This window comes from Gemmobacter lanyuensis (assembly GCF_014652355.1).
In the GTDB taxonomy this organism is placed as follows: domain Bacteria; phylum Pseudomonadota; class Alphaproteobacteria; order Rhodobacterales; family Rhodobacteraceae; genus Gemmobacter; species Gemmobacter lanyuensis.
Map to the genome: position 1 here is coordinate 1 of NZ_BMYQ01000013.1, position 57,671 is coordinate 57,671.

General features: G+C 64.5%; 46 protein-coding genes and 3 pseudogenes (1 of these 49 running past the window's edge). 29 read left to right on the forward strand and 20 right to left on the reverse strand.

Annotated elements, in window-relative coordinates:
* Window positions 1-70: pseudogene (locus IE101_RS19845) on the forward strand (electron transfer flavoprotein subunit alpha); the annotation flags it as partial.
* Window positions 71-327: 257 nt separating this feature from the next.
* Here the strand turns inward: IE101_RS19845 and IE101_RS16090 are convergent.
* Window positions 328-1,200: a LysR family transcriptional regulator gene (locus tag IE101_RS16090; protein WP_189634870.1), complete on the reverse strand. Its 873-nt coding sequence runs from the start codon at window positions 1,198-1,200 to the stop codon at window positions 328-330.
* A gap of 97 nt (window positions 1,201-1,297) precedes the next feature.
* Here IE101_RS16090 and IE101_RS16095 point away from each other — a divergent pair, with 97 nt between their 5' ends.
* Together IE101_RS16095 and IE101_RS16100 are read left to right on the forward strand one after the other, a co-directional pair.
* Window positions 1,298-2,842: a proton-conducting transporter transmembrane domain-containing protein gene (locus IE101_RS16095; RefSeq protein WP_189634871.1), complete on the forward strand. Its 1,545-nt coding sequence runs from the start codon at window positions 1,298-1,300 to the stop codon at window positions 2,840-2,842.
* Window positions 2,843-2,853: 11 nt separating this feature from the next.
* Window positions 2,854-5,238, forward strand: coding sequence for a YbcC family protein (locus tag IE101_RS16100; protein WP_189634872.1), 2,385 nt, complete (start codon window positions 2,854-2,856; stop codon window positions 5,236-5,238).
* Window positions 5,239-5,329: 91 nt separating this feature from the next.
* Here the strand turns inward: IE101_RS16100 and IE101_RS16105 are convergent, their stop codons facing one another.
* The 3 genes and pseudogenes from IE101_RS16105 to IE101_RS16115 form a co-directional block, all read right to left on the reverse strand.
* Window positions 5,330-7,798, reverse strand: coding sequence for a VCBS domain-containing protein (locus tag IE101_RS16105; RefSeq protein ID WP_189634873.1), 2,469 nt, complete (start codon window positions 7,796-7,798; stop codon window positions 5,330-5,332).
* Between the two features lie 381 nt (window positions 7,799-8,179).
* Window positions 8,180-8,266 (reverse strand): annotated as a pseudogene (locus tag IE101_RS19850) (BCCT family transporter); the annotation flags it as partial.
* Between the two features lie 156 nt (window positions 8,267-8,422).
* A complete protein-coding gene (locus tag IE101_RS16115; RefSeq protein ID WP_189634874.1) occupies window positions 8,423-8,563 on the reverse strand; it encodes a hypothetical protein in 141 nt (46 codons plus the stop codon).
* Window positions 8,564-8,841: 278 nt separating this feature from the next.
* On the opposite strand from IE101_RS16115, the gene IE101_RS16120 reads away from it, so the two are divergent.
* From IE101_RS16120 to IE101_RS16145, 6 genes are all read left to right on the forward strand, one after another.
* The gene (locus IE101_RS16120) at window positions 8,842-9,720 is read left to right on the forward strand and encodes an AraC family transcriptional regulator (RefSeq protein ID WP_189634875.1); all 879 of its coding nucleotides are present in this window, start codon (window positions 8,842-8,844) and stop codon (window positions 9,718-9,720) included.
* Window positions 9,721-9,879: 159 nt separating this feature from the next.
* A complete protein-coding gene (locus tag IE101_RS16125; RefSeq protein ID WP_189634876.1) occupies window positions 9,880-10,932 on the forward strand; it encodes an ABC transporter substrate-binding protein in 1,053 nt (350 codons plus the stop codon).
* 59 nt (window positions 10,933-10,991) lie between these two features.
* On the forward strand, window positions 10,992-11,798 hold the full coding sequence (locus IE101_RS16130; protein ID WP_189634877.1) for an ATP-binding cassette domain-containing protein: 807 nt from the start codon (window positions 10,992-10,994) through the stop codon (window positions 11,796-11,798).
* Window positions 11,795-13,042 (forward strand): sugar ABC transporter permease, encoded by a 1,248-nt coding sequence (locus IE101_RS16135; protein ID WP_189634878.1) that lies wholly within the window; start codon window positions 11,795-11,797, stop codon window positions 13,040-13,042. Before IE101_RS16130 ends, IE101_RS16135 begins: the two co-directional genes overlap by 4 nt.
* 18 nt (window positions 13,043-13,060) lie before the next feature.
* On the forward strand, window positions 13,061-13,789 hold the full coding sequence (locus tag IE101_RS16140) for an SDR family oxidoreductase (protein ID WP_189634879.1): 729 nt from the start codon (window positions 13,061-13,063) through the stop codon (window positions 13,787-13,789).
* A 1-nt stretch (window position 13,790) separates the two neighbouring features.
* Window positions 13,791-15,410 (forward strand): FGGY-family carbohydrate kinase, encoded by a 1,620-nt coding sequence (locus tag IE101_RS16145; protein WP_189634880.1) that lies wholly within the window; start codon window positions 13,791-13,793, stop codon window positions 15,408-15,410.
* A 27-nt stretch (window positions 15,411-15,437) separates the two neighbouring features.
* On the opposite strand, the gene IE101_RS16150 is transcribed toward IE101_RS16145, so the two are convergent.
* A complete protein-coding gene (locus tag IE101_RS16150) occupies window positions 15,438-18,719 on the reverse strand; it encodes a TM0106 family RecB-like putative nuclease (RefSeq protein ID WP_189634881.1) in 3,282 nt (1,093 codons plus the stop codon).
* 126 nt (window positions 18,720-18,845) lie between these two features.
* Window positions 18,846-19,124, reverse strand: a complete 279-nt coding sequence (locus IE101_RS16155; RefSeq protein ID WP_189634882.1) for a hypothetical protein — start codon at window positions 19,122-19,124, stop codon at window positions 18,846-18,848.
* A 143-nt stretch (window positions 19,125-19,267) separates the two neighbouring features.
* On the opposite strand from IE101_RS16155, the gene IE101_RS16160 reads away from it, so the two are divergent.
* Entirely contained in the window at window positions 19,268-20,242 is a 975-nt protein-coding gene (locus IE101_RS16160; protein ID WP_189634883.1) for a helix-turn-helix transcriptional regulator, read from the forward strand.
* Window positions 20,243-20,248: 6 nt separating this feature from the next.
* On the opposite strand, the gene IE101_RS16165 is transcribed toward IE101_RS16160, so the two are convergent.
* Window positions 20,249-20,611, reverse strand: a complete 363-nt coding sequence (locus IE101_RS16165; protein ID WP_229804250.1) for a dihydrodipicolinate reductase — start codon at window positions 20,609-20,611, stop codon at window positions 20,249-20,251.
* A gap of 75 nt (window positions 20,612-20,686) precedes the next feature.
* On the reverse strand, window positions 20,687-21,148 hold the full coding sequence (locus tag IE101_RS16170; protein WP_189634884.1) for an Lrp/AsnC family transcriptional regulator: 462 nt from the start codon (window positions 21,146-21,148) through the stop codon (window positions 20,687-20,689).
* Window positions 21,149-21,323: 175 nt separating this feature from the next.
* Here IE101_RS16170 and IE101_RS16175 point away from each other — a divergent pair.
* From IE101_RS16175 to IE101_RS16205, 7 genes and pseudogenes are all read left to right on the forward strand, one after another.
* Window positions 21,324-24,770, forward strand: a pseudogene (locus tag IE101_RS16175) (indolepyruvate ferredoxin oxidoreductase family protein); the annotation flags it as partial.
* A gap of 12 nt (window positions 24,771-24,782) precedes the next feature.
* Window positions 24,783-25,949: an acyl-CoA dehydrogenase family protein gene (locus IE101_RS16180; RefSeq protein ID WP_189634886.1), complete on the forward strand. Its 1,167-nt coding sequence runs from the start codon at window positions 24,783-24,785 to the stop codon at window positions 25,947-25,949.
* On the forward strand, window positions 25,946-27,553 hold the full coding sequence (locus IE101_RS16185; protein WP_189634887.1) for a carboxyl transferase domain-containing protein: 1,608 nt from the start codon (window positions 25,946-25,948) through the stop codon (window positions 27,551-27,553). Before IE101_RS16180 ends, IE101_RS16185 begins: the two co-directional genes overlap by 4 nt.
* Before the next feature lie 10 nt (window positions 27,554-27,563).
* Complete coding sequence (locus tag IE101_RS16190) at window positions 27,564-29,561, forward strand: acetyl/propionyl/methylcrotonyl-CoA carboxylase subunit alpha (RefSeq protein ID WP_189634888.1); 1,998 nt, start codon at window positions 27,564-27,566, stop codon at window positions 29,559-29,561.
* Window positions 29,554-30,411 (forward strand): hydroxymethylglutaryl-CoA lyase, encoded by an 858-nt coding sequence (locus IE101_RS16195; RefSeq protein ID WP_189634889.1) that lies wholly within the window; start codon window positions 29,554-29,556, stop codon window positions 30,409-30,411. The genes IE101_RS16190 and IE101_RS16195 overlap by 8 nt, the downstream gene beginning before the upstream one ends.
* Entirely contained in the window at window positions 30,408-31,193 is a 786-nt protein-coding gene (locus IE101_RS16200; protein ID WP_189634890.1) for a crotonase/enoyl-CoA hydratase family protein, read from the forward strand. The genes IE101_RS16195 and IE101_RS16200 overlap by 4 nt, the downstream gene beginning before the upstream one ends.
* A gap of 165 nt (window positions 31,194-31,358) precedes the next feature.
* Window positions 31,359-32,771 (forward strand): calcium-binding protein, encoded by a 1,413-nt coding sequence (locus IE101_RS16205; RefSeq protein ID WP_189634891.1) that lies wholly within the window; start codon window positions 31,359-31,361, stop codon window positions 32,769-32,771.
* A 62-nt stretch (window positions 32,772-32,833) separates the two neighbouring features.
* Here the strand turns inward: IE101_RS16205 and IE101_RS16210 are convergent, their stop codons facing one another.
* From IE101_RS16210 to IE101_RS16220, 3 genes are all read right to left on the reverse strand, one after another.
* Window positions 32,834-34,087, reverse strand: a complete 1,254-nt coding sequence (locus IE101_RS16210; RefSeq protein WP_189634892.1) for a Tm-1-like ATP-binding domain-containing protein — start codon at window positions 34,085-34,087, stop codon at window positions 32,834-32,836.
* Window positions 34,088-34,149: 62 nt separating this feature from the next.
* Window positions 34,150-35,640, reverse strand: coding sequence for an aldehyde dehydrogenase family protein (locus tag IE101_RS16215; protein ID WP_189634893.1), 1,491 nt, complete (start codon window positions 35,638-35,640; stop codon window positions 34,150-34,152).
* 55 nt (window positions 35,641-35,695) lie between these two features.
* Entirely contained in the window at window positions 35,696-37,072 is a 1,377-nt protein-coding gene (locus IE101_RS16220; protein WP_229804251.1) for an APC family permease, read from the reverse strand.
* A 232-nt stretch (window positions 37,073-37,304) separates the two neighbouring features.
* On the opposite strand from IE101_RS16220, the gene IE101_RS16225 reads away from it, so the two are divergent.
* The 3 genes from IE101_RS16225 to IE101_RS16235 are packed head-to-tail and all read left to right on the forward strand — an operon-like array spanning window position 37,305 to window position 40,314.
* Window positions 37,305-38,114, forward strand: a complete 810-nt coding sequence (locus tag IE101_RS16225) for an IclR family transcriptional regulator (RefSeq protein ID WP_189634895.1) — start codon at window positions 37,305-37,307, stop codon at window positions 38,112-38,114.
* A complete protein-coding gene (locus IE101_RS16230; RefSeq protein WP_189634896.1) occupies window positions 38,111-39,463 on the forward strand; it encodes an aminotransferase class III-fold pyridoxal phosphate-dependent enzyme in 1,353 nt (450 codons plus the stop codon). Before IE101_RS16225 ends, IE101_RS16230 begins: the two co-directional genes overlap by 4 nt.
* Window positions 39,460-40,314 carry an MBL fold metallo-hydrolase gene (locus IE101_RS16235; protein ID WP_465253870.1) on the forward strand — a complete coding sequence of 285 codons (855 nt, stop codon included), beginning with the start codon at window positions 39,460-39,462 and terminating at the stop codon, window positions 40,312-40,314. The genes IE101_RS16230 and IE101_RS16235 overlap by 4 nt, the downstream gene beginning before the upstream one ends.
* Here the strand turns inward: IE101_RS16235 and IE101_RS16240 are convergent.
* From IE101_RS16240 to hmgA, 6 genes are all read right to left on the reverse strand, one after another.
* Complete coding sequence (locus IE101_RS16240; protein WP_189634898.1) at window positions 40,304-41,047, reverse strand: prephenate dehydrogenase; 744 nt, start codon at window positions 41,045-41,047, stop codon at window positions 40,304-40,306. The genes IE101_RS16235 and IE101_RS16240 overlap by 11 nt on opposite strands.
* Before the next feature lie 194 nt (window positions 41,048-41,241).
* Window positions 41,242-41,436 (reverse strand): DUF2783 domain-containing protein, encoded by a 195-nt coding sequence (locus IE101_RS16245; RefSeq protein ID WP_189634899.1) that lies wholly within the window; start codon window positions 41,434-41,436, stop codon window positions 41,242-41,244.
* A gap of 6 nt (window positions 41,437-41,442) precedes the next feature.
* Window positions 41,443-43,059, reverse strand: a complete 1,617-nt coding sequence (locus IE101_RS16250) for an FAD-dependent oxidoreductase (protein ID WP_189634900.1) — start codon at window positions 43,057-43,059, stop codon at window positions 41,443-41,445.
* Between the two features lie 24 nt (window positions 43,060-43,083).
* Entirely contained in the window at window positions 43,084-44,034 is a 951-nt protein-coding gene (locus IE101_RS16255) for an MBL fold metallo-hydrolase (RefSeq protein WP_189634901.1), read from the reverse strand.
* A 10-nt stretch (window positions 44,035-44,044) separates the two neighbouring features.
* Entirely contained in the window at window positions 44,045-45,298 is a 1,254-nt protein-coding gene (gene fahA / locus IE101_RS16260) for a fumarylacetoacetase (protein WP_189634902.1), read from the reverse strand.
* A 68-nt stretch (window positions 45,299-45,366) separates the two neighbouring features.
* Window positions 45,367-46,722 (reverse strand): homogentisate 1,2-dioxygenase, encoded by a 1,356-nt coding sequence (gene hmgA, locus IE101_RS16265; RefSeq protein ID WP_189634903.1) that lies wholly within the window; start codon window positions 46,720-46,722, stop codon window positions 45,367-45,369.
* A 114-nt stretch (window positions 46,723-46,836) separates the two neighbouring features.
* Between hmgA and maiA the strand changes: the two genes are divergently transcribed.
* Both maiA and IE101_RS16275 read left to right on the forward strand, forming a co-directional pair.
* Window positions 46,837-47,475 (forward strand): maleylacetoacetate isomerase, encoded by a 639-nt coding sequence (maiA, locus tag IE101_RS16270; protein WP_189634904.1) that lies wholly within the window; start codon window positions 46,837-46,839, stop codon window positions 47,473-47,475.
* 49 nt (window positions 47,476-47,524) lie between these two features.
* A complete protein-coding gene (locus tag IE101_RS16275) occupies window positions 47,525-47,989 on the forward strand; it encodes a MarR family winged helix-turn-helix transcriptional regulator (protein ID WP_229804253.1) in 465 nt (154 codons plus the stop codon).
* Here the strand turns inward: IE101_RS16275 and hppD are convergent.
* Window positions 47,986-49,083 (reverse strand): 4-hydroxyphenylpyruvate dioxygenase, encoded by a 1,098-nt coding sequence (gene hppD / locus IE101_RS16280; protein ID WP_189634905.1) that lies wholly within the window; start codon window positions 49,081-49,083, stop codon window positions 47,986-47,988. The genes IE101_RS16275 and hppD overlap by 4 nt on opposite strands.
* Window positions 49,084-49,224: 141 nt before the next feature.
* On the opposite strand from hppD, the gene IE101_RS16285 reads away from it, so the two are divergent.
* From IE101_RS16285 to IE101_RS16315, 7 genes are all read left to right on the forward strand, one after another.
* Window positions 49,225-49,677: an Lrp/AsnC family transcriptional regulator gene (locus IE101_RS16285; RefSeq protein WP_189634906.1), complete on the forward strand. Its 453-nt coding sequence runs from the start codon at window positions 49,225-49,227 to the stop codon at window positions 49,675-49,677.
* Window positions 49,678-49,722: 45 nt separating this feature from the next.
* Window positions 49,723-50,487 carry an SDR family NAD(P)-dependent oxidoreductase gene (locus tag IE101_RS16290; protein WP_189634907.1) on the forward strand — a complete coding sequence of 255 codons (765 nt, stop codon included), beginning with the start codon at window positions 49,723-49,725 and terminating at the stop codon, window positions 50,485-50,487.
* A 4-nt stretch (window positions 50,488-50,491) separates the two neighbouring features.
* On the forward strand, window positions 50,492-51,190 hold the full coding sequence (locus tag IE101_RS16295) for a FadR/GntR family transcriptional regulator (RefSeq protein ID WP_189634908.1): 699 nt from the start codon (window positions 50,492-50,494) through the stop codon (window positions 51,188-51,190).
* A gap of 103 nt (window positions 51,191-51,293) precedes the next feature.
* Window positions 51,294-52,100, forward strand: coding sequence for an SDR family NAD(P)-dependent oxidoreductase (locus tag IE101_RS16300; protein ID WP_189634909.1), 807 nt, complete (start codon window positions 51,294-51,296; stop codon window positions 52,098-52,100).
* A gap of 20 nt (window positions 52,101-52,120) precedes the next feature.
* Entirely contained in the window at window positions 52,121-53,077 is a 957-nt protein-coding gene (locus IE101_RS16305; RefSeq protein WP_189634910.1) for an ABC transporter substrate-binding protein, read from the forward strand.
* A 50-nt stretch (window positions 53,078-53,127) separates the two neighbouring features.
* Window positions 53,128-55,110: an ABC transporter permease gene (locus tag IE101_RS16310; protein ID WP_189634911.1), complete on the forward strand. Its 1,983-nt coding sequence runs from the start codon at window positions 53,128-53,130 to the stop codon at window positions 55,108-55,110.
* Complete coding sequence (locus IE101_RS16315) at window positions 55,103-56,152, forward strand: quaternary amine ABC transporter ATP-binding protein (protein WP_189634912.1); 1,050 nt, start codon at window positions 55,103-55,105, stop codon at window positions 56,150-56,152. Before IE101_RS16310 ends, IE101_RS16315 begins: the two co-directional genes overlap by 8 nt.
* Before the next feature lie 197 nt (window positions 56,153-56,349).
* Here the strand turns inward: IE101_RS16315 and IE101_RS16320 are convergent, their stop codons facing one another.
* The gene (locus tag IE101_RS16320) at window positions 56,350-56,781 is read right to left on the reverse strand and encodes a glyoxalase superfamily protein (protein ID WP_189634913.1); all 432 of its coding nucleotides are present in this window, start codon (window positions 56,779-56,781) and stop codon (window positions 56,350-56,352) included.
* A gap of 743 nt (window positions 56,782-57,524) precedes the next feature.
* On the reverse strand, window positions 57,525-57,671 hold the end of the coding sequence (lpdA, locus tag IE101_RS16325) for a dihydrolipoyl dehydrogenase (protein ID WP_189634914.1). The gene runs 1,257 nt beyond the window's last position; only the last 147 of its 1,404 coding nucleotides appear in the window; its start codon lies beyond the right edge, outside the window; its stop codon occupies window positions 57,525-57,527.

Sequence of the window (57,671 nt, forward strand, 5' to 3'; positions counted from 1 at the left end):
CCAGGTCGCAGACTACGGCCTCGTCGCAGACCTCTTCGCCGCCGTCCCGGAACTCACCGCAAAACTGTGACCGCAGAGCGCCCGCACAGGCGCATGGAACGGGGGGAGGCCACAGCTCCGCCCCACAAAAGACGCGGCCGCCGAGGACTTGCCCGGCGGCCGCGCTTCCAAATAGCTCGGCTGAAAACGCCGCAGCGGTGCCAATTCATGGTCGTCCCTGTGGCGCCGACATCTGGCGCCTCACACCGGGCTGAGCGGTTCAATCCAGTGTTTCAAACTGGCGCGGTGGTTCCGTGGCGAAAAACGTCCGCACCGAAAGGGGCCAATTCAGCCAGGAAGCACATCTTTCAGAAGCGGGTTCGGGAAACGCCGCTCGCGGGTGACCGCGAAAAAGGTTTCCAGAATGCCATCCAGTCGGCTCGCCTCGACCAGCGCCCCCGACAAAAGCTCGTCCCGCACGACGATTGGTGGAATGATGGCCAGGCCTGCATCCGCACGGGCCAAGAGGCGGATCATCGCCATGTCATCAACCTCGGCCGCGTAATTCGGGGCCACTTGCAGCCGGGCGGCCATCGCATCAAACGCGGCCCGCAGGCCGGTCGCCCGTGTCGGCACGACCAGCGGCTGTGTCGCCAGCAGATCCCGTAGCGGCACGGGGGCAGGCCCGACCCGACCCGGCGTTCCGATCAGACTTACGGGTTGTTCATCCAGCCGATGGATGAGCCAATGGCTTGTGGCATCGCGTGCCGGGGCAACGTTTGTCAGGATCACGTCGAGGGCCAGCGCCTCGAGCCCGCGCAACAATTCCTCTTGCGAACCAGAGATCAGAACGACTTCAACATCTGCCCGGCCAAGGAGCGGCCGCAGGAACTGAAACTGAAAATTGCGCGACAGGGTCGCCAGCGCCCCCACACGGAGCGCACGGCGCGACCGGCCCGTTTCCCGCAGCGTGGCGGTCAGGTCATCCACCGTGCGAAAGATTGCCTCGGCATGGTCAAGCGCGATGCGCCCTGCCTCGGTCAGCACCAGCCCGCGCCCGCGGCGTTCAAAGAGATCCTGACCAAGCGAGGCCTCGAGCGCGCGCAGTTGGGTCGACAGCGCGGATTGCGACAGGTTCAGCCCGCGTGCAGCCCCTGTCAGCGTTCCATCGCTGGCGATGGCCCGAAACAGACGCAGGTGGTGCAGGTTTAACTGGGCCATTGTTCATCATATAGAACGATTTAACATAATATATGTAATTTTATGAATTTCGCGCAAGCGCTAGATCGCAGTCAATCAACCAGAGACGGAGACTGTGATGACAGCCTTGGCCTTACCCTTTCTGGCCCCCCTCATTCTGCTTGTCGCAGCTTTGCCGTTCCTCCTGCGATCAGGGCGGCGCCCCGGTGCGATGACCCAGTCGGCGGAACTTGCGACGTTGGGTGCGCTGGCGATGGCGCTGGCGGGGCCTGTGCAATTCTGGTCGATGGGCCCGCTGGCCCTGAGGCTGGAAGGTCTTCCACTTTTGCGGCTTGACGCGATCAGCGTGACCCTGGCGACCCTTGTGTCCTTTGTCGGTTGGATCGTGGTGCGGTATGCCGGGCGCTATCTGGACGGCGAGGCCCGCGAGGGACGCTTTCACGCGCTCACACTGGCGGCGGTTGCTGCCGTGCTGGTGTTGATCCAGGCGGCAAGCCTGCCGGTGCTGGTCGTGGCGTTTTTTGCCACCGGGCAGATCCTGCGGCAGTTGCTGTTGTTCTATCCGGATCGCCCCGAGGCGCGGCGGGCGGCTGCAAAATTCATTCGCGTGTGGCTGGGGGGCGACGTCGCGCTGGCCGTTGCCATGGGCCTCTTGTGGCACAGCTTCGGAACGACCGAGATCGCCACGCTGGTGGCTGCGTCCGCGCTCGATGCCCCGGCCCAGCTGGCGGTGGCCCTGATCGTTCTGGCTGCGGCCCTGAAAACAGCGGCCTTTCCGCTGCATGGCTGGCTTACAGAGGTGATGGAGGCACCTACACCTGTGTCCGCCCTTTTGCATGCCGGGATCATCAATTCGGGCGGCGTGCTGCTCATCACCCTTTCGGGCCTTGTGCAGCACAGCGCCGGGGCGATGGCGGCGCTGGTGGTTCTTGGAGGTTTCACCGCGTTGTTCGGGGCGCTGGTGATGCTGACGCAAAGTGCCGTGAAAACGGCTTTGGCCTGGTCCACCGTCGCGCAGATGGGTTTCATGCTGCTGCAATGCGGGCTGGGCCTGTGGGCGCTCGCGCTTTTGCACATCGTTGCCCATTCGCTTTACAAGGCGCATGCCTTCCTGTCTTCGGGCGGTGCGGTCCGGGCTGTGAATGCGCTGCGCAAGCCGGGACCGGTGGCTGTACCCGACCTGGCCGCCGTGGCGCGGTCTTTCGGACTGGCGCTGATGCTCTATCTTGCCGTGGCGGCGGCGTTCACCCTGCTGGTCGGGGACAAATCGCCTCAGGCGCTGGCCCTTGGGACGATGCTTATCTTCGGCGTCTCTTACCTGATCGCACAGGGCCTTGCCGATGCGGCGCCCGGCCCCCTGACCCGTCGGACGGTCGCCGCCTCACTCGCGGCCGCGCTGGCCTACTTCAGCTTTCAGGTCGTGGCGCAGTGGATCTGGGGGCCTGCCCTGCCCGCAGTGCCTGAAACTGGCCCGCTGGAATGGGCGCTGATCGTGCTGGCCGTCTTGTCTTTCGGGCTGGTGGCCTTTGCACAGGCACTTTTCCCGCTGTGGGCGCATCATCCCGCAACGGCGGGGCTTCGGGTGCATCTGGCAAACGGACTTTACCTCAACGCGCTTCTGGACCGCATGATCGGCGGCTTCCGGACATCCCCCAAATCCTGACGGAGGCCCCGATGTTCCTCAAGCATAGCCAGATTGCCCCTTCCATTGTATCGCGCCTTTTGCAGGCGGCCGAGGCCGCAGCGCGGGCCATTCCACCCGCCTTCCCGCTGGACGCGACCGTTGCGGTGAACCCCTTTCTTGGCCAGACGGGCGAGGATCTGGCCCAGGCTTCGGCAAGGCTGGCGCGGGTGGCCGGGGTGCGGCTTACCCAACCTCGGACCGAGCTTGTCGCCAAGGTGCTGCGCGGCGAGATCACGGATGATGATCTGGCCGCCGCACTGATCGCCTCGCCCGCTGCGGTAAAGCCGCGCGATCTGGCGTGGCTCAAGGCGCGGATGCATAGCCCGGTTGCGGAGCCTCAGGCCCTGCCGACCGTGGCTGAACTTGCCGCAGATGCCACGGGCATCGATTGGCCGGCCGTCATTACGCGCAGCTTCGGCCTTTGGGCCGGCGGGTTCTTCGATCGGGGTCAGGCACTTTGGACACCGCGGCCGGGCCATGGAGCCTTTGCCGCCTGGCGGGAATGGGCGACCCATGACCTGACGCCGGAAATTGCGGGGCTGACCGGATTTTCTGCACATGTCGCCGAGGCCCCGGATACTTCGGAACGCGCCCTGCTGCGCGCGGCGGAACGGCTTGGCCTACCGCCCGAAGCCGCCGAAACGGCCTTCCATCGGCTGCTGGTTGATCTCGGTGGCTGGCCCATGCACGCCCGGTGGCTATTGTGGCAGGCCGAGTTGAAAGGCGAAACCGAAACGACGCTGACCGACCTGCTGGCCATACGCCTGATCTGGGAAGAGGCGCTGCTGGCCCATATCCCGCAGATTGCCGACGCTTGGCAGGCGGCGGTCGCAGCACATGCTGCCCCCGTCTTTGCCACGGCCGACGACGCCTTGGATGCCGTCTTGCAGGATGCGGCGGAACGCGCGCATCAGCGCAGGCTTGCCTCGCTACTTTCGGGTCCGATACAGCGGACGGGCCGCGCCAGACTTCAGGCCGCATTTTGTATCGACGTGCGTTCCGAAGTGCTGCGGCGCGCATTGGAGGCACAGGATGAAGCGGTTGAAACCCTTGGATTTGCCGGGTTTTTCGGACTTCCACTTGCCCATCGGCCGGAAGGCACGGACGAAATCCAGGCCCATCTTCCTGCACTTTTGGTGCCAAAGCTCACATCCACCAGCCACAAGGATCACGATCAGGAAACCGCAAATCGCATCAGGGCCCGCGCGGCGCGCGCCTGGGGGCGGTTCCGGCAGGCAGCCGTTTCGTCATTCGCCTTCGTCGAAGCCGCCGGCCCCATGTATGGTGGCAAGCTGATCCGCGATGCGCTCGGGCTGGGGAACGCCGGGTTTGCGTCCGGGCCGCTGCCGCGGATCGAAGGGGGGCTGACCGCCGCGCAAAAGGCACAAACCGCTGCCGCGGTGCTGCGCGCCATGAGCCTGACCCGGGATTACGCCCGGCTTGTCCTGTTGATCGGGCATGGCGCCCAGCTTACGAATAACCCGCATGAAAGCGCCTATCATTGCGGAGCCTGCTGCGGCCAGACCGGTGAGGTTTCGTCGCGGCTTCTTGCAGCGCTGCTCAATGATCCCGAAACACGTGCAGGGCTTGCGGACCAAGGGATCGAACTGCCGGAGGACACGCTTTTTGTGGCGGGTCTGCATGATACGGTGACGGACCGGGTGGTGCTTTACCACGACAACACGGCACCGGGGCATGCGGCGGATGTAAAGCAGGCCCATGCATGGCTTGAGGCCGCGGCACGGCTTGCACGGGCCGAACGCGCGCAACGCCTGCCGGGCGCTACGGCAGAGGGGCTGGCGAAACGCGCCCGTGACTGGGCTGAGGTTCGCCCGGAATGGGGCCTTGCGGGATGTGCGGCCTTCATCGCCGCGCCACGCAGTGTCACTGCGGGCCGCAACCTGCAGGGCCGCGCCTTCCTGCACAGCTATGACTGGGGCATGGACAAGGGCTTTGCCACGCTCGAACTCATCCTGACCGCGCCGGTCGTGGTCGCAAGCTGGATCAGCCTGCAATATTACGGATCAACCGTGGCGCCCCGGCTGTTCGGGGGCGGCAACAAGCTGATCCACAATGTGGTAGGCGGCATCGGTGTTGTCGAGGGGAATGGCGGTCTTTTGCGCCCCGGCCTGCCGCTGCAATCGGTTCATGATGGCGAAAGGCCCGCGCATGAGGCGTTGCGCCTGTCCGTGATGATCGAGGCGCCGGTCGAGCCGATCACCGAGATCCTCCGCCGGCATGATGCAGTCCGGCAATTGTTCGACAACGGCTGGCTTCACCTCTTCGCGTTGCAGGACGGTCGGGTCACGGCCCGCTACCAGCGCGGACTGCGTTGGGAGGCGGGGTCTTTGGCGACCGGCCTGCAGGTCGATTGATTAATCGGGGGGGGCCCAAGGGCCCCCCCGCGCAGGGACGAACGGCAGCGGCACCGGGGGCATGCCGTCTCTGCAATCCCCGACCGCGGGATTAGAGCACGAAGTCCGTCGCATCGATGTGGATGGCGAGGGTGTTTTGCAGGAACACCTCGAATTCTGCCGTGGCAACATTGCCATCCGTATCCACCTGAACCCGCACGCCCGTCGTCCGCGCATCCGACCAAGTGTCATAGAAAACCGAGAAGGCCATCAACCCTGCGGACGACAGGCCCAGCGTTCCAGCGTGGAGAGCCGAGAAATCCAGCGTGTCATGGTTCGCCCCGGTAACAGTGCCGGTCGCATCGAAATCGGTGATGGTATCGCCCGTATCCCGTGTCGAGAGGAAAACAAAAACATCGTTTCCACTGCCGCCGGTCAAAAGATCGGCGCCATAGCCCCCCGAGATGCTTTCACTCTCAGCGCCCCCCAGAACGGTATCACGGCCCGATCCCCCGAAGACAAGATCGATCCCCGCGCCGCCATTGAGCCGGTCATGGCCGGACCCGCCCCACAGCGTATCGTTGCCAGCCCCTCCCTCCAGCACGTCATCGCCTGCTTGCCCGAAGATCGAGTCATTGTCGTTGCCGCCGCGCAGATCATCGTTTCCGCCGTGACCGTACAGCGTATCGTTCCCCGCGTTGCCGCTGATCGTATTCCCCCCGGCGCTGCCATTGAGGGTATTCGGCCCGCTGCCGCCGCTGAAAATACCCGGGTTGGTGGCGGTGGCACCGCCCGCCCGGTCAAAATCATTCGGGTCCGGGTCCGCCCCGGCATATTCGCCGGGCGAGGTTGCAAATTGGCGATCCGTTTCTCCGCCAATGGTAATCACCACCTCTTGCACGGTGCTGGCACCCTGCTCATCGGTCACGGTCACACCGAAGGTTTCGCTCACTTGATCGCCCGCATTCAGCGCCTGAACCTCTGGCGCGGCGTTATTCAGGACATAAAGCCAATGGCCGTCCGCGCTGACATCGAAGCGGCCAAATGCGCCATCGGTTGATCCGCTGAAAATCAGCGTCGCGCCCGCGTCAACATCAGCGGCAATGACTTCCCCGGTTGCCGTGATCCGGCCGTCTTCCGTGACCGCACCAATTTGCGGATCCGAGAGAATTTCCGGCGCATCATTGGTGCCGGAAATTCCGATCGCAACCCATTGCTGGGCGGTCCCACCGGCGCCATCGGACACAGTGACGACAAAGGATTCCGTGACTGACTGTGTTGCGCCAAGCGATTGAACCCCCGCATTGTCCAGATGATAGGTCCAGACCCCGGATTCATCATCCACCACAAAGCTGCCATAGGCGCCTTGGGCACTGCCGCTGAACGCAAGAACTGTTCCCTGATCGACATCGGTGGCGATCACCTGGCCCATGGCGACCGGCACCAGGTCTTCGGCAACAGTGCCCCCTTGCGGGGCGGAGGTGATCTCGGGCGCGTCGTTGGTGCCGGTGACGGTTAACGTTACGGCCTGGCTCGCCGTCTCGCCAAATTCATCGGTCGCGAGGACGGTAAAGGTTTCGATCGCTGTCTGCCCTGCCGCAAGGTGCTGCGCCGCCGCGCGATCAAGCGCATAGGTCCAGAGTCCGGAGGCGGCATCCACGCTGAAGGCCCCAAAGGCCCCGTCCGTCGACCCGGTGAAGGACAGAACGGCACCAAGATCGACGTCTGATGCCGTCACCTGCCCCTGGGCGGTCATCAGGCCATCTTCGGCAAGTGCCGCTTCCTGTACGGCCGAGGTGATTTCGGGGGCATCATTTGTGCCTGTCACCCGAACCGTGATTGTCTGGGTCAGCACACCGCCCTTGCCGTCCGACAGGGTCACGGTGAACTGCTCGACCCGGGTTTCATTCTCGGCCAGCGCCTGTGCCGCCGTGTTGTTCAAACGATAGGTCCAGTCTACACGGCCTGCCGAGGCATCGACCTGTGCCAGAACCTCGCCGAGAGAAGACGGCTCTTGTGCCTCGACCGTGACAGAATGTTGGTCGTTACGATCCAGATCTTCAAAGAAGAAGGCACCGGAATCGCTGAAAGTTCGGTCCTCGGTCACCGTACCCGACAGGTCCGTCGCCGCAGACTGGACCAGAGTCGGGCCGTTGTTGCTGCCAATGAGATTGAAACTGACGCTCGTCCAGCTGAGCGTGCCATTGGCAAGCCGGATGGCGTAAGCGAAAGAATCGGCATAAACCTCACCGGCCCCCAAAGCGCGGGCGCCATTGGGGCCAAGAGCCGTGACTGTCAGCTGCACCTGGCCATCGGCGCGGATGGAAATTTCATTTCCCCGGGCAGTGCGATTGATCGCCCCGATTGCGTCCCGCGCAACCAGATCCTGCATGGTCAGCGATTGGCCACCGGCACCATCATCCAGCGACCAAAGGGTCTTGGCCTTGCCGCCCAGATCATTGGCCATCACGTCCAGCACAAACGAAACCGGATTGTCGCGTTCATTTTCCGAAAAGGAGAAAGTATCGCCCCTTGCCTGGGGCGCATTTGCAAACAGGTTCAAATTCGGGCTGGTCGCCATACGGAGACTCCTTGCACGTCAAGCAGCAACGCACATCCGATGGACTGTAATTGCGGCAAAAGTATAATTAAAATTGATCTTTTGAATGTGCTGACGTCTCGCCCACCCGGCGCTCTGAATGTTTTTCGGCCGTTCAGGCCACCTGACCGGGGCGGCCCGAATTTTCGTTCTGGCGCGTCTCATCCCCGGCGGCGTTGATCGTGTTGATGATCAGAATCGCCAAGATCAGCGCCAAAGGCTGGTTGACCGTTGCAAACAGATGGCTGGACAGGCCGGAATCCAGAATGGCGTGATTGGTACCGCCCTTCGTTAAAGATCAATGGCCGTGCCGCCGCACCATTGCAAACCAGATGAAACGCATGACAGAGGGAACGATCATCGCCCCATCACATGTTCCGGCACTGTGCAGCCGCGCGAAATCCGTGCCAGGAACAGGCAGACGAATGGCGCGAAGGCAATCCACCAAGCCGCGGTGATATCGTAAAGGCCGCTGGCAAATTGCGACACGCCGAAACCGATCGTGACGGCGGCGCTCAGCACGGTGGTGACCATGGCTGCAAGGGCAAGGCAGGTCGAAAGATAAAAGGCCATGACATAGATGTACCATGTCCCGAAGAACCCCGTTCACCGCCGAAAGGCCGCGACCCAGATGATCGGCAGACGCACAATCAGCTTTGGGCCGATGGTGACAATCGTGTTGAACCCCTCGCAGAATCCACTCCCGGCGGCACGGATCATCACATCGTTCCGTGGCGGCTTGGTCATCGCGGCACCTTCCCTGCGATTGCGGCGGACCGCCCAGCCCCGCTTGGGAAATGACCGGATGCGGTGTGGCAAATAGGGGATCTAGGGACCAAGCGCTCCGCATAGCTTTTCAAATTCTGCATGTGCCGCAATGCAGAAAGACAAAATAGTATCAGCCGGGGCGTCGTGAAGTGGTAGCTCCTCCCGATTCTTTCGTGCATTTTGCAAGGGCAGGTCGTGATCCGGACGGAACGGCCCGCCCCACGGGGGAGACGTGGGTGCCTGAAGGGGAGAAGCGCATGAAACCAGATCTTGAGGTCGTCCAGATCGGCCATGGCCAGTCCTTCAAGGCCTGGGAACATGGCTATCCGTTCCATACCGTGCGCTGGCATTTCCACCCCGAGCTGGAGATCCATCAGGTCGTGGCCACCTCGGGCCATTACTACATCGGCGATTTCATCGGAGAGTTCGATCCGGGCAATCTGGTGCTGACCGGGCCGAACCTGCCGCATAACTGGGTGTCGCATGTGGCGGAAGGCACGGTGATCCCGCTGCGGAACCGCGTGCTGCAATTCCCCGAAGATCTGCTGGCCCGCATCGCCGAGCTTTTCCCCGAAACCGGGGGCTTTGATGCGCTGTTTGCGCTCAGCCGTCGGGGGGCGCTGTTTTCGGATGCCTGCAGCGCCGATTGCGCGCCGCTTCTGGCCGAGTTGATCCATGCCAAGGGGCCGCGGCGGGCAAGCCTGTTTCTGATGCTGCTGGCGCGGCTGGCCGAAGACAGCGGCGCCGTGGCGCTGTCTTCGGATACTTATCTGCCCGATCCTTCGGGTTTCATGTCGGCGGGCGTCAACAAGGCGCTGGCCTTTATCAACGACAACCTGACCGAGGATTTTGGCGAGGCGGATCTGGCCCAGACGGCGGGCATGTCGGCCTCGGGCTTTTCGCGCAGCTTCCGCAAGCATACGGGCATGGGCGTGGTGGAATATGTCAACCGCCTGCGGATCAATCTGGCCTGCCAGATGCTGATGAACGAACCCGAAAGCACCGTGACCGATATCTGTTACGCGGTCGGCTTCAACAATCTGTCGAATTTCAATCGGCAGTTCCTGCGCCGCAAGGGCATGCCGCCCAGCCGGTTCCGCGCGCTGCTGGAGGGCAACCGCGCCTTCGCCGCCTGACCTGAACCACCTACCGCAACTCTGGCCGCGCCCGACCCACCGGTGCGCAGCGCGGCCTTTTGTTGCCCGGCGACGGGCAAGACACAGCGCAACCGGGAAAAACCCGTCCTGTCCACCGACAGGGGAAAGAACCAGACTGACTGCAAGGGAGAGAGAGAAATGACCAAAGCCAAGACCATCCTTCTGGCCGGAGCGGCCATCACCCCGCTGTTGCTCGCCACGGCCAGCTTCGCGCAAGAGGCCGCCACCGTGGCCTTCCTGATGCCCGATCAGGCCTCAACCCGCTATGAACAGCACGACTTTCCCGGATTTCAGGCCGAAATGGCCAAGCTTTGCGCCGATTGCACGGTGATCTACCAGAACGCCAATGCCGATGTGGCGCTGCAGCAGCAGCAGTTCAACTCGGTTCTGGCGCAGGGCGCCAAGGTCATCGTGCTGGACCCGGTCGACAGCTCGGCCGCGGCGGCGCTGGTCACGCTGGCGCAATCGCAGGGCGTGAAGGTCATCGCCTATGACCGCCCGATCCCCGGCACCCCGGCGGATTATTATGTGTCCTTCGACAACAAGGGCATCGGCCAGGCCATCGCGCAATCGCTGGTGGATCATCTGAAGGCCAAGGGCGTGCCCGAGGGCGCAGGGGTGCTGCAGATCAACGGCTCGCCCACCGATGCGGCGGCCGGTCTGATCCGCGACGGGATCGATGCGGCGCTTGACGCTTCGCCCTACAAGACGCTCGCAGAATTCGACACGCCCGACTGGGCACCGCCAGAGGCCCAGCAATGGGCGGCAGGCCAGATCACCCGGTTCGGCGCCGAAATCGTGGGCGTCGTGGCGGCCAATGACGGCACTGGCGGCGGCGCGGTTGCGGCCTTCAAGGCGGCAGGCGTGGACCCGGTTCCGCCGGTCACCGGCAATGACGCGACCATCGCGGCGCTGCAACTGATCATCTCGGGCGATCAATACAACACCATCTCGAAACCCTCCGAGATTGTGGCGGCGGCGGCGGCCCATGTCGCGGTGACCTTCCTCAAGGGCGAAACGCCCGAAGCCAAGACCACGCTTTACGACACGCCGTCGGAACTGTTCGTCCCGGCCGTCGTCACCGCCGAGAACATCAAGACCGAAATCTTCGACAAGGGCATCAACACCCCCGAAGAGGTCTGCACCGGCGAATATGCGGCGGGCTGCACGGCGCTTGGCATCACCCAGTAACCACGATCCGGCCCCGGTTTATCCGGGGCCGGCCTGCCAGACACTCCGGGGAGGACATCATGCAGGCACGGGAAAGATTGCCCGCGAAGGGAGAGAAGATCCTCTCGCTGCGCGGCGTTTCCAAGAAATTCGGCGCGGTTTCCGCCCTGACGGACATCGATCTGGACGTTCATGCGGGCGAGGTCGTGGCCCTTGTGGGCGACAATGGCGCCGGAAAATCGACGCTGGTCAAGATCCTGGCCGGGGTGCATCAGCCCACCAGCGGCGAGATTTCCTATATGGGCCACCCCGCCACGCTCGACAGCCCCGCCAAGGCGCTGGAGATGGGGATTGCCACGGTATTTCAGGATCTTGCGCTATGCGAGAACCTTGATGTGGTGGCGAACCTCTTCCTCGGTCATGAGATCAACCCTTGGCGGCTGGATGAGGTGCAGATGGAGGTCCGCGCCTGGACCTTGCTGCAGGAGCTGGCGGCCCGCATCCCTTCGGTGCGCGAACCCATCGCCTCGCTGTCCGGGGGGCAACGCCAGACAGTCGCCATTGCGCGCTCGCTGCTTCTTGATCCGCGGATCATCATGCTGGATGAACCCACCGCCGCCCTCGGCGTCGCCCAGACGGCCGAGGTCCTGAACCTGATCGAGCGGGTGCGCGACCGTGGGCTCGGCGTCATCATCATCAGCCACAATATGGAGGATGTCCGCGCCGTGGCCGACCGCATCGTGGTGCTGCGCCTTGGCCGCAACAACGGTGTCTTCACGGCCGATACCTCGCATCAAGACCTGGTGGCCGCGATCACCGGCGCCACCGAAAACGCCGTGTCGCGCCGGCAGGGGCGCCGCGCCGCCGCAGAGGAGACCCAGGCATGACCGGCACCAAACACGAAGGCCAAACCCTTGACCGCGCCGATGCGCGCGTGCGCCATGATGACAGCCTCGCCGGGGCGCTGCGCGATTTCACGGATCGACTTCGGTCGGGTGATCTGGGGATGCTGCCCGTCATTGTCGGGCTGGTCCTGATTTCCGCGGTCTTTTCGGCGCTGAACCCGGTGTTTCTGGCCCCGAACAACCTTGTGAACCTGCTGTTCGATTGCGCGACGGTGGGCGTGATTTCGCTGGGCATCGTCTGCGTGCTGATGCTGGGCGAGATTGATCTTTCGGTTGGATCGATGAGCGGTCTGGCCTCGGCCATGATCGGGGTGATCTGGGTCAATGCCGGGGTGTCGTTGCCGCTGGCGATCCTCGCGGCACTTGTCGCCGGAGCGCTGATCGGGGCGGTTTATGCGCTGCTGTTCAACCGTCTGGGGATGCCCAGCTTCATTTCTACCCTGTCGGGGCTTCTCGCCATTCTGGGGTTGCAGCTTTACATCCTTGGCCCGACCGGGTCGATCAACCTGCCGTTTGCCTCGCCGCTTGTGGGGTTCGGGCAGCTCTGGATCCTGCCCGCATGGCTCTCTTATCTGCTGGGGCTGATGCCGGGGGCGATGATGGCCTGGGTTGGCCTGTCGGTGATGAAGCGTCGCCGTGCGGCGGGCCTTTCGGCGCAACCGCTGGGGCGGCTGGTGCTGAAGGCGGTGTCTTTGACGATCTTGCTGGAATTTGCGCTGTGGTATCTGCACCTTGGCCGCGGCGTGCCGGTCATGTTCGCGCTGTTCCTGCTGCTGGCGGTGGTCCTGAATTACGGTCTGACGCGCACCCAATGGGGCCGGTCGATGTTCGCCGTGGGCGGCAACCGCGAAGCCGCGCGGCGGTCCGGGATCAATGTCCGCAAGATCTATATCTCGGCCTTCATGCTTTGCTCCACGCTCGCGGCCCTTGGCGGCATCCTGTCGGCGGCGCGGCTGGCCTCTTCCAGCCAACAGGCCGGGACGGGGGATGTGAACCTCAATGCCATTGCGGCAGCGGTGATCGGCGGCACGAGCCTTTTTGGCGGGCGCGGCAGTGCCTGGTCGGCGGTGCTGGGGATCATCGTGATCCAGGCGATTTCCAACGGGCTGACGCTGCTGAACCTGTCCTCCTCGCTGCGATACATGATCACCGGCGGCGTGCTCGCCATCGCGGTGATCGTCGATAGCCTCGCCCGCCAATCCCGCGTCAGCCATGGCCGCGGCTGACCTGAACGGAGAAGAATGATGTCTGAACGTTTGACTGGAAAAGTGGCCGCCATCACGGGCGCGGCCTCGGGGATCGGGCTGGAATGTGCCCGCACCCTACTGGCCGAGGGCGCAAGCGTCGTGCTGATCGACCGCGCCGAGGATCGGCTGGCTGCCCTCTGCGCCGAACTGGGGCCGAAGGCGCATCCGCTGGTGGTGGATCTGCTGGACGGCGCGCAGGTGTCGGGGATGCTGCCGCGCATCCTGGCGCTTGCCGGGCAACTCGACATTTTCCACGCCAATGCGGGTGGCTATGTCGGCGGCCCCATCGCGGAAGGTGACCCCGACAGCTGGGACCGGATGCTGAACCTCAATATCAACGCGGCCTTCCGGTCGATCCATGCGGTTCTGCCGCATATGATCGGGCGGAAAAGCGGGGATATCGTGCTGACATCCTCCATCGCCGGGGTGGTGCCGGTGGTGTGGGAGCCGGTCTATACCGCCTCGAAATTCGCCATTCAGGCCTTTGCCCATACGATCCGCCGCCAGCTTGCGCCCCAAGGCATCCGCGTGGGCGCCGTTCTGCCCGGCCCGGTCGTGACCGCCCTGCTGGACGACTGGCCCAAGGAAAAGATGGAGGAGGCGCTGGCCAATGGCAGCCTGATGCAACCTGTCGAAGTGGCCGAGGCCGTGCTTTTCATGCTCACACGGCGCAAGGGGGTGGTCGTGCGGGATCTGGTCATCCTGCCCAATACGGTGGATCTGTAAGATGCTGATCGGGGTCGATGTCGGAACAGGGTCGGCGCGCGCGGGCGTCTTTGACGCGCAGGGCAGGCTACTGGGGGGGGGCAAGCACCCCGTCACGATGTGGCAGGAACCGGGCGAGATTGTCGAACAGTCGTCGGATCAGATCTGGCAGGCCGTCTGCGCCGCCGTGCGCGAGGCCATGGCCGCATCCGGCGTTTCGCCGGGGGCCATCCGCGGTATCGGCTTTGACGCCACCTGTTCGCTGGTCGCCATCGGCCCAAAGGGCCGCGGCATTCCCGTCGGACCGTCGGAAGATCCCGCGCGCAATGTGATTGTCTGGATGGATCACCGGGCGCAGGCCGAAGCGGAAGAGATCAACGCAGGCGGCCATGCGGTGCTGGAGTATGTCGGGGGGCGCATCTCACCCGAAATGGAGACGCCCAAGCTGTTATGGCTGGCACGTCACCGGCCGGAAGCTTTCGCCGCGGCCCAGCATTTCTTCGACCTGTCCGATTACCTGACCTGGCGGGCGACGGGGCGGCTTGCGCGGTCTTCCTGCACGGTCACCTGCAAATGGACATACCTGGCGCATGAAGGTCGGTGGGATGCCGATTATTTCCGTGCCATCGGCCTTGGTGTGCTGGCAGAAGAGGAGTTCCGCCGCATCGGCACCGAGGTGGTGGCCCCCGGCACCCCGCTGGGGGAGCTGACCGCAATCGCCGCCGCTGATCTTGGGCTTGGCGGTGGTGTCACCGTTGCCGCGGCGCTGATCGATGCCCATGCCGGTGGGCTCGGCACGCTTGGGGTCCGGATTCCCGGTGAGGATGCCGCGCCAACCCGGCGGCTGGCCTATATCTTTGGCACCTCGGCCTGCTCCATGGCCTCGACCGAGGAGGCGACCCCCGTTTCGGGCGTCTGGGGGCCTTACTTCAATGCGATGTTGCCGGGGCTTTGGCTGAATGAAGGGGGCCAATCGGCGGCAGGTGCGGCGCTGGATCATCTGGTGCATTTGCACCGTGATGCCCCAACGCTGGCAGAAGAGGCCGCTGCCCGGGGGCGCACGCTGATCGCTCATGTCGCCGATCACGCAGCCCGGCTGGCCTCCGATCTTTCGGCGACGATCCATGCGGCGGGCGAGATCATCGTGGTTCCCGAATTCCTCGGGAACCGGTCACCCTTTGCCGAGCCCGAGGCGCGCGCAGTCATCAGCGGTCTTGGCCTTGATCGCGGGCTCGACAGCCTCGCGGCACTTTACCTCGCCGGACTTTCGGGCATCGGCTATGGTTTGCGGCAGTTGTTGGACCGCTTCACCGCGCGCGGGATCGACATTTCCACCATCATCGCCAGCGGCGGTGCTGCGCAAAGCGCGCTGTCGTGTCAGATGTTGGCGGATAGCACCGGGGTCACCGTGGCCCTGCCTGATGCGCCCGAGCCGATCCTGCTGGGTGCCGCAATGCTGGCGGCGGTGGCGAGCGGCGCTTACCCTGACGTGCCTGCGGCGATGGGGGCGATGTCGGGCGCGGCGCGCATCTTCCGGCCGGTCACGGGACGCATGGCCCACCTGCATGACGCGCGTTTTGCAGCTTTCACCGCCTTGCAGGCCACTGCGCGTGACCTGCGGACACACCTGCGCGACGCCTGATCGCCCGCGGGTGACGGCCCCGCGCCGTCATCCCCCTGCTGCGGGCAGCACCTCAAGGGCACAGATGCTGTTGACCAGCCGCATCTGCTCGATCGTCTCGCACCGCGCCTCGCGCAATCGTGGCGCACCGAACACAAGGGCAAGCCCTTTGGCCCGTGAGACCGCCACATTGATACGATTGAGCGAGAACAGAAACTCCATCCCGCGCGTGGTTTCTTCGGCAGACGACGCCGTCATGGACACCAGACAGACCGGCGCTTCCTGCCCCTGGAACTTGTCGACCGTTCCCACACGGATGGCGGCGGGCAAGGCATCGCGCAATGCGCCCACCTGCGCGTTGTAGGGTGCGACAACGATGATGTCGGCGGGCCGCAGAGGGCGGGTCACGCCGTCGCGCCCCGTCCAAAAGCCTTGCAGAAGCTCGGCCACTGCCGCTGCGATGGCCGTGACTTCCTCGGGGGCGATCTGGGCATTGCCCTCATGTGGAACTGGAACCCAAAAGGCGCCTGCCTGCGGATAGCCGATCCCGGACACGGCCTGGCGCGCCGTATCCGGGTGGCTGCCCAACCGCTCCTCATACATCTGATCCGAGATGTATCCGCAAACGCGGGGATGCATCCGGCGCGAGACCGGCAGAAAAATTCCTCTGTCCGGCGGCACGGTGGCATGATCGCCCAACATCCATTCCAGGCAAGACAGGTTCGCAGGCGGGGGATGCGCGCCCTGAATGACCTGCGGCAATTGGCGTGGGTCACCGACCAGCACGATATTGCGCGCCGCGCGGCCCATTGCAGCCATATTGGCCAGGCCGACCTGACCTGCCTCATCGACGAAAAGCCAGTCAAAGGCCTGGATGTTTTCCTCACGCGCGAAGAACCAGGCCGTAGCGCCAACAACATGGCGGCCTTGGGCCGCGTCCTCATTGCTTGTGGTGCGATGGATCGGGCAACCGTCGGGATACCCATCCTCGTCACCGCCGGTTTTATGCACCAGATCCAGCGTCATCGGCAGATCGGCATCCTCGGCCGCGGCAAGGCAACCCATCAAGACATTGCGGATCGCCTCATGGCTGTTCGAGGTGACACCAACCCGAGCCCCCTGCCCCACCAGCGACAGGATTGCCCGCGCCGTGACATAGGTTTTGCCGGTTCCCGGCGGCCCCTGGATCGGCAGGACGGTTTCATCCATCGCCCCAACGGCCGCAACAGTGCCTGCGACCGGATCATCGACCGGTGAAAGCGACCCCGTCGTCAGCCGCGGTGCGGCCCGCGACAACAGATCATCCACCGCGCGCCAACGGCGGGCGCCGCATTGATCGGCGATCACATCGCGCAGCGCAGCTGCGATGATATCGGTGTTCAGGGGCCAATCCGGGTGCAACGTCAGCTGATCGGCAAGCAAATGTGCCTTTCCCGAGCCAACCTTGAGGGTGATCTGCCGCTTGCGCCGATCAAGGTCTTCGATGGCCACCGTGGTGGGCGCCCCGCCGGGCACCGGGACCGTTGCCCGTTTGCCGCCGCGCAGTTTGGTTTCCTGGGGCGGGAAGCGATAGCTGCGGATGAAGGACCGCTTCACAGGCTCGACCGCACCGATGGCAGACAGACCGGCAAGGGCGTCCAGATCATCGATCAGGCCGTCGGGATCGCGGGCGGCAGAATCAAAGACGGCCCATTGTGCGGGCTTCACCTCGCGTTGGTGAAACAGGCCGAGGTTGAACAGCAAATCCTGACGTTCCTGTGGCAGACCGCTCGCGGCAATCGCCGCGCGCAGGCTCTCATTCGCGGCGGCATCCGTGCTTTCTTGCGCAGCGGCATCGGTCACGGGTTGCGGCCAAGGGCCGGCAGGTCGGATGCTGACCAGCCAGTCGCGCAGCTCCTGGGTCGAGATGCAATCAATGCGGTTGTAATCTTCGATCTCTTCCAGAATTTGTGGATCGTCGGTCTCGCGCCAGGCCTCATAGGCCACAACGGAACCGCCGGCGGTCTTGACCTCTCCGTCGCGGGTGCGGCCATAGAAGGCTTCCATCGACTTGATCGAATAGTTCGCCTCCGAGGCGATCAGGCCGCCCCGCACGACGGCGAAAAGATCGACAAAGCGCCCCTCGCGCAGCAAGCGATCCAGAAAGGCCTCACCTACCCCGTATTTGGTACTGAGACGTCGAAGCGCGGTGATTTCATAAGCCGCATAATGGTAGATGCGGGCCTGAGGAAAAGCCGCAAGTCGGCTTCGAAAAAAGGCCAGAAGATCGCTCAGCGCCCGCGCCTCTCCGGCCGGATCATGGGCCCAAAACGCGCGGAATTCACCATCGCACCAGATGCCATGCAGATATTCCAGCCCGCCGGGATAATGCGGGTCCCCCTCTATGTCGTAGAACAGATCCCCGGGCTGCGGTTCCGGCAGCAGATCAAACCCCTTGCCGGGTTCCGGCGGGCGCAGTTCAAAGGCCGGGGCGCCGGTCTTGCGGGCGTGCTGCAACCGGCCCTGTGCAACCAGCCGGGTCCGCGTCCCCTCGGCCAGACCACGCACCGGATGATCCAGCGCAGCAAGCCCCGCCATAGTGGTGACGCCGGCGGCCTCAAGCTTTTTCACCTGGCCGCGGCTGATGCCCGCCACATGGAAAAGGCTGTCTTCGGCCTGCCAGACACTTTCGCAGTGATCCGACCAGCGGCACAGCGCACAATCGGCACAGGGGACCGGCCGTGTCGGGGGCGGCGCGGCGGCAAAGCCTTCCAGCCGCGCGCGCGCCGCGCGGGCGTAATGGGCATAATCGGCAAGGCGCAGCGTCGCGCGCGTCCCATCGCCCAATTCGACATGGGCTTCTTCGGGAAGAACACCCTGCACTTTGGCCAGCAGATCGGAATAGAGCACGAGTTGCAGCACGTGCTTGGGGTGCGGCCTGCGCTTCAGCTTGGTATCGGCCACCTCATAACTGAAGTCGCCCAGGGCAGAGGGTCTTTCGACCCGCAACAAAAAGTCTGACCAGCCGCCCCAATTCCCGGCCAGGAAGGCCCCCTGGAACACAACCTGCGGGCCAGCAGCAAGGGCGGCCTGCGTCTGGGCCGCATTGACCTGCAGATCGCCCCGGTCAATTTCGATCACGCTCAGCCCTTGGGCTTTCAACCGTTCAAGATGCCCGGCCTCATGCGCGTCGCCCTGCCGCTGCAAAAGTGCGGCATCGGCACTGTCGGCGCGCGGCTCGGGGCCTTTGCCCTGAAGGCGCAGCAGATCGAGCTGCGTGGCATGCGCGCAGCCCGTGAAGCGCATCAGATCTGTTGCCGAAAACAGAAGGCTACCGCCGAAATATCGCATGGTCGAACCGAATACCTGTCACGCGGCACGGCCGGGCCGTTGGGGGCGCGACCATGCGATGTCTGAATGGTTTTTCTGCAGTTTCAAGACTCTGGCAGGAAAGTGCAACCGCAAGGCCCGGTAAATTCAGGACTGTTTCCTTTCCTCGGCGCGCACGATCCGCAGGCTTTTGGACGCAATGAGGGAGGACGATTTGCCCTTGGCGCCCATGCGCAGCGAAAACCCGCGCTCGATCAGCTCTGCGGCCTCCTCCAGTGTCTGGACATGGACCGCATGCTCTGCGTGATGCTTGAGCGCGCCATGCGCCGGATCGCCCAGCTGATACCCCCGGGCGGTCAGAACGGGCACTTCGGTGATCCCGTCACGGGGCGAAATCCGTTCGATGCTAATGACTGTACCCCGCATGGGTGTTCCTTTCCTGTAAAAATCGGTGCGCCTGCCGGGCCTATGCTCTGGTCATGCAAATCACTTGGAATCAGCTCGACAGGACGCAACATCATGCCTAGCGTGTGGGGGTGACAAATATTGGCACCGATACGGGGTGGGTGATGTCTTTTGCCAAGGCGGTGGATCTGATCCGGCTGGCCCAGATGGCCGCGGCGCGGCGCGGAGGGGTCAGTCTCGACGATATCTGTAGGGAATTCGGCGTCTCGCACCGGACAGCGCAGCGGATGACCGATGCGCTTCAAGCGACCTTCGGCAATGTCGAGACGCGCGATGGCGAAGATCGTCGGCGCTATTGGCTGCTGATCGACAAGGGCCAGCCTCAGCTGACATTACGCCACGAAAGCGGGGTCGAAGCCCTGGAAATCGCCGCCCGCACGGCCGAGGCCGAGGGCCGACTGCGCCACCTGCGCGCGCTGCACGATTTGCGGGACAGCCTTTTGTCGCGCACGCAATCGCGCGCCCGGGTCGAGGCGGATGCCGAGGCGGTTCTGGCGGCCTTGGGGCAGGTGACGCGACCGGGGCCGCGCGTCACGATTGCCCCCGATATTCTCGATGCAATCATCGAGGCGCTGCGCGGCCCCTTCCGTCTACGCGTGCGTTATAATCGGGATGCCGGTTTTCGGATTCTGGAACCGCATGGTGTTCTGCTCGGCCACCGCACCTATCTTGCCGCCCGTGATCCGGCCAAGGCCGATGAGGTGCGCAATTTCCGGATCGATCTGATCCAGGCTGCCGAAACCCTGAATGAAAGCTTTTCGCTGCAAGAGGGCTTCAATCTTGCGGATTACGCAGCTCAGGCCTTTGGTGTCTTTCAGGACCCAGCCCAATTCGGCGAGGTCATCTGGCGTTTTGCCCCGGAGGCGGCCGAACGCGCCAAGGGCTTTCAGTTCCATCCGCGCCAACAGCTTGAACCACAAGCCGACGGCAGCCTGATCGTGCGCTTTCACGCGGCGGGCTGGCTGGAAATGGCTTGGCACCTTTATCAATGGGGGAACAAGGTCGAGGTTCTGGCCCCGGAGGCCCTTCGCCTCATGGTGGACGGCTATCGCAGGTCCGACTTCGCCGCCATGCCGTGACCATCCTTATTGCAGGCGGAAGGTTGCGGAGTCCCCCGCGCCCCTGTCCACGGTGAAGCGGAGTTTTCGGCCTGCCTCGACCTCGACCAGCTGGCAGTTGAAGGGAATGGGGGTGCCGCTCCACTCCATCTCGCGGCAGAAGAAGCCATCCGTCCAGTTCCAGGTTCCCGACACGGGCCAGCCCATGGCATTGCCTGAAATCTGGCCGTCTGGACTGACAATCAACCGGATGCCGAAGGGATGGCGCAGTTCGCGGGTGCTGACCAGCTCGATGAATGTGTCGCGATCCGTGACCGGAACAAAGCCCTCTGCGCGGGCTTCAAGGGCCATGGCGAAAAGGGCGGCAAGGGTGAAGGAAATCGGATACATATCGGGTCCGGGGTGCGTCACGTGCTGCGACAGGATTACGCAGAACAGCCCGGATTGGATCACCCCCGGCTTGGCCTAGACCGGCACATTCAGCGTGTGTTTGACCCGCTTGAGCGTGAAACTGGTGTTGATCACCTGCACATTCGGCAGTTCGACCAGCGAATTCTTCACCGTCGCCTCGTAATCGCGCACGCTCGTCGCAATCACCTGCAGCACATAGTCGTATTCCCCGCTGAGCGAATAGCACTGCAGCACCTCGGGCACCTTGGCCACGGCCTCCTCAAAGGCGCGCAGACTTTCGCGCTGATGATGGGTGATCTTCACGAAACAGAAGACAAGGATTTCGAACCCCGCCGCCTCGGGGTCGATGACATGGCGCTTGGCGCTGATGGCCCCCACCTCTTGCAGACGTTGCAGCCTGCGCCAGCACGGAGAATGGCTGAGCCCCGTCACCGCCGCCAGCTCGCGCAGCGTGAGGTCGGGCTGATCCTGCAAGGCCCGCAGGATGCGGCGGTCAGATTCGTCCAGAAGGGTCATGGGCAATCACTTTTTGCATCTGCATCCTGCCACTGGCAACAAATTACCACAATTGGCGATTATTGTGGTACAGTGTTACAAGCCATCCGGCAATGCGGTCCGCAATAGCGACCCTGTTTCCCCGACCCTGACCTAATCTGATGTCGGGGAGTCCGCTTTTACCGGACGGAGGACGCGCATGACCATTTCGCTGGACGACAAATATGCCGCCGAGGCCGGGTCCGTCTTCATGACGGGCACGCAGGCCCTTGTCCGCCTGCCCATGACGCAGATCCGGCGGGATCGCGCGGCGGGGCTGAACACCGGGGGGTTCATCTCGGGCTATCGCGGCTCGCCGCTGGGGGGCTATGATCAGCAGCTGGTGAAGGCACGCAAGTTCCTTGACCGGCATGACGTGATCTTCCAGCCCGGCCTGAACGAGGATCTGGCCGCCGCTGCCGTCTGGGGCAGCCAGCAGCTGCATCTGTCACCGGGGGCGCGCAAGCAGGGGGTGGTCGGCCTCTGGTATGGCAAGGGGCCGGGGGTGGACCGGTCAGGCGATGTCTTCAAACACGCCAATGCCGCAGGCAGCGCGCCGCTGGGGGGCGTGCTGGCCATCGCGGGGGATGATCACACCTGCAAATCCTCTTCGATCCCGCATCAATCGGACCATGCCTTCATCTCGGCGCTGATGCCGATGCTCTACCCCTCATCCATCCATGAGTTTCTGGAGATGGGACTGCTGGGCATCGCCATGTCGCGCTATTCGGGCTGCTGGGTGGGGTTCAAGGTCATCTCGGAAACGGTCGAGATTTCTTCGGTTGTCGATCTGTCGCAAGAGCGGCGGCAATTCGTTCTTCCCGCGGATTTTGAGCTGCCCCCCGGCGGGCTGAACCTGCGCTGGCCTGATCCGCCACTGGTGCAGGATGAACGGCTGCAGGAACACAAGGGCTATGCCGCCATTGCCTTTGCGCGCGCCAATGGGGTTGACCGGCTAGTGATCGATCATCCCGGCGCGCGGTTTGGCATCGTGGCCTCGGGCAAGGCGTTCGAGGATGTGCGCCAGGCGCTCGCCGAACTGGGGCTGGGCCCGCAGGAACAGGCAGCGGTGGGGCTGCGGCTTTACAAGGTGCGGATGCCCTGGCCGCTGGAACCCGAAGGCATCCGCGCCTTTTCCCGCGGGCTGGAAGAGGTGCTGATCGTCGAGGAACGGCGTGAGATCATCGAGAACCAGATCAAGCAGGAGCTGTTCAACTGGCGCGCCGATGTGCGCCCCCGCATCGTCGGCAAATTCGATGAGGCCGACCGCCCCTTCCTGCATCTGTCGGCGGGGCTGACGGTCGCCAGCGTGGCGGGCGCCATTGCGGCACGGCTTCTGCGGCTGGACCTTCCGCCAGATCTGGCGGCGCGGCTGCGGGCGGCGACCGAGCGGCTCAACCGTGCCGAACAGCGCGGGGCCGACCATGTGCCACCGGTGCTGCGCGTTCCGCATTTCTGCGCAGGCTGCCCGCATAACACCTCGACCCGCGTTCCCGAGGGGTCAAAGGCCATGGCGGGGATCGGCTGTCACTACATGGCGATCTGGATGGGGCGGAACACCGAAACCGTCACCAGCATGGGGGCCGAGGGCGTGCCCTGGACGGCCATCAGCCGCTTCACCGATGAAAAGCACCGCTTTGTCAATCTGGGCGACGGCACCTTCTTTCATTCGGGGCATCTGGCGATCCGCCAGTCCGTCGCCGCGGGGGTGAATGTCACCTACAAGATCCTTGTGAACGATGCCGTGGCCATGACGGGGGGGCAGCCGCTTGACGGGGAACTGACGCCCGAGCAGATCACCCATCAGGTGCATCACGAAGGCGTCGGGCGCATCGTGTTGATGTCGGACCACCCCGAACTATTTCGCGCCTCCGATCTGGCACCCGGCACTACGATCCGCCACCGCGACGAAATTGACGCCGTCATGCTGGAGCTGCGTGAGGAGCCGGGGGTCAGCGTTCTGGTCTATGTCCAGACCTGCGCCGCCGAAAAGCGCCGCCGCCGCAAGCGTGGGACGCTGGAGGACCCACCCCTGCGGCTCTGGATCAATCCGGCGGTCTGCGAAGGCTGCGGCGATTGTTCGGTGCAATCGAACTGCGTAGCGGTGGAACCGCTTGAAACCGATCTGGGCCGCAAGCGGCGTATCAACCAATCGACCTGCAACAAGGATTATTCCTGCCTCAAGGGCTTCTGCCCCTCTTTCGTGACGGTGAAAGGCGGCGGGCTGCGTCGGCCACAGGCGCAGGGCGGGGCCGATGTGACCGGCCTGCCCGATCCCGTGCTGCCCGCCATCGAGCGCGCCTGGAACCTTGCGCTGGCGGGGGTTGGGGGGACGGGCGTTCTGACCATCAGCGCCATTCTGGGCATGGCCGCGCATGTCGAAGGCAAGATCCCCATGGTGCTGGATATGGCCGGGCTGGCGCAAAAGGGCGGCGCGGTGATGAGCCATGTCCGCATCTCGCGCGCGGACCGGCCGATTGCGGCGCCGCGCATTGCCGCGGGTTCGGCCGATCTGCTGATCGCGGCGGATTCGGTGGTGGCCGGATCGAAAGAAGCCATCATCCTGTGCAGCCCCGACCGGACCGAGGCCGTGCTGAACACCCGCATCACCCCGGTGGCCGCATTCATCCGCAACCGCGACCTTGATTTCCAGGAACCGCAGGTGGAGGCCACGGTGGCCGGGGCGGTACGGTCGAACCGGCACTTCCACGATTTTTCCGCGCTGGCGCGCCACCTGACGGGGGACGAGATCGGCGCCAATCTGATGATGCTGGGCTATGCGTGGCAAAGCGGGCTTGTGCCGCTGGCGGGGGCTTCGATCCTGCAGGCCATCGCGCTGAACGGTACGGCCGTCGCGGCAAATACCGATGCCTTCAACTGGGGCCGTCTGCTGGCGCATGACCCGGTGCGGCTGACGGGAGATTTCGCGCCCCCCCCTGCCCCGAAGGCCGAACCGCTGGAGGCGCTGATCGACCGCCGCGCCGCGCATCTGACCGCCTATCAGAACGCGGGCCTTGCCGCGCGCTACCGGGCCGGGCTGGCCCCGGTGATTGCGGCCACCGCGCGGATCGGCGCGACCGACTTGGCGCGCATCGCCGCAGAATCCTATGCCAAGGTGCTGGCCTATAAGGATGAGTATGAGGTCGCGCGGCTTTATTCCCTGCCCGAATTTCGCGCGGGGCTTGAGGCCGAATTTGCGGGCGATTACCGGCTGTCCCTGAACCTCGCCCCGCCGATCCTGCCGGGCAAGGGGCGCGACGGCCGCCCGCGAAAACGCGAATTCGGCCCTTGGATCTTTCCGCTGCTGCGGGGGCTGGCGCGGCTGCGCGTCTTGCGCGGCACCTGGGCCGACCCCTTCGGCCACAGCCATGACCGGCGGCTGGAACGGCAGTTGATCGCGGACCACGAGGCCGATCTGGCCCTGGCCGCGCAAAGCCTGACCCCGGAGACCCTGCCGCTCTTCCGCGACCTTCTGGCCCTGCCGCTGGATATTCGCGGCTATGGCCCGGTGAAAGAGGCCGCCCTGACCCGACAGATGCACCGCCGCGCCGAACTGCGCGCGGCGCTGACCCGCCAGACACCCCCCGCCATCGCCGCGCAATAGAAAGGGACAAACATGTTTCTGCATTCCATGACCTTCGATCTGGGGGATGAGGTCAATGCGCTGCGCGACACGGTCCATCGCTGGGCGCAGGACCGCGTCAAACCGCTGGCAGCGGCGCTGGACCGGGCGAACCTGTTTCCCGCCGCGCTCTGGCCAGAGATGGGGGCGCTTGGCCTTTTGGGCATCACCGTCCCCGAGGAGGAGGGCGGCGCTGGCATGGGCTATCTGGCGCATGTGATCGCGGTCGAGGAAATCGCCCGCGCATCGGCCTCGGTCGCGCTGAGCTATGGGGCGCATTCCAACCTCTGCGTCAATCAGATCAAGCTGAATGGCACCGCCAACCAGCGCCGCCGCTATCTGCCGGGGCTGATCGCAGGCACCCAGGTCGGCGCGCTGGCCATGTCCGAGGCGGGGGCCGGGTCGGATGTGGTGTCCATGACGCTGCGCGCCGACCGGCGGGGCGATGCCTATGTGCTGAACGGCACGAAATACTGGATCACCAATGGCCCCGATGCCGATGTGCTGGTGGTTTACGCCAAGACCGATCCGCAGGCCGGATCGCGCGGGATCACCGCCTTCATCGTGGAAAAGACGATGAAGGGGTTCAGCACCTCGGCCCATTTCGACAAGCTGGGGATGCGCGGGTCGAACACGGCCGAGCTGATCTTCGACAATGTCGAAGTGCCCGCAGAAAACGTGCTGGGGGCCGAAGGGCGCGGGGTGCGTGTGCTGATGTCGGGGCTGGATTATGAACGGGTGGTGCTGTCGGGCATCGGCACCGGCATCATGGCCGCCTGTCTGGATGAGATCATGCCCTATATGGTCAGCCGCAAGCAATTTGGCCAAAGCATCGGGCAGTTTCAGCTGATGCAGGGCAAGATCGCCGATATCTACACCAAGCTGAATTCGGCCCGCGCCTATGTCTATGAGGTCGCGCGCGCCTGCGACCGGGGCCGCGTCACCCGCGCCGATGCGGCGGCCTGCGTGCTTTACGCCTCGGAAGAGGCGATGGTCGTCGCCCATCAGTCGGTGCAGGCGATGGGGGGGGCGGGCTTCATGAATGACAGTCCCGTCGCCCGCCTGTTCCGCGATGCCAAGCTGATGGAGATCGGCGCCGGCACCAGCGAAATCCGCCGGATGCTGATCGGGCGCGAACTGATGGGGGCGATGGGCGCATGACCGTGATCCGTTCCCAGATCTCGCCGCGGAGCGAGGCGTTCCGCAGCAATCTTGCCGCCAATACCGCTGCCTTTGCAGAGGTGCAGGCCGCCGCCGTTATGGCGCTGGCCGGTGGGGGCGAGGCCGCGCGTGCGCGCCATCAGGCCCGCGGCAAGCTTTTGCCGCGGGACCGCATCGACCGCCTGCTCGACCCCGGATCACCCTTCCTTGAGGTTGGCCTTTTTGCAGCCCATGGCATGTATGAAGGCGCCTGCCCCTCGGCCGGGTTGATCGCCGGGGTGGGCCGGGTTGCGGGGCAAGAGGTGATGATCCTGAGCAATGATGCCACCGTGAAGGGCGGCACCTATTTCCCCATGACGGTGAAGAAACATCTGCGCGCGCAAGAGATTGCTGCCGAAAACCGCCTGCCCTGCATCTATCTGGTGGATAGCGGCGGGGCCAATCTGCCCAATCAGGATGAGGTCTTTCCCGACCGCGACCATTTCGGCCGCATCTTCTTCAATCAGGCGAATATGTCGGCGCAGGGCATCGCGCAGATTGCGGTGGTCATGGGGTCTTGCACGGCGGGCGGGGCCTATGTGCCCGCCATGTCGGATGTGACGATCATCGTGAAGGGTCAGGGTACAATCTTTCTGGCCGGTCCGCCGCTGGTGCGCGCCGCTACGGGCGAGGTCGTCTCGGCCGAGGATCTGGGCGGGGGCGATGTGCATACGCGCCTGTCTGGCGTGGCGGACCAGCTGGCGCAGGATGACAGTCACGCGCTGGCGCTGGCGCGTCAGGCGGTGGCAAGCCTCAATCGCCAGAAACGCCCCGGCCTTGCCCTCCAGTCCCCAGAAGACCCGGCCTATGACCCGTCCGAGGTCATGGGCATCGTGCCCCCCGGCCTCAAGACCCCTTATGACATCCGCGAGGTCATCGCCCGCATCGTCGACGGATCGCGCCTTGACGAATTCAAACCGCGCTACGGCACCACCATCGTCTGCGGCTTTGCCCATGTGATGGGAATGCCTGTGGGGATCATCGGCAATAATGGCGTGATCTTTTCCGAAAGCGCGCTGAAGGCCGCGCATTTCGTGGAGCTTTGTTCCCAGCGCGGCATCCCTTTGGTGTTCCTGCAGAATATCTCGGGCTTCATGGTGGGGCGGACGGCGGAAAACCGCGGCATTGCCAAGGACGGGGCCAAGTTTGTCACCGCCGTGGCCACGACACAGGTGCCGAAGATCACGCTGATCGTGGGCGGGTCTTTCGGCGCCGGGAATTACGGCATGTGCGGGCGGGCCTATGGGCCGCGCTTTCTCTGGACCTGGCCCAATGCGCGCATTGCGGTGATGGGGGGCGAACAGGCGGCAGGGGTTCTGGCCACCGTCCGGCGCGAGGGGATCGAACGCGGTGGCGGGAGCTGGTCCGCCGAGGAAGAGGCCGAATTCAAGCGCCCGACGATTGAGATGTTTGATCGGCAGTCGCATCCGCTTCATGCTTCGGCGCGGCTTTGGGATGATGGCATCATCGACCCGCGCCAGACGCGGGCGGTGCTGGCACTGTCGCTTTCGGCCACGCTGAATGCGCCCATCGCCGAAACCCGCTTCGGCCTGTTCCGCATGTGAGGTCCGCGCCATGTTCACCAAGATCCTGATTGCGAACCGGGGCGAGATTGCCGCCCGTGTCATCACCACCGCGCGGCGGATGGGCATTGCCACCGTGGCGGTGCATTCCGAGGCCGATGCCGGCGCCCTGCATGTGGCGCTGGCGGATGAGGCCGTGCTGATCGGCCCGTCCCCCCCCGCAGACAGCTACCTGCGGGGGGACCGCATCATCGCGGCGGCCTTGCAGACGGGGGCAGAGGCGATCCATCCCGGCTACGGGTTTCTGTCGGAAAACCCCGAGTTTGTTGAAGCTGTGCAGGCGGCGGGGCTGTTGTTTATCGGCCCGCCCGCAGCGGCCATCCGGGCGATGGGCCTCAAGGATGCCGCCAAGGCGCTGATGGAACGTGCCGGGGTGCCGGTGGTGCCGGGCTATCATGGCGCCAATCAGGACCCGGCGTTTCTGGCCGCCCGCGCGGCCGAGATCGGCTATCCCGTGCTGATCAAGGCGCGGGCGGGGGGCGGCGGCAAGGGCATGCGGCGGGTCGATGACCCGGCCGAATTCGCCGCAGCCCTTGAAGGTGCTGCGCGCGAGGCGCAGGCCGCCTTTGGCGATCCCGCCTGTCTGGTCGAGAAATACATCACCCGGCCCCGCCACATCGAAATTCAGGTTTTTGGCGATGCGCAGGGCAATGTGGTGCATCTGTTTGAGCGCGATTGCAGCCTGCAGCGCCGCCATCAGAAGGTGATCGAAGAAGCCCCCGCCCCCGGCATGCCACCCGAGGTGCGCGCCGCAATGGGCCAAGCGGCGGTCGAGGCCGCGCGCGCCATCGGCTATCAGGGCGCCGGGACGGTGGAATTCATCGTGGATGGCGCCCCCCGCCCTGATGGTTTCTGGTTCATGGAAATGAACACCCGCCTGCAGGTGGAACATCCGGTCTCCGAGGCGATCACCGGGCTGGACTTCGTAGAGCTGCAACTGCGGATCGCCGCAGGCGATCCCCTGCTCTTCCGGCAAGAGGATCTGGCCATCACCGGCCACGCGGTCGAGGCGCGGATCTATGCCGAGGACGTGGGCCGCGGCTTTCTGCCCGCCACGGGGCGGCTGCGGCATCTGGGTCTGCCTGTGGCGACCGCATTCAACCGCGGTCCGCTGCGGATCGATGCGGGCGTGCGGCAGGGGGATGAGATTTCGCCTTGGTATGACCCGATGATCGCCAAGGTCATCGCCCATGGCCCGGATCGTGCCGCGGCGCTGCGGCAGCTTTCGACCGCGCTTGAGGCCTGCCAGATTGCGGGTTGCACGACAAATGTCGCCTTTCTTGCGGCCTTGACCCGCCACGAAGGCTTTGCAGCAGGCGCAGTGGATACGGGGCTGATTGCCCGCGATCTGGCCGCACTGACCGCCCCCCGCACCCTTCCGCCCGAGGCCCTTGCGCTGGCGGCCTTGGCCGCGCTGGACCTGATCGATCCGCCTGCGACGGCGGACCCCTGGGATCAGCGCAGCGGTTGGCGCAGCTGGGGCACGGGGGCGGCGCATGTGACGCTGGATCACGCGGGCGGGCCGCTGGCCCTGCGGGTGGTGCCCTTGGGGGCCCGGCAGTTCCATGTGACCGGGCCGGGCCTTGATCTGCAGATCGCCGTGCTGGACCATCGGGCCGGGACGTTGCGCTATGCCGTGGAAGGGCATCAGGCCACCGGGCAACTGGTGCAGGGTGCGGGTCGGATCAGCCTGTTCCTGCAGGGCCAGGACCATGATTTCACCCCGGTCGATCCGCTGGATGTGGCGGCGCATGACCCGGACGGCGGCCATGCCGTGCTAGCCCCTATGCCGGGGCGCGTGCTGGCCGTGCAAACCCAGGCGGGCGCCAAAGTCACCAAGGGCACGGCCCTTCTGGTGCTTGAGGCGATGAAGATGGAACATGTCCTGACCGCGCCGCGCGACGGCATCGTCGCCGAGGTGCTGGTGGCCGAGGGCGATCAGGTGACTGACGGCACGATATTGGTGGAACTGGGGGCCAAGGATGGCTGACCATGTCACGATCTACGAAATGGCCCCGCGCGACGGGCTGCAGAACGAAAGTCGCCCCATCGACACCGCGGCCAAGATCCGACTGGTCGATCTGCTGTCGGACTGCGGCTTTTCGCATATTGAGGTCACAAGCTTCGTCAGCGCGAAATGGGTGCCGCAGATGGCCGATGCGGCAGAGGTGCTGGCGGGCATCCGGCGCAGGCCTGGCGTCATCTATGCCGCGCTGACGCCGAACCTGCAGGGGTTGGAGCGCGCCCTCGCGGCCGGGGTGGGCGAGGTCGCGGTCTTCGCCTCGGCCTCCGAAGGGTTTTCGCAGCGCAACATCAACTGCTCCATCGCGGAAAGCCTTGCGCGGTTTGCCCCGGTTTTGGCGGCCGCGCAGGCGGCAGGGGTGCCGGTGCGGGGCTATGTCTCTTGCGTGACGGACTGTCCCTATGACGGCCCCATCGCGCCCGAGGCCGTGGCCGCGGTGGCGGGGGCGCTGCGGAACCTGGGCTGCCGCCAGATCAGCCTGGGCGACACGCTGGGAACCGCCCGCCCCGACACCGTGGCCGCCGTGCTTGAGGCCGTCTTGCACCGCGTTCCGGCCTGCGATCTGGCCGGGCATTTCCATGATACCGCCGGCCGCGCCCTGGACAACATCGCCCTTGCGTTGACCTATGGCTTGCGGGTTTTCGACAGCGCCGCAGGCGGCCTTGGCGGGTGCCCCTATGCCCCCGGCGCCCGCGGCAATGTGGCGACCGAGGCGGTGGTGGATCTGCTGCACCGCAAGGGCTTTGGCACCGGGATCGACACCACCGCCCTGACCCGCGCCGCCACTTTTGCCCAAAGCCTGAGGAGGGCGACATGACCTTTCAGACCCTGCAGCTGCAGCGCGATGCCCGGGGGGTGGTGACGCTGACGCTCAATACCCCCGAAAGGCGCAATGTCCTTTCGCCGCAGATGATCGCCGATCTGACCGCTTTCGCCCGCACCGTCGGACAAGAACGCGAGACGCGCGTCGTCGTGCTGCAGGGTGCGGGGCCGGTCTTCTGTGCCGGGGGCGATCTGGCCTGGATGCGGGCGCAGTTGACGGCGGACCGCGCGCAACGCATGGCCGAGGCGCGCAAGCTTGCCGAGATGCTGCAGGCGCTGAACACCCTGCCCGTGCCGCTGATCGGGCGGCTGCACGGCGGGGCCTTTGGCGGGGGCGTCGGGCTGGCCTGCGTCTGCGATATGACCATTGCCGCGCGGGGGACGAAATTCTGCTTTTCCGAAACGCGGCTCGGGATCATCCCGGCAACGATCGGCCCCTATGTGCTGGCCCGCATGGGCGAAGGCCGGGCGCGGCGGGTGTTCATGTCAGGCCGGGTCTTTGCGGCGGATGAGGCCGAAGGTCTGGGCCTTGTCGCCCACGTGGTCGAGGAAGCGGCACTGGATACCGCCGTCACGGCCGAGGTCGCGCCTTATCTTGCCACCGCGCCGGGGGCGGTTGCTGCAGCCAAGGCACTGACCCGCGTGCTTGGCCCCCGGATCGATGCGGCGGTGATCGAGGACAGCATCACCCGATTGGCCGAAATCTGGGAGGGCGAAGAGGCTCGGCAAGGCATCACGGCCTTTCTCGACAAACGCCCGCCGCCCTGGGGCGGATAGGCCGGCTGACCCAAGGCCCAAGGCTGCAGATTGTCCTACCCGTGCATGCAATCCGGCCTGCGCTGCCACAGGCATTGATCTGAATCATGCACTGCTCGTCAAATATCAGAATATGATATGTTAACTGATCTAATGTCATTAATGAGATAGATGAAAGGATGCATCGTGGCCCTGACATACACCCCCGTGACCGGCAACGCCCTTCTGCCCTTCGGCACGAACGTCCTGCCGCGGAATGATGATGGCTATTCCTATCCTGCGATCGACATCACGTCGATCTTCGAGGACGGGATCACCATCGGCGAACAGACGTTTACCTCGCTCTATCTCAACAACAACGGCAATATCACCTTCGGCAACGGCCTGTCGTCCTACACGCCCGGGGTGATCGGGGGCAGCACGGGGCTGAACATCATCGCCCCGTTCTGGGCCGATGTGGACACGCGTAACGATGTGCCGAACGTGAACGACGGTGTCTTCTGGGACTTCAAGGATGTCCGGGACAGTATCGTTTTCACCTGGAACCGCGTCGGGTATTTCAGCAACCACATCGACCGGCTCGATACCTTCCAGCTGGAACTGCGCGACCGCGGCGCCGGGAACATCGAGATCATCTTCCGCTATTCGGCGATCAACTGGACGACAGGCGATGCCTCGGGTGGCACGGGCGGTCTGGGCGGCACCGTGGCACGGGCGGGGTTCTCGCTCGGCGGGCTTTACTTCGAGCTTCCGTCCTCGGGCAGTCAGGCAGCCATGCTCAATCTGGAGGGTTCGTCAGGCAATCTGGGCGTGACCGGGGTCTGGCAATTCCTGCTTGAAAACGGCACGCCCTCGGGGTTCGGGGATGAAGGGCCAAACCGCTATATCGGCAACGGCGGGCGCAATGTCTGGTTTGGTCTGGCTGGCAATGACCGCGCCGAAGGCCGCGCGCTTGGCGATGCGCTTTATGGCGATGATGGCAATGACACCCTGTTGGGGGAAACGGGGGCGGACCGGCTTTATGGCGGAGCGGGTGCTGACCGGCTGGTGGGTGGCAGTGAAAATGACCTGCTGAATGGCGGGGCCGGAAATGACACCATGAACGGTGGTCTCGGGGCAGACCGGGCCGAGTTCGAGACCGGCCCATCCCAGGCCATGACGGTGCGGCTGAACGCGGGAACTGCGGTGGGCCAGGGAACCGATACGCTGATCGGGATCGAGCATGTCACCACAGGTCAGGGCGATGACCTGATCGTGGGAAATGCCGCGAACAATTCGCTGATCGCGGGGGCCGGGGCAGACCGGCTGTTTGGGGGTGACGGTTCCGACCGCCTGATGGGCGGGCGCGGGGCCGATACGCTGACCGGCGGGGCCAATGCGGACCGTTTCATCTTTGGTCAGGGCGACGGCACCGATGTGGTGCGCGATTTCCAGAATGGGGTTGACCGGTTCGAGATCACCTCGGGCGCCGCGAGCTTTGCCGGCATCAGCGTGGTCGACGCGGGCGAGAATGTGCGGATCACCTTTTCCAATGTGACGATCATCGTGGAAGACGTGGCCCATACCGCCATCGGGGCGTCGGACTTCGTCTTCGTCTGACGTCTGTCGGGCGGTCCCGACCCGGCCCGCGAAAGCGGTGCCGGATCGGGGCCTGTCATTGTTCAGCCCGCGCGCATAGCCTGCGCCGCGCCGGGCAGCACGCCTGCGGCGATCCAGCCATCGACAATGGCCAGCGCCGCATCGGAAAAGGCCGCATCGTTGATATGGCAGCCGAGCTCGATCAGCCGCACGTTTGACGGGCAGGCGCCGCGCAACTCGGCCAGAAAGGCCTCAAGCCCGGCCTTGTTCTGCAGGGGGCCACCGGGGCGGTCCCATTCATGCGCGCCCTCCGACGGAACCAGAAGCGTCACCGGCCCCTTGGCCCGGCCAAGCCGCGTGCTGATCGCCCGCGCCACCGCCCGGCGCTGATCGCCATCCAGCACCACAGATGACAGGATCCGGTTATGCGCGTGAAAGGGGCTGTCGCGGAACTGTTCGGGCACGGGATGCCAACCCACCAGATCCACAAGGTCATGGCAGCCGATCGACACGATCTGCGGCACCCCCGCCTGCCCGGCTGCCATCATCCTGTCCGGCCCCGCGCTGATGGCGGACCCGAACAGATGGTTGCCCACCTCTTGTGGCGCAAAATCCAGCACGGCGGCAAACGCGCCCGCCGCGGCCAGGTTTTCGAAGGCCCGCCCACCCATGCCGGTGGCATGAAAGACTGCGACCTCGAACCCCCGCGCCTCAAGCGCGGGTTTCAGATGCACCATATAGCGCAGCACGGTCTTGCCGAAACTGGTCATGCCGATCAGCGGGCGGTCACGCTGCGGCGGCTCAACCGCGCGGGCTGCACCCAGCACCGCCCCCGCCGCCTGGCTGAGCGAGGCCTTGCAGATCGAATTCAGCCCATAAAGCCCCCCGGCCCAGAGGATCATCTGCACATCCGCCGGAATGCGTTCGGGCGGGATCATCGGGGAAAAGCTGACGGTCGAGACGATGTATTTCGGCACGCCCAGCGGCAGGGCCGAGACCAGATCCAGCGCAAGATCCGTACCCATGGTGCCGCCCAGCACGATGGCGGCATCAATCCGGCCTTCGGCCTGCAGGCGCGCGGCCAGACGGGCGGCGCCGGTCGCCATGATCTGCATGGCCGTGTTTTCATCCTCGGCCGCGATGGCCGCCGCGATGGATGACCCGGCCGCCGCCGCGACATCATGCTTGCTGATGTCGACCGGAAAGGCCGGATCGCCCAAGACGGATACATCCATGGCGACCACCTCGCCGCCCTGCGCGCGGATCACATCGCGCATATAGCCCAGTTCGTCGTTCTTCGTGTCCCAGGTTCCGGCAACAAGGATGCGGTGTCCCATGGAAATCTCCCCTTTCGGATGCGCGGGCCTTCTGGCGGGCCTGTCCTGCATCCCGATTGTCTTCAAAGTTGGATCCAGGCAGTTTTCAGATCGGTGTATTTTTCCAGCGCATGCAGCGATTTGTCATGTCCGTTTCCGGATTGCTTGACCCCGCCCAGAGGCACCGTACCATCCGAACCGCCATAGGTGTTCACATGCACCACCCCGGCGCGCAGGCCGCGCACCATGCGATGCGCGCGGCTCAGATTGCCCGTCCAGACGCCCGAGGCGAGGCCATAGTCGCTGGCATTGGCAAGGCGCAGGGCCTCGGCCTCATCGGCAAAGCGGGTGACGGCCAGAACCGGGCCGAAGACCTCATCCCGGAACAGGCGGTGGTCGGCAGCGACATCAGCGATGATCGTCGGCTCCATATACCAGCCGCCCGTGTCTTCCAGCGCCTGTTTGCCGCCCAGAACCAGCTTGCCGCCCTGTTCAAGGGCATCGGCGACAAAGCCCAGATTGCCGCGCAGCTGTTGCAGTGAATTGATCGCCCCGATCTGGGTGGCAAGGTTCAGTGGGTTGCCCAGCGGCATCGCGGCGCTGATCCGCGCGACCTCGGCCAGGAAATCATCATGGATCGCATCCTCGACCAGCAGGCGCGACCCGGCCACACAGACCTGCCCCGCGTTGCGGAAAATGCCGGTTGCCGCCGCCTTGGCCGCCTGCGCCAGATCGGGGGCATCGGCGAAGACGATATGGGGCGATTTCCCCCCGAGTTCGAGGTAGACGCGCTTCAGGTTCGACTGCGCGCTATACTGCATCAGCCGGCGGCCCGTGGCGCCCGATCCGGTAAAGACCAGCACATCCACATCCATCGACAGGGCCAGCGCCTCGCCCGTAATGCGGCCGGGGCCGGTGACCACGTTGAAGACGCCCGGCGGCAGACCGGCCTCAAGTGCCAGCTCGGCCAGCCGGAGAAGCGAGAGCGAGGCCGTCTCGGCCGGTTTCAGCACCACCGAATTGCCCATCGCCAGCGCGGGCGCGATTTTCCAGGCGCCGATCATCAGCGGAAAGTTCCACGGCACAATGGCCGCGACCACGCCCACCGCCTCACGGTGCACAAGGCCCAGAACGCTGTCGGCGGTGGGGGCGATTTCGCCATAAACCTTGTCGATCGCCTCGGCATAATAGCGGAAGGTCGCGGCGGCGCTGCCCGGTTCGGCCTTCAGCGCCATCGAGATATCGGTGCCATTGTCGCGCACCCCCAGCACGGCGAGTTCGAGCGCATGTGCCTCGATCAGATCAGCAAGCCGGTGCATCACCTTCTTGCGATCAGCGGGGGCACGGCGCGACCAGCGGCCATCGTCAAAGGCACGGCGGGCGCTGGCCACGGCCCGGGCCACATCGGCGGCACTGGCGGCGGCCGTCTGCGTCAGCACCTGCCCGTCGATGGGCGACTGGACGGGGGTCGGGGCATCCTGCCCCTCAACCCATGTGCCGTCGATCAGCAGGCGGCCTTCGGGAAGGGCGCGCTGCGCGAGGCTGTCGATTTCGCTCTGGGTGGGGGGGGCCATGTCTTGCGTCCTTTCAGGTCAGAAAGGGGGGGCGTTGCCGCCCCCCGAAGGTGGCTCAGCGGTGGCGGCCCAGGGCGCCGAAGCGGACCTGGTCGCGGTTTCGCAGGTTCCAGGCAAGGATCATCCCCACCGCCGCCGCGACGATCACCAGTGACGGCAAAGCGATGCCCAACCAGCCCTCGGCCCCGGTCATGGCGCCGAACTGCTTGAAGATCACGATGAACAAGCCCAGCAGGATGACCCCGGTCACCAGCGGGAGGATCTTGGTGGCAAGCAGGCTTTCGCCCAGATCCCCTTTCTTGCGGAAGAACCCGATCACCGCGAAGGACACGAGGCCCATTAGCCCCAGCACCCCCAACGTGCCCAGCTGCGTCAGCCAGGTGAACAGATTCAGCACAGGATCCAACCCCTGCCAGGCGAAAAGCGCAATCACCAGACTTGCGATGATGGTCTGAATGACCGACCCCACATGCGGGCTGCGGAATTCGGCATGGGTCTGGCCCAGACGGTCAGGCAAAAGCCCCTCGCGCCCTGCCACATATTTGTAGCGCGCCACCCCGTTGTGAAAGGCCAGCACCGCCGCAAAGAGCGAGGTGATGAACAAAAGCCCCATGATCGTCGGTACCGGCCCGCCCACATAACGCCCCGCAAGATCAAAGAGGAAGGTTGTCGGGTCGGCCAGACCGGCCAGCGTCGGCACCAGCTTGTCCTCGCCCGCGCCATTGGCCATCAGCCAGGCGGTGAACATGTAGAACACCCCGATCAGCAGCACCGACCCATAGGTCGCCACCGGGATCGAACGTTTGGGGTCGCGCGCTTCTTCGGAGTAGATCGTCGTCGATTCAAAGCCGATGAAGAAGGCAAAGCAGAAGAGAATGGCGATGGACGGCACGCCCGACAGAACCTGCGACGGCGCAAAGGGCGCCATGGACAGCGTGCCGCTGTCACCCCCCGCACCCAGGATGGCCAGATCGATAACCAGCACGATCAGATATTCCAGCGCCACCAGCACCACGAGGATTTTGGCCGACAGATCCACCTGACGGTAGCCCAGCACCGCCGTCAGCGCGATGAAGATATAGGACCAGACCCACCACGGGAGCGAAAGGCCCATCGCCCCGAAAGTGCCCGCCGAGGCCGCGCCGAGCAGACCCAGAATCCCGATCTGCATGCAGTTGTAGGACAGGATCGCCACCATGGCCGCCGCGCCCCCGAAATGGCCCCCCAGCCCCTGGGCGGCGAAGGCGTAGAAGGCGCCCGCATTGCGGACGTGGCGCGACATGGCGACATAACCGACCGCGAAAAGCAGCAGGATCAGCGTAACAAGGCCCACCGCCCCGGCAACACCGGCGCCATTGCCCAGCAGCATCGCCAGCGGCACCCCGCCCGCCACCGCCGTCAGCGGCGCTGCCGCCGAGATGACAAGGAACATGATGGAGGCCGCCCCCAACGCATTAGAGCGCAGTTGGTTTGCCTCAAGACCGGAAGCGGCTACGCCCCCCTGAGTTTTTGTCGGCGTGTCTGTAACGGACATTGCCTTCCCCTTCCCGTTGGTTTATTATTTGAACCGATGGTTTGATTTTAGATTGACAGGAGGGGGCAACTTCTGTCAACAAAAATACATGAACCGCGCCAACACCTTTTGGACGGGGGAAGAGACGCCCATGGGAACGACATCCAAAGCGCTGACTTTACTGGATTATTTCACGATCTCGCGCCCGCAGATCGGGCTTTCTGACCTTGCGCGGCTGTCGGGTGCGAACAAGGCGACCTGCTATCGCCTGATGTCCGAACTCATGGAGCACGGGCTGGTCGAGCAGGTGGCCGGCAGCAAGGAATATCGAATCGGCCCTGCGGTGCTGCGCCTTGCTGCCCTGCGGGAGGCCACCGTCCCGACGCGCGAGGCCGCGCTGCCGCTGTTGCAGGCGCTGGCCGTCGCCACAGGAGAAACCGCGCATATGTCGCATCTTGTGGCGGGGCAGCTGGTGACGCTGTCCTATGCCTATCCGGCCGCCCATGGCATGCGGGTGATGATGGAAGACGCCGACCGCCTGCCCTTCCATTCCACCTCTTCGGGCCATGCCGTGATGGGATGGCTGCCCGCCGATACCGTGGCACAAATCCTTGCCGGACCGCTGCCCGCGCCTGCCGGTCTGGTGCAGATCACGGCCTCGGATCTGGCCGACCGCATCGCCCGCGCCCGCGCGACCGGCTGGGCCAGCACCGCCAATACATTCGAGGCGGATGTGAGCAGCTTTGCCGTGCCGCTTTTCGACGCGCAGGGGCAGGTGCAGGGCGCACTGGCCGTGGCCGTCGCCGGACCGCGCCTGACCGAAGCCGCTGAACAGACCATTCCGCGCCAGCTCATCGCCGCTGCGCGGGCGATCATGGCGCTCTGGGGGGGGCAGATCCCCCCCGAACTTTCCGCGCTTTGGCGCATCACCGAACAACCGACTGAGAAGGTGCAGGGATGAAAGACGAGAATTTCCTCAAGGCGAACAACGCGCGCAGCCTCTGGCATCCGATGACCGCCCCGTCGGACAGCCTGACGAATGCGCCGACCATCATCACCGGGGCCTCCGGCACCCGCATCCGCGACATCGACGGGCATGAGGTGGTCGATGGCGTGGGGGGGCTGTGGAACGTCAACCTCGGCTATTCCTGCCAGCCGGTGAAAGAGGCGATTGCCGCCCAGCTGGAGGCCCTGCCCTATTATTCGATCTTCCGCGGCACTTCGAACGACAAGGTGATCGAGCTGGCCGAGGAGCTGCGCGCCTTTTTTGCCCCCGATGGTCTGACGCGGGCCTTCTTCACCTCGGGCGGGTCGGATTCGGTGGAAACGGCTCTGCGTCTGGCGCGGCAATACCACAAGATCCGGGGCGAGTCCGGGCGGGTGAAGTTCCTCTCGCTCAAGAAAGGTTATCACGGCACGCATATCGGCGGGGCCTCGGTCAACGGGAACGCGAATTTCCGCAGTGCCTATGAACCGCTGCTGCCGGGCTGCCACCACATCCCCGCACCCTATGACTATCGCAACCCTTTCAACGAAACCGACCCCGCGCGGCTGGCGCAGCTGTGCCTGCAGGCGCTGGAGGATGAGATCGCGTTTCAGGGTGCAGGCACCATCGCGGCCTTCATCATGGAGCCGATCCTTGGCGCGGGTGGCGTGATCACGCCGCATCCCTCTTTCATGCCGGGGGTCGAGGCGATCTGCCGCAAGAACGGCATCCTTCTGATTGCCGATGAGGTGATCACCGCCTTTGGCCGCACCGGCGCCTGGACCGGCAGCCGCCTCTGGGGCGTGAAGCCTGATTTCACCTGCACCGCCAAGGCCATCACCAACGGCTATTTCCCCTTCGGCGCCGTGATGATCGCCGAAAGCGTGGCCGAGGTCTTTGAAGGCGACGACACGGGCCGCGCCGCCATTGGCCACGGTTACACCTATTCCGGTCACCCCGTCGGCGCCGCCGCCGCGCTGGCCTGTCTGGCAGAGACCAAGCGGCTGAACGTGGTCGAAAATGCTGCCGCACGGGGCGCCCAGCTGTGGGTGGGAATCAACCGTCTGAAAGACAAATACTCCGCCATCGGTGATGTGCGCGGCGGGCATGGCCTGATGCTGGCGATTGAACTGGTGGCCGATCGCGATGCCAAATCCGCCCCGCCCAAGGCGCAGCCCGGTCAGGTGCAGGCCGCAGCCTATGCCGCAGGGGCGATGGTGCGGGTTTCGGGGCCGAACATCATCTTGTCGCCGCCGCTCGTGCTGACACAGGCAGATGCTGAGACGATCCTCTCGGCACTCGACGCGGGCTTTGCAGCGCTTTGACGGATTTTGTCGCACTTCTAGGCACCAAGGGCGGGCCGGCGATTCGGAAAGGATCGCCCATGCCCACCGCCTCGCTTCTGACGCTGGCGGGGCAGAGCGTCGTCATCGACTGCGGCCTTGGCGTGACGCGGGGGCTGGCGGATCAGGGCTTTGCGCTGAAGGGTCTGTCGGCCATCGTGATCACCCATCTGCATTCAGACCACTATCTGGAGCTGGGGCCGCTGATCCACACTGCCTGGACTGCCGGGCTGAAGATGCCTGTCCGGGTCTGGGGGCCGACCGGCCTTCGCCGCTATTGGCAGGGGTTTCTGGAGTCGATGGCCGATGATCTGGCCTATCGCATCCATGAAGAGGGGCGCCCCGATCTGGCCGCGCTGGTCGAAATCCTGCCCCTCGCCGTGGGCGGACGGGTCGAGATTGGGCCGCTTGCGCTGACCGCAGGCCAGTCCCTCCACCCGCCGCTGACCGAAACCTTCGCCCTGCGGTTTGAGGGCGCGGGCAAGACCGTCGTCTTTTCCGGCGATACCGCTCATAACCCCGAACTGGCAGAGTTTGCACAGGGTGCCGACCTTCTGGTGCATGAGGCTATGCTGGCCGAAGGTCTGGCACCGCTGCTGGCGCGGATCGGCAATGGCGACGGGCGGTTGATGGCGCATTGGCTGCGCGGGCATACGCTCGCGCAGGATGCGGCGGCGGTGGCGCGGGCCGCCGGGGTGCGGGCGCTGGCGCTGAACCATCTGATCCCCTCGGACGATCCGGCCTTTGGCCCGGCTGTTTGGGCCGAATGTCTCGCCCCCTATTGGGACGGGCAGCTGCATATCGGGACCGACGGGCTGCGGATCACGCTGTAGGTGCGTCGCCCCGGGCCTGCGCTGCAATCGCCGCCGCAAGGCGGCGCCCCACCGCTGGCGCATGAAGATTGCCCTGCAACACGGCCGCAGCCACCTCGGGCGGGTCATTGCGCACGAGGGCAAGCGCGGCAACCAGCTGGTCAAAGCTGCGCGTGGTGACGGCGCGGGGGATGGCAAACTCCTCCATCGCGCGGGCAAGGTAATGAACGATGGCCTGCCCCACCGCGGCCTCACGGTCATGGTCTTGCGGCGTCATCCGCAGAACGCGCAGCCCCGCCCGGCGCAGAACCACCGCCACCGCGCGCCAACGCCGCCCACGCAGGGGGCAAAGCGCGACTTTTGCCCCCGCCAGCCTCGTGCGGGCGCTTTGTGGCCCGAAAAGTGGATGGGTCGCCAGCAGCTCGACATGCTCAGGCAACACATCCTGCATCAGGCGCGCGGGTTCCTCCTTCACAGAGACGACGTCCATCACCACCGCGCCGGGACGGAGCAGCGGCGCAATCTGGTGCAGCACCGGGCGCAGGGCGCCCAAAGGCACGGCCAGCAGCACCCAGTCACAGTCGCCCACAACCTCGATCCCGGCGGGACAAAGGCCACGGGCAAGCGCCGCCGACTGGGCCGCGGGATCCGGGTCAATCACATGCACCCGCAGATGCGGCGGCAGATGGGCGGCGATCAGCTGGCCAAAGGCACCAAAGCCGATCAGGGCAAGTTTCGCAGGGGTCGGGGACATCTCTGATCCATCAAATGGGACCAAGGGCCAGAGATGCGAAACCGTCTTGTCGTTCGACCGCCAGCCTTGGCAGCGGTTGAACACAAAGGGTCATCCGCCGCATCACTGCAGCGGATAATAGCTTTCAAGCGGGCGGTTGAAGCATGACATGGGCAAGGCGATAGCAGACCGGGCGGCGAGGTCAAGCGCGGCCATCAGACCGCGCCCGGATCACGCGCAAGGCGCAGCGCCTCGGCCAGCACCATGTCATCCCCGATATGGTTCATCAGGATCAGCACAAGCCGCGCGTTCAGCGCATGGCTTTCGCCCTCGGACAGCCCATCATGGGTGGCAATCAGCCGGGCATAGGTTTCGTCGGGCTTTGCCAGATTGGGGGTGGTGATCAGCATGGGGGGTCACTCCTTTCCCATGGCACGGGCAAGGGCCGCGGCCACGGCTTGTTCCTCATAGCTGTCCCAACGGGCGGCCACATGCTGATCCGGGCGGATCAGATAGATCGCCGCCGGCACCCCGCCGAGATAGCGAGCCGCAAGCGCCTCGGTCGGGTCAAGCTGCAGGCAGGGAACGGTCAGACCGTCGGCCTCGAGCCTCTCGGGCGCCTCGGCCCCGATGGCAAGCAGCACGAACCCCCGCCCCAACTGTTCCAGCAGCCACCCCGTTGCGAGTGGTGCATCCGGGCAGGGCGACCCCGGCCGGCTGCGCGCAGGCATGTCGGGATGGTCCGCCCCGTTCAGCACCGATCCGTCATAGGTGCAGGGCATCGACAGCCGCCCCGAATTCACCACCGTGCGGGCAAAGGGCACCGTTTCCGCCAGTTCAAGCACCGCGTTGCGGAACAGCTTGGACACGGGCGTTTTCGGCGTGATGAAATCCGTCGCGCGGGTGGAATTCAGGATGTTCTCATCCGCGCCATAGACCCGTTCGCTGTCATAGGTATCGAGCAAACTGTCCGGCGCAAGCCCCGCCACGACCAGCGCCAGCTTCCAGCACAGGTTGTCAACGTCCTGCACCCCCGAATTCGCCCCCCGCGCGCCGAAGGGTGAAACCTGATGCGCGGCATCTCCTGCGAACAACACCCGACCATGGCGGAACCGTTCCATCCGGCGGCATTGGAAGGTGTAGATGGAACACCAGTCCAGCTCATAGTCCACATCCGGCCCCAGCATGGCATCGACGCGGGCGCGGATGCGCGCAGGCTCAAGCTCTTTCGCGCGGTCGATGTTCCAGCCCAGCTGGAAATCGATGCGCCAGATATCGTCGGGCTGCTTGTGGAGCAGCGCCGAATCCCCCGATTTGAAATGCGGCTCGAACCAGAACCAGCGTTCCGTCGGGAAATCGGCCTTCATCTTCACATCGGCGATCAGGAAGTTGTCCTCGAACACCCGGCCATCGAAGCCCAGCCCCAGCATGTTCCTGAGCGGACTGCGCGCCCCATCACAGGCGATCAGCCAATCTGCCTCAAGCCGGTAAGGACCATCGGGCGTCATCACCTCCAGCGTGGCATGATCCTCGCCGGGGATCACCCCATCGACGCGGTTCTTGCCGCGCAGCTCGATCGGCGCGCCCTCGGCCTGTGCGGCAAGGATGGCGTCATGCAGATATTTCTCGAACCAGGGCTGTTGCAGGTTGATGAAGGCGGGCATCGCATGGCCCCCCTCCGGCAGCAGGTTGAATTCATACAGCAGCCGGTTATCGTGAAAGACCTTGCCCAGGTTCCACTGCACGCCCTTTCCCAGCATCGGACCCGCCGCACCCAACCGGTCGCAGATCTCCAGCGTCCGCTTGGCAAAGCAGAGCGCGCGGCTCCCCAGCCCGGCCCCTTCGTGATCATCCAGCAGCACGACCGGAACGCCGCGCCTGCCAAGGTCGAGCGCGGTGGCAAGGCCCACGGGACCGCCCCCCACCACGACAGCCTTGTGGCGCACCGGCCGGGCTGCGTCCTGATCGGGCGATTTGGCATAGGGGTAAAGGCGGAACGCCAGCGCATAGCGTTCCGGAACATCGTGTTTCATCGGATCCTCCCTGATCGCTGACGCTCAGCCCTGCAGCGCCGCCCACATGTCGAGATCGCGCTGCGCGGTCCAGATGCGGGGGTGGTGGATACCGCGCGCCTCGTCAAAGGCACGGGCCACATTGAAGGGCAGGCAATGTTCGTAGATGGCGTAGTCCTTGAATTTGGGGTCACATTCGGCCCGGACGGCATCCCAGGCCTCTTTCAGCGACCCGCCGCGCGCCACGATCCGGGCCACGGGCTTGTAGGTGCTTTCCACAAAATCCTTGGTGCGGTCCAGCGCGGCATTCACCGCGGCCCGCCCCACGACAGCGTCCCCCCGCCCCGGCGCGACGGCATCAAGGTCATAGGCCCGGATCGCCTCCAGCGTGGCGCCCCAGTCGGCGAAATGGCCGTCGCCGCAATAGCAGGCGGAATGGGCCTCGACGATATCGCCGGTGAACATGACATTCTGGTCCGGCACATGGATCACCGCATCGCCAGCGGTATGCGCGCGGCCCAGCTGCAGGATATCGACCCGCCGCTTGCCCAGCCAGACCGTCATCTTGCCGTTGAAGGTCGTGGTAGGCCAGGTCAGGCCGGGGATGCTCTCATGCCCCTGAAACAGCCGGGGGAAGCGCTGGAATTCGCTGTCCCAATCTTCCTGTCCCCGCTCGGCCACCATATTGCGGGCAGCTTCCGACATGATCACCTGACCCGCACCAAAGGCACTGGCCCCCAGCACACGCACGGCATGGTAATGCGTCAGCACCACATGGCTGATCGGCTTGTCGGTGACGCTGCGGATGCAATCGATCACTTTCTGCGCCAGCCGTGGCGTCGCCTGCGCCTCAACCACCATCACGCTGTCATCCCCGATGATGACACCGGAATTCGGATCCCCCTCGGCGGTAAAGGCATAAAGCCCCTCGCCGATTTGGGTGAAGCTGATCTTCTTCTCGCCCAGATCACCCTGCGATGCAAAAGCCTTGGCCATGTCCCGGTCCTTATCGTGCGTAGGGGTCGGCCAGCGCGGGGATCACCTTCCCCGTGCAATCACCAAACCCGATGGTATAGCCCGCCCCGCGGCAGGCGCCGCGCAGGGTCAGGGTGTCATTGTCCTCGATGAAGCTGCGCGTGCCGCCCGCGATGGCGATGGGCTCCTTGCCGCCCCAGCTCAGCTCCAGCAGACTGCCGCGGCTCTCTTTCGTCGGACCAGAGATAGTGCCCGATCCCAACAGATCGCCCGTGTTCATCGGACAACCGCTTGTCGTGTGATGCGCAAGCTGCTGCGCCGCCGAGTAATACATCTCGGCATAGTTCGTGCGCGACAGCACCGTCTCCTCGCCCCCCTCGGGGGTCAGGGCAACCTCCAGCGCGATGTCGTAAAGCATCGGCCCCGGCTCCTGCAAATGCGGCAGAAGCGGCACCTCGCGCGCAGGCGTCGCGGTGCGGAACGGCTCCAGCGCCGCCTTCATCACGATCCAGGGGCTGATCGTCGTCGCCGTGGCCTTGGCCTGAAACGGCCCCAGCGGCTGATACTCCCAAGCCTGGATGTCGCGCGCCGACCAATCGTTCAGCAGCACATAGCCAAAGATCATCGCATCGGCCTCGGCCACCGTCACCGGCCCTTCCGAAGGCACACCGACCACCGCCCCCATCTCCAGCTCAATGTCGAACCGGCGCGACGGCTGGAATGCTGGCACCGCATGATCCGGCCCCTTCACCTGCCCCCAGGGGCGGCGCACCTCGGTCCCCGAGACGACGACCGAAGACGCCCGGCCATTATAGCCGATGGGAATATGCAACCAGTTCGGCGGCAGGGCATTCTCGGCCCCCCGGAACATGGTCCCCACGTTGAAGGCGTGATGCCGCCCGGCATAGAAATCGGTATACTCGCTCACCAGAAACGGCAGATGCAGGGCCACCTCGGTCAGCGGCACCAGATAAGGCTCCACCGCCGCACGCTCCGCCGCACCTTCCACCAGCAGCGCCGTCACCCGCGCCCGCAGCGCCGCCCAGACCTCGGGCCCTGCCGCCATCACCTCGTTCCAGAATGGTACATCCAGCAAAGGCCCGCCCGGCAGCACCAGCAGCCCGGCTTCCTCCAACCCCGCCACATCCAATACGAAATCGCCAATCGCCATCCCGCAGCGCGGCTCGTCCTCCCCCTGCGAAAAGACCCCGCACGGCAGGTTGTTCAACGGAAACGGACAGGCCGCCCCATTCGCCGTTTCCACCCAAGACCGGATCAAGCCCATCTGGCTTCCTTCATTTTCTGTCTGAAAATATCCCACGGGGGTACGGGGGTGTGAAACCCCCGCTGCCGTCACTTCACACCGGGCGTTCCGTCGAACTTCTTGTCCAGACTGTCCCAGCACTCGATATAATCATCCTGCAGGGGGGCCGCCTGCGCCGCCCATTCCGTCAGATGCTGCGGGAAACGGGTTTCGAACATGAAGCTCATGGTCTCATCCAGCTTCTCGGGCTTCAGCTCGCCATTGGACGCGCCCTCAAAGGCGTTGCGGTCCGGCCCATGCGGCAACATGCAATTGTGCAGGCTCATGCCGCCGGGGACAAAGCCCTTGGGCTTGGCATCATAGATCCCATAGATATTGCCCATCAGCTCGGACATGACATTCTTGTGGTACCATGGCGGGCGGAACGAGTTTTCTGCCACCAGCCAGCGTTCGCGGAACAGCACGAAATCGATATTCGCCGTGCCCTCAAGCCCGCTGGGCGCCGTCAGCACGGTAAAGATCGAAGGGTCCGGGTGATCAAACAGGATCGCCCCCACCGGCGAATAGGTCCGCAGATCATATTTCCAGGGCGCGTAATTGCCATGCCAGGCCACCACATCCAGCGGGCTGTGCCCGATCCGCGTGCGATGGAACTGCCCGCACCATTTCATCACCACCGAGGACGGCACCTCGCGATCCTCAAAGGCCGCAACGGGCGTCTTGAAATCGCGCGGGTTGGCCATGCAATTCGCGCCAATCGGGCCGCGATGCGGCAGGGTGAAGGGCACGCCGTAATTTTCGCAGACAAAGCCCCGCGCCGGGCCTTCCAGCACCTCGACCCGATAAACAAGCCCGCGCGGCAGGATGGCAATCTCTTTCGGCTCCAGATCGATGATCCCCAGCTCGGTGCAAAAGCGCAGCCGCCCCTCTTGGGGCACCACCAGCACCTCGCCATCGGCCGAGTAGAAATACTCGTCCTCCATCGATTTCGTGACCAGATAGATATGCGAGGCCATGCCCGTCTGGGTGTTCACATCCCCCGCCGTGGTGACGGTCCGCATCCCCGTGATCCACGTCAGATCCTCGGCTGCATGGGGGATCGGGTCCCAGCGATACTGCCCGAGGCTGATCACATCCGGCAGGATATGCGGCGCCGATTTCCACAGCGGCACGTCGATCTTTTCAAACCGGGTCGTGTGCTTGACGCTCGGGCGGATGCGGTAGCACCAGGTCCGCTCCGGATGCGGTTTGGTGAAGGCCGACCCCGACAGCTGTTCAGCATAAAGGCCATAGGCGCATTTCTGCGGGCTGTTCTGCCCCTGCGGCAGCGCGCCCGGCAGGGCCTCGGTTTCGAAATCATTGCCAAAGCCGGGCATATAGCCCTCATGCGGCCCGATGGTGCTGACCGCACGGATCATGCCGGCGGGAAGGGTTTGGCTGGTCATGGGGTCCTCCTGCGCTGGTCCTCTTGCCGACGCTTGAGTCGCATTAATAGTTGCACTCGCAACTAAGTCAAGATAAACCTGAATCCGCCCCGCCCCTTTTGGAAAGACCACCCGATGACCGCGACCACCACGCTTCATGATTACTGGCGCTCATCCTCGGCCTATCGTATCCGCATCGCGCTCAATCTGCTTGGATTGGAATATGTTGCGCGCCCGGTCGATCTGGTCGCGGGCGATCAGCGCGGGGCGGATCATCTGGCAGCCAATCCGCAGGGCCTAGTCCCGGTGCTTGAAATCGACGGGCTCCGGCTCACCCAGTCGCTTTCCATTCTGGAATACCTGAACGAGACACGGGATGCGGGCTTCCTGCCAGCAAACCCTGCAGACCGCGCCCGCGCCCGCGCGCTGGCCCATGCCATTGCGATGGAAATCCAGCCCGTCTGCAACCTGCGCGTCGCGCGCCATGCGGTGGCGCTGGGGGGCAACGCCACGATGGAAGGCTGGATGACCCATTTCATCACCCTGGGCCTTGAAGGGGTTGAAGGGCTGCTGTCCCAGGGGCCGGACCTGCCCTTCTGCCATGGCACAGCGCCGGGCCTGGCCGATATCTGTCTTGTACCGCAGGTCTATAACGCCCGCCGTTGGGGCGTGGCGCTGGATGCGTTCCCCCGCCTTGCCACCATTGCCGCGCGGGCCGAAGCCCTGCCCGCCTTCGCCGCCGCCCATCCCGATCGGGTCAAACCTGCCTCGTGACAGCCGCGTCCTGCTATGGCAGGGTCTGGGCAACGCCAAGGACCGCCCGATGGACATGCCCGACACGACAGATTTCGACCTTGAACGCTTCCTGCCCTATCTGCTCAATCAGGCGGCCGAGGCGACCTCGCGGTCGTTCCATGCCACCTACAAGGCCAGCTACGGCATGACGCGCACGCAATGGCGGGTGCTGGCCAATCTGGGCAAGTTCGGGTCGATGACCGCACGCGACATCTGCACCATCAGCCATATCGAAAAGACAAAGGTTAGCCGCGCGGTGTCCGCGCTTGAGGCCGAGGGTCTGCTGACCCGCAGCCCCAGCCCACAGGACCGCCGCGCCGAAATCCTTGCGCTGACCGATCAGGGCCGCGTGATTTTTGCCGATCTGGGCCAACGCGCCATCGCCTATGATCAGGCACTGCGTGCGCAGATCGGCCCCGAGATCGCGGCGCAACTGGATGACCTGCTGCGCCGCATCATTGCCGAAGGGGAACTTGGCCCCCCCGAGGATTAAGAGGCTTTCAGAACCCCGCGGTCGATCTGGTCCTGTTCGATGCTTTCGAACAGCGCGCGGAAATTCCCTTCGCCGAAACCATCATCGCCCTTGCGCTGGATGAATTCGAAGAAGATCGGGCCGATCACGGTTTTAGAGAAGATTTGCAGCAGGATGCGCGTCTCACCGCCATCAACCACGCCTTCGCCATCGATCAGGATGCCATGGCGGGCCAATGCCTCCAGCGGTTCATCGTGGCCGGTGACGCGGGTTTTCGACATCTCGTAATAGGCCATCGGGGGTTTCGGCATGAAGCGCAGACCACGCGCGGCAATGGCCTCGGTGCAGCCATAGATATCGTCGCAGCCGACGGCGATATGCTGGATGCCCTCGCCTTTGTAGCGCTTCAGATATTCGACGATCTGCCCGGTTTCCCCCCGATCCTCATTGATCGGGATGCGGATGCGCCCGCAGGGCGAGGTCAGCGCGCGGCTGTAAAGCCCGGTATATTTGCCCTCGATGTCAAAGAAGCGGATCTGGCGGAAGTTGAAGAGTCGGCTGTAGAAGTCGAACCACGTATCCATATTGCCCTTGAAGACATTGTGGGTCAGATGGTCGAGGTAATGGAACCCCACGCCTGCGGGTTTGGGCGCGGCGACAAAGTCGAAATCGGCGGCATAGGGGTTGATCCCCGCGCCGTAGCGATCCGTGAAATATATCAGCGACCCGCCAATGCCGACGATTGCAGGCCAGTCAAGCGTCTTGTCCGCGCCGGTATAGGGCGTGGCCCCGTTGCGGACGGCATGGTCAAAGGCATGTCGGGCATCGACCACACGCCAACCCATCGCGGGCGCACAGGGGCCATGTTCCTCGACAAAGCGGCGGGCGTGGCTGCCGGGTTCATCTGTCAGGATATAGGTGATGTCGCCCTGCTGCCACAGCTCGACCGCCTTGGTCTTGTGCCGGGCCGTCAGGGTGAACCCCATCGAGGTGAACAGGGCGCGGGCCTCATCCGGGTTGGGATGGGCGAATTCCACGAATTCGAACCCGTCAGTCCCGGCGGGGTTCGCCTCGGTGATGGATGCGCGCGGGGCATCATGCGGGAACGGTCCCATCCTTGTCTCCCTCCAAAGGAATGTGGCTGATTCAACTTTCTCACCTGCCCTTCGGCAACGGCGCGCAAAATTCAGGTGACTTTGTGGGTTTGTTGCGTGAAATTCGCACCCAAAGCCCCAATGATGCGAAAGTTTTGCAGGATGGATTCGCTCGACACCCGCCTTTTGGCCGAATTGCAGCGCCGCGCCGACATCACCGCGCAAGAACTGGCCGAGGTGCTGAACCTATCGCCCAGTCAGGTGGCCCGCCGCCGCGCCCGGCTTGAGGCCGAGGGCGTGATCGCAGGCTATCGCGCGCGCCTGGACCCGCGGCATCTGGGGCTGACCGTGCAGGCCTTTGTGCAGGTGCAGATGGCGGCCCATAACGCCGACAATGCCGCGAACTTTGTACGCCTGATGCATACCCTGCCCGAGGTCGTCGCCTGCTGGACCCTGACAGGCGAGGCCGATTACCTGCTGCGCGTCTGGGTCAGCGACCTGCCCGCGCTGAACCAGCTGATCCATCACCGCCTTCTGCCCCATCCCGCGGTGGCGCGGGTGCAAAGCCAGATCGTGATGGATCAGCCCAAGGCGGATTCCGGTCTGCCGGTGTGAAATCCCCGTTTGGACTTCGCTCGATAATGGTATAGAAATAAAACCATGAAACGCTTGGATTCCAGAACCGTTCTGATCACCGGGGGCGCCAAAGGCGTGGGTGCCGCCAGCGCATGGCTTTTCGTGCAGGAGGGCGCGCGCGTCTTTATTGCTGACCGGGACGGCGCAGCTGCGGCGCGGCTGCGCGACGAATTTGCCGCGCAGGGGCATGACCTGGGCATGATCTGCGCCGATGTCTCCAAACCCGAGGAGGCCGAGCGCGCCTACCAGGCTGCGCTTGCGCATCTGGGCCGGATCGATGTGCTGTTCAACCATGCGGGCATCATTCTCGTGAAACCCTTTCTCGACTGCAGCCTGTCGGAATGGGATGAACTGATGGACAACAATGCAAAGTCGGCCTTCCTCATGACGCGGCTGGTGCTGCCGCAGATGCTGGAGCGCGGCAAGGGCACGCTGGTCTTTACCTCGACCACCGGCGTGCGGGCGGCAACGCATCTTGAGGCGCTTTATTGCGCGTCCAAGGCGGCGATGCATCAGATGGCGCGGGCCATCGCGGTCGAATACCGGGACCAAGGCATCCGCTGCAATCTGATCTGCCCCAGCTTTATCCGCACCCAGCATGGCGAGCATGAGATCGAACAGCTGCGCAGCTATGGCATCTTCGCCTCTGAAAGCGATGTGAATGTGATGCAGGGACGGATTTGCGAGCCGGAGGAGGTGGCTGAGGTGGCGCTGTTCCTCGCATCGGATGCATCGAGCTTTGTGAACGGCGCAGAAATCTTCGTCGACAATACGTTTACGGCGGTGTGAGCCGATGCTGTGGGGGATGCGCCCGCTGGAACCGCGCGCCACCTATGGCCTGGCGGTGGATTCGATCAAGCGCCAAATCCATGCCGGATTGCTGCTGCCCGATGAACGCCTGCCCGCAGAACGGCAGCTGTCGGACCGTTTCGGCATCAGTCGCGTCACCCTGCGGGAGGCGCTTCGCGTACTGGAAGAAAGCCAGTACATTTCGGTCAAGCGCGGCGCGCAGGGCGGGCCCTTCGTGTCCGATGCCGATCGGCTGACCCAGCTTGCACTCAGGCGAATTTCCCGCGCGCCCGCAGCCGCGATGCGGGTGGTCGAATTCCTGACGATCACGCAGACCGCAGCAGCACGCTATGCGGCCGAGCGCCGGAACCCCGCGGATATGAAGCGGATGCGCGAGGCGCAAACCCTTATGCGGCAGGCCACGACCGGACCCGAACGCAAGCAGGCCGAGACCTTGTTCTTGCTTGCCGTGGCCGATGCGTCGCGCAACCCGCTTCTGGCGCGGGGGATTGAGGATGGTCTGGCAGACCTGTTCTTGCCCTATCGCGGCGAAGTCAGGGTCGATTCGCCATCGGATGCGATCTTCGACCGCTTGTTCATGGCCATGGAGAGCCAGAACATTGCCGAGGCGGAAGCATCGGCCGAGGCGCTGAATGCCCGCCTTTGGGGCGCTATTCGCGAAATTACACGCTCCGCCGCCTGATGCAGATGAAAACGTGAGGCGCCCCAAACGGCGTGCTTGACAGTCTGCGTCGAATTATAATGGTATAAAACCCATACCAATGATCCAATGCGCCGGAGGCACCATGAAGGACCAAGCCAACCCCAGATCGAAAGTGCCATTGGCGGGACGGCTGGCTGGCAAGACGGCGATCATCACGGGCGGGGCCAATGGCATGGGACGCGCGGCTGTCGAGATGTTTGCGGAAGCGGGTGCGCGGGTCGCGGTCTTTGACATTGCTGTCGAGGCCGGGCGCAGGCTTGAAGCCGAGCAGCAGGGCCTGGGTCGCAACGTGATGTTCGTCGAAACCGATTGCACCCAGAGCGACGCCGTCCGCGCCGCGCTGGCCGAGGTGAATGCGGTCTGGGGTCCGGTCGACACGCTGTTCAGCCATGCCGGAACCATCATCGTCAAACCGCTGCATGACACGACCGATGCCGATTACGACCGGCTGATGGCGATCAATGTACGTTCGTCCTTCATTGTCTGCCGCGAAGTCGTGGCACAGATGCGCGCGAACGGGGGCGGCAATATCGTCATCACCTCCTCCATCGGGGGCGAGAAGGGCTTTGCCCTGGAAAGCGTCTACTGCATGACCAAGGGCGCGGTGCTGCAACTCGCCCGTTCCATTGCGGCGGAATATCGCGACGAGAACATCCGCGCCAATGCTGTCTGCCCCGGCTTTGTCAAAACCGCCCACGGCCTGCGCGAGATCGACGAGCTGGACGGCCTCGGCCAGACCTGGAGCGAAGGCAGCCTTTCGGGTGTGCAGGGTCGGATCTGCGAACCCGAAGAGGTCGCCGCAGCCGCGCTGTGGCTCTGTTCGGACGAGGCCAGCTTTGTCAACGGAACGGCGCTTTACGTGGACAACGGCTGGTACGCCAAAGGTTAAAAACGAGAAGGAAAACAGGGATGTATAAGAAAACACTTACCGCATTCACGATCACTGCACTGGCCTTCGGCACAGCCGCCGCGGCCTTTGAAGCGGAGTCGGATCAACCGATCAAGCTGATGCAGGCAGACTGGACCTCGTCGCTGGTCGATACCGAGATCCTGAACATCATTCTCTCGACCTATGGATACACGGTCGAGAAGGTCATCGCGGATGACAGCGCGCGCTACCCGGGGTTCGAGAACGGCGATCTGACCATCGCCCTGGAAACCTGGCAGACCACGCAGGACAAGGCATTCAACGCCTCGGTTGCGACCGGCAAGGTCCTGGATATGGGCGAGTTGGGCCCGAAAGCGCGCGAGGATTGGTGGTATCCGTCCTATATGGAAGAGCTTTGCCCCGGCCTGCCCGACTGGACCGCGCTCAAGAGCTGCGCCGAGGCCTTTTCGGCGCCCGAGACCGCGCCCAAGGGGCGGTATCTTGGGGCACCGGTCAGCTGGGGCGGTCATGATGAAGAGCGGATCGAGGCGCTCGGTCTTCCCTTCGAAGTCGTCCACGCGGGCACCGATGCTGCGATGTTCGCCGAACTCCGCTCGGCTTACGAACGCAAGGCACCGATCCTGCTTTGGGTCTACAAGCCGCACTGGGCACCGTCGGTTTACGACGGCAAGTTCGTCGAATTTCCGGCATATGAGGAAGCCTGCTACACCGATCCGGCCTGGGGTCTGAACAAGGACAAGGCCTTTGACTGCGGCAAGCCCCAGGGCTGGATCAAGAAAATGGCCTGGGCCGAGGGCGAGAAGATCTGGCCCTGCGCCTATGACATCACCCGCAAGTTCACGATGGACGGGGATGAGGTCGGCAAACTGGTCTACGAGGTCGATGTGAACGGTCGGACGGTCGAGGACGTGGCGATGGAATGGGCAAAAGCCAACGAGGCGAAGTGGCGCGAATGGGCCACCTGCGCCGCCAACTGAACCTGATGGGCGTGCCGGACCTTCCGGCACCCCTTTGACCGGAACGGATCATGGCCGAAATCTCCACCCCTCCCACGCAACACCGGCTATCGCGCGCCGGGCTTGCTGCCCTTCTGGCCCTTGGTGCCATTGCGGTTGCCTGCGTCGTCCTTCCCCTCGGCGCCGCCGGAACGCCCGAAGCCCCGGCATTGCCGATAGCGGTCTGGGTTGACGTGGCGATGAACTGGATCGTGCGGGATGCCTCGCTGTTCGGGATCGCCTTCTCCGACCTGACCCGCGCCCTCGCCACCGCTGCACAATGGCCTATCGAGGTGATGCAGAAGGTGCTGGCCGAAGGCTGGGTTTCCGGGGCCGGCTTCAACAAGCGCCAGGTTCTTCCCCCGGCAAGCTGGCTTGGCGTGACTTTGGCAGCCTCGCTTCTGGCCTGGCGTCTTGCCGGACTGCGGCTTGGGCTCTTTGCGGCGATGTCGGGGATTTACCTTGCAACCTTCGGGCTGTGGACTTCGGCAATGATGACGCTGTCATCGGTGCTGTTCTGTGTTCTGGCCTCGCTGTCGCTGGGCCTTGTGCTTGGCATCCGGGCGCATCGGTCGCCGGGCATCGAACCCGCGGTGCGGGCCGTGATGAACATCATGCAAACCGTGCCGACCTTTTCCTATCTTCTGCCGACATTGCTGCTCTTTGGCTACGGACCAAGCGCCGCACTGTTTGCAACCGTCGCCTATGCGATGCCGCCAATGGTTCATGCCACGGTGATTGCGTTGCAATCGGTGCCCTCGGACACGCTTGATCTTGCCCGAATGACGGGATGCAGCCGCCGTCAGACCTTGTGGAAGGTCGAGCTTCCCGTCGCCATGCCGCGGCTGGCGATCGGTCTGAACCAGGTCGTGATGATGACGCTGAACATGGTCATCATCGCCTCGATGATCGGCGCCGGGGGATTGGGCTATGATGTCCTGCGCGCCCTGCGGCGGCTCGATTTCGGCGCAGCTTTCGAGGCCGGGATGGCGATCGTGGTGCTGGCCGTGCTGCTGGACCGGCTGACACAGGCCTTGGCGCGGCAGCAATCGGCGGGGAACGGCAGAGGGCGCGCGCAGCGCACCTGGGTCGTCGGCCTTGCGCTGATCCTCGTTCCCTCTGTGCTGAGCCTGTTCGTTCCGGCTTTGGCGCTCTGGCCCGAGGCGTGGACGCTCAGCGTCGCGGCGCCGCTGAACGATGCCGTGTCCTACATCAACCAGCAATTCTACGACCCGCTGGAGGCAATCCGGACCACGGTGCTGCTCTATGTCATGAACCCGATCCGTGACGCCTTGCAGCTTTTGCCGTGGCCCTTGGTCATCGCCGCAACAGCGCTCGGCGGGTGGCGTCTTGGTGGGGGGCGGACGGCCGCCACGGTTGTGGTGCTGGGCCTCTTCATCGTCGTCACCGGCTATTGGAGCGCGGCGATGGGCTCTCTCTATCTCACCCTGCTTTCGGTCATCCTGGCGCTCGCGATCGGTTTCCCCTTCGGCATTTGGGTCGCGGGCAGGACGCGCTTGCAGGCAGGGGTGCAACTCTTCCTCGATACGCTGCAAACCCTGCCGACGCTGGTCTATCTGCTGCCGGCCGTGATGCTGTTCCGGAATGGCGATTTCTCAGCGCTGATCGCCATTCTGTCTTACGCGGTGGCTCCGGCCGTGCGCTATGGCATTGACGGCATGCTGCACGTTCCGTCCGAACGGATCGAGGCGGCGGCCATGTCGGGCTGTTCGCGCTGGCAGACGTTCCGCCATGTGCGCCTGCCCGGCGCGCTTCCAACACTGCTGCTTGGCGTCAATCAGACGGTGATGATGGCGCTTTCCATGCTGGTGATCGCCGCCCTCGTCGGCACGCGCGAGTTGGGCCAGAATGTCTTTACCGCCCTTTCGCAAGGCATGGCCGGACCCGGCATTGTTGCGGGGCTGTGCGTCGCCGCACTTGCGCTGATCATCGACACCATCCTGAAAGCCGCCGCTGCGCGCGCCACCCAAAGCGAGGGGAATAGCCATGTCTGAAGCGAACGCCTTTCATTCACGCCATCGCGCGGCGGAAACCGCGATCTCTGTCTCATCGGTTTGGAAGGTCTTTGGCGAGGGCGCCGCACGCTTTCGTAGCCGTCCTCCCGCCGAACGCACGGCCGAGGCGCTCTCCCGCGATCATCTGACCGGGGCAGTGCAGGACGCCAGTTTCGATATCGGCCGGGGCGAGGTTTTCGTCATCATGGGGCTGTCCGGATCGGGCAAATCCACCCTGCTGCGCTGCCTGACGCGGTTGATCGAACCAACCGAGGGCCACATCACCTTTGGCGGGCAGGACATTCTGAAACTGGGGGAAAAGGCGCTGGCCGATCTGCGGCGCAGGCGGATGGGGATGGTGTTCCAGCACTTTGCCTTGCTGCCAAACCGCACGGTCTTGGGCAATATCGCCTTTCCGCTGGAAATGCAGGGCATCGACCGGGCGCGGGCCGAAGCGCGAGCGCGCGAGCTCGTCGCGCTGGTGGGTCTGTCGGGACGGGAAACCCGCCTTCCGACGCAGCTTTCGGGCGGCCAGCAACAGCGCGTGGGCATTGCCCGGTCACTCGCAACCAATCCCGAATTCTGGTTTCTTGACGAACCCTTTTCCGCGCTGGACCCGCTGATCCGCACAGACTTGCAGGACGAGGTGCTGCGTCTGCAGCGCGAACAGTCGCGCACCGCGGTGTTCGTGACGCACGACCTGGATGAGGCGATCCGCTTGGCCGACCGCATCGCCATCATGGAAAATGGCCGCATCATTCAGATCGGCACCCCGGAAGAGCTTGTGACACGCCCCGCCACCGATTACGTCCGCCGCTTCGTCGCCAAAGTGCCCCCGGCGCGGGTCATCCGGGTGGCCTCACTCATGCGGCGTGAAAGCATCGCGTCGGCGGCAATGTCCGTCCCGGCCGAGGCAACGGTGTCCGAGGTCGCCGCGCAGATTGTTGCCTCAGCCGGGCCGATCGCAGTGACGGACAAGGCGGGCCGCACCCTTGGGTCGCTGGATCGCCAGACTGCCCTTGAAACGCTGGCTGCGCTTTGAACCGGAACGCGGCCCCCGCCGGGGCCGCGCAAAGATAGGGTCAGCGTCACCCCGCGTCCTTCCCCCAGGACTCATCCGACCGACGCGCCGCAGATGGAGGCATCTTCCTTGTCAAAGCGGTTGGTCATCCCGCGGGCTGCGACAACCGGGCTCGTTGGATCCCCGATTTACGCCGCCCTCCCGCGATCCATTTCGCGTTACCCGTTTTCCAGTTCCACGATAAGCTGGGGGGCGCCGTCAGAGGTGCGGCGGTGTGATTGCCCTATTTCATTGATCACAGCGCGGACACGGGTGCGGAGGTTCGAAAAGCTCTCGAACCTGACAACGTCAACCGGGCTGTCGAAACGGATTTCGATCTCCCGATGGGTGCTGGGGCCTGAAATGCCAAGAATGGCGCCGGTGAACGGTTGGCCCAGAAACTGGCCCCGGACACGATCGCCATAGGACAATTGGGGCCGCGCATTGCCCAGCGACAGTCGGGCATGGAGCGTGTTCCAGTCCTTCGCCCCATGCTGACACGCTACCAGTTCCAGGGCCTGCGCATGGCTGACGGGGGTGCCACCTGCCTGCAGGGCGGCGCGCAGCGCCTTTGCCTGAGATTTGACATCGGCCAGTGTGTGCCTTGTCATGCAGCACCTCCAGCGCAGGTGAAAGGCGCGAAGAATGAAGAACCGGCGAATGGCGCCGGAGAGAGATCGTCGTTATGAAAAGCGTGCCGCTGCGACATCGCTCACTCCTCTGGGTCGGCATTTCGAGACGAATGGGAGCCTGCGTTGCCCACCACGCGAAATGCTTCAGGGGGTGAGATGTCGAACCGTTCCGCGCTTCACCGTGACTTTCGTCTGCAGGCGGCAGGTGCGCGGGACCCTGATCATTCGGTACCCAAAACTGCGGCCCGGGTCAAGCCTCGGGCCCTGTGGCGCGGCCTTTCGGACCGCCCGGATGGGGTCGGTGCGCCGCGACGGTCGATCCGGGCGGGCTTGACCCTTCTGTATGCCTGCTTTCTGCGAAGCTGGGCCGTTCACAACCCCGTCACCTGCCCCGGCAAAGGTCGGTGACAGGTGGTGCCCGGGGTCTGAGCCTATGGCATGACCACGTTTCCCAGCTTGTCGGCGCCGCCTCTCTTCACCGTCTGCAACAGTTGATTGCGGCGGCCATGCAGGACTGCGCGCCAGATCTAGGGCATGGGTGCCACTTGTCCGAAGCATGCCCGAGATTGGCAGTATCGCCGGCGAAGAGGCCACCCCTCTTGACCGACACCTGTTTCAATTGCGCCGATCCTCTGGTGCTGTGATAGACCGGCTTGATGCCACAGGTCGCATTCAGCTGGTGACCTAGGCCCTTGCGGGGCGCGTGTCTGTCGCTGCCGTCGTCAGGCATGGATGGCCCCATCGCGTGCCGCGAGGACGGCTTCATGCAGCGCTTCGGACAGGGTCGGGTGCGGGAAGACCACGGTCGCCAGCTGCGCCGACGTCGCCCCAAGGGTGATGGCAATGGTCAGACCGTGGATCAGCTCGGA

What these genes read in the sequence shown, in the direction of transcription:
- IE101_RS16090 (WP_189634870.1), bottom strand. Translation starts at nt 1,200, where the DNA reads ATGGCCCAGTTAAACCTGCACCACCTGCGTCTGTTTCGGGCCATCGCC.
- IE101_RS16095 (WP_189634871.1), top strand. Translation starts at nt 1,298, where the DNA reads ATGACAGCCTTGGCCTTACCCTTTCTGGCCCCCCTCATTCTGCTTGTC.
- IE101_RS16100 (WP_189634872.1), top strand. Translation starts at nt 2,854, where the DNA reads ATGTTCCTCAAGCATAGCCAGATTGCCCCTTCCATTGTATCGCGCCTT.
- IE101_RS16105 (WP_189634873.1), bottom strand. Translation starts at nt 7,798, where the DNA reads ATGGCGACCAGCCCGAATTTGAACCTGTTTGCAAATGCGCCCCAGGCA.
- IE101_RS16115 (WP_189634874.1), bottom strand. Translation starts at nt 8,563, where the DNA reads ATGACCAAGCCGCCACGGAACGATGTGATGATCCGTGCCGCCGGGAGT.
- IE101_RS16120 (WP_189634875.1), top strand. Translation starts at nt 8,842, where the DNA reads ATGAAACCAGATCTTGAGGTCGTCCAGATCGGCCATGGCCAGTCCTTC.
- IE101_RS16125 (WP_189634876.1), top strand. Translation starts at nt 9,880, where the DNA reads ATGACCAAAGCCAAGACCATCCTTCTGGCCGGAGCGGCCATCACCCCG.
- IE101_RS16130 (WP_189634877.1), top strand. Translation starts at nt 10,992, where the DNA reads ATGCAGGCACGGGAAAGATTGCCCGCGAAGGGAGAGAAGATCCTCTCG.
- IE101_RS16135 (WP_189634878.1), top strand. Translation starts at nt 11,795, where the DNA reads ATGACCGGCACCAAACACGAAGGCCAAACCCTTGACCGCGCCGATGCG.
- IE101_RS16140 (WP_189634879.1), top strand. Translation starts at nt 13,061, where the DNA reads ATGTCTGAACGTTTGACTGGAAAAGTGGCCGCCATCACGGGCGCGGCC.
- IE101_RS16145 (WP_189634880.1), top strand. Translation starts at nt 13,791, where the DNA reads ATGCTGATCGGGGTCGATGTCGGAACAGGGTCGGCGCGCGCGGGCGTC.
- IE101_RS16150 (WP_189634881.1), bottom strand. Translation starts at nt 18,719, where the DNA reads ATGCGATATTTCGGCGGTAGCCTTCTGTTTTCGGCAACAGATCTGATG.
- IE101_RS16155 (WP_189634882.1), bottom strand. Translation starts at nt 19,124, where the DNA reads ATGCGGGGTACAGTCATTAGCATCGAACGGATTTCGCCCCGTGACGGG.
- IE101_RS16160 (WP_189634883.1), top strand. Translation starts at nt 19,268, where the DNA reads ATGTCTTTTGCCAAGGCGGTGGATCTGATCCGGCTGGCCCAGATGGCC.
- IE101_RS16165 (WP_229804250.1), bottom strand. Translation starts at nt 20,611, where the DNA reads ATGTATCCGATTTCCTTCACCCTTGCCGCCCTTTTCGCCATGGCCCTT.
- IE101_RS16170 (WP_189634884.1), bottom strand. Translation starts at nt 21,148, where the DNA reads ATGACCCTTCTGGACGAATCTGACCGCCGCATCCTGCGGGCCTTGCAG.
- IE101_RS16180 (WP_189634886.1), top strand. Translation starts at nt 24,783, where the DNA reads ATGTTTCTGCATTCCATGACCTTCGATCTGGGGGATGAGGTCAATGCG.
- IE101_RS16185 (WP_189634887.1), top strand. Translation starts at nt 25,946, where the DNA reads ATGACCGTGATCCGTTCCCAGATCTCGCCGCGGAGCGAGGCGTTCCGC.
- IE101_RS16190 (WP_189634888.1), top strand. Translation starts at nt 27,564, where the DNA reads ATGTTCACCAAGATCCTGATTGCGAACCGGGGCGAGATTGCCGCCCGT.
- IE101_RS16195 (WP_189634889.1), top strand. Translation starts at nt 29,554, where the DNA reads ATGGCTGACCATGTCACGATCTACGAAATGGCCCCGCGCGACGGGCTG.
- IE101_RS16200 (WP_189634890.1), top strand. Translation starts at nt 30,408, where the DNA reads ATGACCTTTCAGACCCTGCAGCTGCAGCGCGATGCCCGGGGGGTGGTG.
- IE101_RS16210 (WP_189634892.1), bottom strand. Translation starts at nt 34,087, where the DNA reads ATGGGACACCGCATCCTTGTTGCCGGAACCTGGGACACGAAGAACGAC.
- IE101_RS16215 (WP_189634893.1), bottom strand. Translation starts at nt 35,640, where the DNA reads ATGGCCCCCCCCACCCAGAGCGAAATCGACAGCCTCGCGCAGCGCGCC.
- IE101_RS16220 (WP_229804251.1), bottom strand. Translation starts at nt 37,072, where the DNA reads ATGTTCCTTGTCATCTCGGCGGCAGCGCCGCTGACGGCGGTGGCGGGC.
- IE101_RS16225 (WP_189634895.1), top strand. Translation starts at nt 37,305, where the DNA reads ATGGGAACGACATCCAAAGCGCTGACTTTACTGGATTATTTCACGATC.
- IE101_RS16230 (WP_189634896.1), top strand. Translation starts at nt 38,111, where the DNA reads ATGAAAGACGAGAATTTCCTCAAGGCGAACAACGCGCGCAGCCTCTGG.
- IE101_RS16240 (WP_189634898.1), bottom strand. Translation starts at nt 41,047, where the DNA reads ATGTCCCCGACCCCTGCGAAACTTGCCCTGATCGGCTTTGGTGCCTTT.
- IE101_RS16245 (WP_189634899.1), bottom strand. Translation starts at nt 41,436, where the DNA reads ATGCTGATCACCACCCCCAATCTGGCAAAGCCCGACGAAACCTATGCC.
- IE101_RS16250 (WP_189634900.1), bottom strand. Translation starts at nt 43,059, where the DNA reads ATGAAACACGATGTTCCGGAACGCTATGCGCTGGCGTTCCGCCTTTAC.
- IE101_RS16255 (WP_189634901.1), bottom strand. Translation starts at nt 44,034, where the DNA reads ATGGCCAAGGCTTTTGCATCGCAGGGTGATCTGGGCGAGAAGAAGATC.
- fahA (WP_189634902.1), bottom strand. Translation starts at nt 45,298, where the DNA reads ATGGGCTTGATCCGGTCTTGGGTGGAAACGGCGAATGGGGCGGCCTGT.
- hmgA (WP_189634903.1), bottom strand. Translation starts at nt 46,722, where the DNA reads ATGACCAGCCAAACCCTTCCCGCCGGCATGATCCGTGCGGTCAGCACC.
- maiA (WP_189634904.1), top strand. Translation starts at nt 46,837, where the DNA reads ATGACCGCGACCACCACGCTTCATGATTACTGGCGCTCATCCTCGGCC.
- IE101_RS16275 (WP_229804253.1), top strand. Translation starts at nt 47,525, where the DNA reads ATGGACATGCCCGACACGACAGATTTCGACCTTGAACGCTTCCTGCCC.
- hppD (WP_189634905.1), bottom strand. Translation starts at nt 49,083, where the DNA reads ATGGGACCGTTCCCGCATGATGCCCCGCGCGCATCCATCACCGAGGCG.
- IE101_RS16285 (WP_189634906.1), top strand. Translation starts at nt 49,225, where the DNA reads ATGGATTCGCTCGACACCCGCCTTTTGGCCGAATTGCAGCGCCGCGCC.
- IE101_RS16290 (WP_189634907.1), top strand. Translation starts at nt 49,723, where the DNA reads ATGAAACGCTTGGATTCCAGAACCGTTCTGATCACCGGGGGCGCCAAA.
- IE101_RS16295 (WP_189634908.1), top strand. Translation starts at nt 50,492, where the DNA reads ATGCTGTGGGGGATGCGCCCGCTGGAACCGCGCGCCACCTATGGCCTG.
- IE101_RS16300 (WP_189634909.1), top strand. Translation starts at nt 51,294, where the DNA reads ATGAAGGACCAAGCCAACCCCAGATCGAAAGTGCCATTGGCGGGACGG.
- IE101_RS16305 (WP_189634910.1), top strand. Translation starts at nt 52,121, where the DNA reads ATGTATAAGAAAACACTTACCGCATTCACGATCACTGCACTGGCCTTC.
- IE101_RS16310 (WP_189634911.1), top strand. Translation starts at nt 53,128, where the DNA reads ATGGCCGAAATCTCCACCCCTCCCACGCAACACCGGCTATCGCGCGCC.
- IE101_RS16315 (WP_189634912.1), top strand. Translation starts at nt 55,103, where the DNA reads ATGTCTGAAGCGAACGCCTTTCATTCACGCCATCGCGCGGCGGAAACC.
- IE101_RS16320 (WP_189634913.1), bottom strand. Translation starts at nt 56,781, where the DNA reads ATGACAAGGCACACACTGGCCGATGTCAAATCTCAGGCAAAGGCGCTG.